Below are 49467 nucleotides of genomic sequence, written 5' to 3'. Positions count from 1 at the left end.
GCACCAACGGTACCGGCGTTGATGCCGCTGCCGCCATTGCCGCCATTGCCGATCACGGTGGTGGCGGCGTTGCCACCATTGCCGCCGCTGGCAGGCGTAATCAAGTTGAGAGGGGAATTGCCGGAATTGCCGCCGTTGCCGCCGGCGCCGACAAGACCCATGGCATTGCCACCGTTCCCGCCGACGCCGAGCACCACCAACGCGTATGAAGCCTTGGTAGCGAATACGGCTGTGAATCTCGCCAGCACGAGCGCTGCCTCTGCCGGCAGCCCGGCGCCTTTCCTGAACCAGATCGCCGATAACCTGGAGGGCTACATCCAGCTGACTGGCCAATCGCTCAGTGCCGCCGTCACCGACTTCACTGGCAATTTGTCTAACTTGCCCCAACACCTGATGGCGGCTTTCTCCGACCTTATGGCGGGCAACGTCAGCGGTGCCGTGCAGCAGGTGGCGACCGGCGTGTTCGGCCTCTTTGTCGATACCTCCAGCCTGTTCACCGTGACCGGCAACTTCCCGCAACTCACCGCGGTCGTCAACGGTGCCCTTGGAGACCTGCTGCCGATCCTGACCATCCCCGGAGACTCGGCGCAGAACTTCGCCAACGTGGTCAAGCTGCTTACCGACCCGACCATATCGGTGGATGTCACGAATTTCTTGGCTCCCACCCAGACGCTCGGGTTCCCGGTGGCATTGGGTCTGGAGCTGGTCGGTCCGGCGTTCTCCACAGCCGCCGCGGCCGGAAAAAGTGCCACGGCATTTTCCCAAGCCGTGCAGGCCGGCAACATACCGCTGGCTTTGACCGCATTGGTAGACGCACCCGCCGTCATCGCAGATGGCTTCCTCAATGGCCAATACGTGCTGCCCACGCCGCTGACGTTGACGGTTCCGTTTGTGGTCCCCCTGATCGGCGTCGTGCCAGAAACGATCACGCTGCAGAACAACGTCCCCTTCAACGGGATCCTGCACCCCCTCGAGCGCATCACGGCTATTGCGCCAAACCCGCTCAGCGGCGGCATGCTCAACGTCACAACCAACGGCACGCAGATCGGCGGCATCGTTCCCGCTTTGCTGAACTATTGGCCCCAACAGCTCGCGAACGCCATCGGGGCGTAGTTGCTGAGCTGTGCGTCGCGCGAAGAGCTATAGCGACTATTTCGCCAGCTAGTCCCGCAAGCCCGCGCTGAAGCGTCACACGCTGGTGCCGGCCGGGCAGCCGTTTCAGCATCATCTGCTCGCTGCCGCGCGTGGTGGCGGTGGTGATGGCGCTGTCGGGTCCGGGCTGCCGGTCGCGGGATCCCGCTCGATCGGGTCGCGGATGGTTCGGCCCACGTCGAGACGTCCGGCGTTGTCCTGGTGAGCGGACCGCCGTGGGTGTCAACCTCGCGGTGGCCGGCGTTTTCGCCGACGAGGTTGTCCGTATTCGGTTCATGTCGGTGGGTGCGTCCGCTCACCAAGTATGAATTCATAATCACCAAATCTCTCGGCGGGGATATATGTGTGGCTTCCCACGGGTTTGTGCGACTTTCGACCACGGACGCGCCGGCCTGCGCCATATCGTGCCACGGCGTAGGTGATTTGCCTTGACCAATTCGCATGCTAATGACGGCGGTTAGGCTGATTTGGCAAACCACACTAACCGCTTGGCATGTCTCCGGCGACGTAATTGCCTGGTGCTTGCGGTGGCATAACACCGGGTAAGGCCAGTGGCCTTCCAATCTGAACATTCGGCGCCGGTCCTCACTGCAGCTAACGAGATGGTGTCATCACCGCCTCAAGTGCTCACTCGCTGGAAGCGGTTCCCGCCGAGCGCCTTTCGTCGGTCGGGATTGCGACGATGATGAGCGATCCGACAACGACTGGCTTTTGAATGCATGGCGAGCGCTGTCGTAGCGCTCAAATGCGTTGTTATACAACAGGACAATAACTTGAGTCGGTTTAGCTGGGTAAGGCTGCTGGTAGGTGTGCATCGAGGGCGCGGGCGATTGCTGTCGTCGCGTGGCGGCAAGTCTCCTGACAAGCCAATCGAAATTTGCTATGGCGCAACAAGTTCGCTGTTTGCAATAGCGTCGCGTACTACAGTCCCGCACCGGACCCAGCCGGATCGCTGCCCTGAGTGGAGTTGAACTCCTTCGGTCAAGTGTTACCTCGCTGCTAATCACGTAGATACGTTCGACCCAATCAACTGAAAACGATCGTTTTCCGTTGTTGGTGTGCCCCAGCGGATTACGTTTCTTTTTGCCGATGAGGTCGGGTCTCATCGGGTCAAACCGTTCATGTTGTGGGGGCGATGAGCATGTCATTTGTGAACGCTGTGCCTGCGGTTGTCCAGGCGGCAGCCCAGGATCTCGCAGGTATTCGCCTGGCGCTGGAAGAGGCCACCGCAGCAGCGGCGGCTCCCACGACTGCGTTGGCGGTGGCGGGCGAAGATGAGGTATCAGCTGCAATCGCAGCACTATTCGGCACTTTCGGTCAGGAGTACCAAGCCATCAGTGCCCAGGCGTCGGCGTTTCATGCAGACTTCGTCAAGCTGTTGAACGGCGCTGCGTCTTCATACGTCGAAGCCGAGGTAGCGAATGCTGTTTCAGTCCTCACCGGCCAAAATGCCGCTGCTGCAGTGGGCGGCGGGCTCAACGGAGGTCTGACCGCCGCTTTCAATGGTGAACTGGCTCTCCAGGCTGCCAACTCGTTCGCGACCGCGTTTGGTGCCGGAGCTTCCGGTCTCGCCCTGCAGACCGGAGGAGCCATCGTGTCCGGTGTCGGCACGGGGTTGGTTCAGACGGGCGAAGTCATCGTGGCGGCCGGCCACTCCCTGCAGAATTTCGGCGTTCTCATGTCGGGCGTCGGCGCTGGGCTGAGCGCCCAGGCACGTGCCGCCCTGACACAGGCATTGGCGTTGGGCGGTTCGTTGAGTGCTCAACTCGGCGCGTCGCTGTCAGGCAGCCTCGACCTTGGCCTACCGGAGCTGATCGCGGCATTCAACGGTGGCTTGACCGGACTGATCCACACGGGTCAAACCCTGACTGGGAACGTGCTCATAGGCTTCAGCAGCGGGCTTAGTGAGCTCATCCAAACGGGCGGAACACTATTGGCAAACTTCGGTGGCAGCTTGCCTGAGATTGCCGCCCACCTCAATGCTGCCTTCTCGGCGACTTTAGGTGGGGCGTTGCCGACGTTGGTGGCGGCGGTCAACGGTGGTGTGACGGGGTTGCTTCAGACGGGTCAGTCGCTGGCGACCAGCTTGGCGGGCGGCTTCGGTGGTGGCCTCAGTGGGCTGATTCAAACGGGTGAGAGTCTTGTTGCCAGCTTGGCCGGTGGGTTGAGGCTGCCGGCGTTGGCCGCGCAGTTGTCGGCGATGTTGCAGGCCAGCCTGGGTGGGTCGTTGCCGCAGCTGGTGGCCGCGGTCAGTGGTGGGTTGCATGGGCTGGTCGAGGTGGGGCAAAACTTCACGGCCGCGTTGAGCGCGGTGATCAATGCCCCGGCGGTGGTGGCCGCGCTCAACGGCGGGCTGCACGGCCTCGTTGAGCTGGGCCAGACGTTCGTGGCGACCCTGACCGGTGGGTTGAGTGCTCCCGCGCTAGCCGCACAACTGTCGGCGATGTTGCAGGCCAGCCTGGGCGGATCATTCCCTCAGCTGGTGGCCGCGCTCAATGGTGGCCTCAACGGGCTGATCCAGACCGGCCAGTCGTTGGCGACCAGCTTGGTCGGCAATTTCGGTGGGGGGTTAAATGCCCTGATTCAGACCGGACAGACGTTCGTGGCCAGCTTGGCGGGCAGCTTCAATGCTCCGGCGTTGGCCACACAGCTCACTGCGATGTTGCAGGCCAGCCTGGGCGGATCGTTCCCGCAAGTAGTGGCCGCGCTCAACGGTGGGCTCAACGAAGTGATTCAAACCGGTCAGAATCTGGTCGGCAGCCTGGGAGCAGCGTTCGGTGGAAGCTTGCCGGAGCTGGCGGCGAGGCTATCCGCGGCCTTGTCGGCGGGCCTGAGCGGCAGCCTGTCGGCGGAACTCAGTGCGGCCCTGGCGACGAGCGTCAGCGGCGCCTTGTCCGCATTGGGGTCGGGGCTGGTACAGACCGGTGGAATGCTGGCGGGCGGTCTGGGTGCTGGGCTCTCGGGTCTCATCGGCACGGGCCAAGTGCTCGCCGGCAGCTTCGGTGCAACCGCTTCCGGACTATTGCGGACGGGCGAAGCCCTCGCGGCCATTTGGGAGAATGCCGCGGCTCAGATCGGCGGTGCGCTCGGCGGCGCCGTCGAGGCAAGCCTCGGCGTCGGGTTTCCGGGGCTGTCCCAGGTCGGTCTGACGCTTGCCACAGGTATCGCCAACGCCACCGTCGGACTCGCCCAGACCGGATGGGTCATCCTGACGGCGTTGGACAATGCATCTCTTGGACTCGCTGCCAATATCGGCGCTGCCCTGGCCAACCTCCAACTCGCCATCCAAGCGGCGTTGAACGCGAGCCTCGGTGTTCAGGTCGGTGCCTAGTAGCCCGACGGCGTCGTGGTGCGCCCCCAACCGTGGCGGCACCAGCGCCCGGCCGACACACCCCGGAATGGATTTGCAAAGATCTGCATAACCATGCAGAATCGGCCGAATGGCCGATGTGACGAGGGTGGCGGTTGCCGGTGCCAGCGGCTACGCGGGCGGTGAGATCCTACGCCTATTGCTCGGGCATCCAGCCCACATCGCGGGCCGGTTGACGATCGGCGCGTTGACCGCGGCGGGCAGCGCGGGTAGCGCGCTGGGTGAACACCACCCGCACCTGGTGCCGTTGGCCGAGCGAATTCTCGAACCCACGGAGCGCAACGTGCTCGACAACCACGACGTGGTGTTCCTCGCTCTGCCACACGGATATTCGGCGGCGCTGGCCGCGCAGCTCGAGCCGGAGACCCTAATCGTCGACTGCGGGGCGGACTTCCGGCTTACGGACGCGGCGGCCTGGGAGCGGTTCTACGGATCCCCGCACGCCGGCAGCTGGCCCTACGGTCTACCGGAGTTGCCGGGTGCGCGGGAGCAGCTCAGCGGTGCGCGCCGCATCGCGGTGCCCGGGTGTTATCCGACCGCCGCGTTGCTGGCCCTGCTGCCTGCCATGGCCGACGATCTCATCGAGCCGGCGGTGACCGTCGTTGCCGTCAGTGGAACATCAGGGGCGGGCCGCGCGGCCAAGACGGACCTACTCGGATCGGAAGTCATCGGGTCGGCTCGGGCCTACAACATTGCCGGTGCCCATCGGCACACCCCGGAAATCGCGCAGGGGCTGCGCGCGGTCACCGGCCGCGACGTCACGGTGTCGTTCACCCCCGTTCTGATTCCCACCTCGCGCGGCATTTTGGCCACCTGTACCGCGCGCACCCGCTCGCCGATTGCCCAATTGCGGGCGGCGTACGAAAAGGCCTACGACGCTGAGCCATTCATCCATCTGCTGCCTGAGGGCCAGTTGCCCCGCACGGGCGCGGTGATCGGCAGCAACGCCGCGCATATTGCCGTCGCCGTGGACGAGGACGCCCAGACGCTGGTGGCCCTGGCCGCGATCGACAACCTGGTCAAAGGGACAGCCGGCGCCGCGATCCAATCGATGAACCTGGCGCTGGGCTGGCCGGAAACCGACGGCCTGTCAGTCGTGGGAGTGGCACCGTGACCGAAACACCAACCGCCACAAGGTTGCTGCGTGCTCAAGGCGTCACCGCACCGGCCGGCTTCCGGGCTGCCGGCATCGCCGCTGGTATCAAATCATCCGGCGCCCCCGACCTCGCGCTGGTCTTCAACGAAGGCCCCGACTATGCCGCCGCCGGGGTCCTCACCCGAAACAAGGTCAAGGCCGCGCCGGTGTTGTGGACCCAGCAGGTGCTGACCACCGGCCAGTTGCGCGCGGTGATCCTCAACTCCGGCGGCGCCAACGCCTGTACCGGTCCGGGCGGCTTTCAGGACACCCACGCCACCGCCGAAGCGGTCGCCGCCGCGCTGTCGGACTGGGGAACCGAGACTGGGGCCATCGAGGTCGCCGTTTGCTCGACGGGCCTGATCGGCGACCGGCTGCCGATGGACAAGGTGCTCAACGGCGTTCGGGACATTGTGCATGAAATGCACGGCGGGCTGACCGGCGGCGACGACGCCGCACACGCCATCATGACCACCGATACCGTTCCCAAACAGGTTGCGCTGCACCATCAGAAGTGGACGGTCGGCGGGATGGCCAAGGGTGCGGGCATGCTGGCGCCGTCGCTGGCCACCATGCTGTGTGTGCTGACCACCGACGCGGTCGCCGAGCCTGCGGCACTCGATCACGCGCTGCGCCGAGCCACCGCCCGCACCTTTGACCGGCTCGACATCGACGGCAGCTGTTCCACCAACGACACGGTGCTGTTACTGGCTTCGGGGGCAAGCGAATTCGCGCCGTCGCAAGCCGACCTCGACGACGCGGTGCTGCAGGTGTGCGACGACCTGTGCGCTCAACTGCAAGCCGACGCCGAAGGCGTCACCAAACGCGTCACCGTAACGGTACGAGGAGCAACCAGCGACGACGACGCGTTGACCGCCGCTCGGGTAATCGCTCGCGACAGCCTGGTCAAGACGGCGCTGTTCGGATCCGACCCGAACTGGGGCCGGGTGTTGGCCGCCGTCGGGATGGCGCCGATCACCCTTGACCCCAATCGAATCAGCGTGGCGTTCAACGGCGCAGCCGTCTGCGTCGACGGAGTGGGTGTTCCGGGGGCACGCGAGGTCGACCTGTCGGCAAAAGACATCGACATCACCGTGGACTTGAATATCGGCGATAGGCAGGCCACCATCCGGACCACCGATCTGTCGCACGCCTACGTCGAAGAGAACTCGGCCTACAGCTCATGACCCGCGCCGGCGACGATGCAGTGGGGGCACCGCCCGCGTGCGGGGGACGAAGCGATGAGGTGGGGGCCCCACCCGCATGCGGGGGAGAGCGGCGCTCATGAGCATCGAGGCACTGACCACTCAGGTCAAGGCGCAGGTGCTGGCCGAAGCCCTGCCCTGGCTGAAGCAGTTGCACGGCAAGATCATTGTGATCAAGTACGGCGGCAACGCGATGATCGACGACACGCTGCGGCAGGCATTCGCCGCGGACATGGCATTTCTGCGCAATTGCGGGATCCATCCGGTCGTGGTGCACGGCGGGGGACCGCAGATCACCGCGATGCTACGGCGGCTGGGCATCGAAGGTGACTTCAAGGGCGGATTCCGGGTCACCACACCGGAAGTGCTCGACGTGGCGCGCATGGTGCTGTTCGGCCAGGTGGGCCGCGAGCTGGTGAACCTGATCAACGCGCACGGTCCCTATGCCGTCGGGATCACCGGTGAGGATGCCCAACTATTCACCGCGGTGCGGCGCAGCGTCACCGTCGACGGCGTGGCCACCGACATCGGCCTGGTCGGCGACGTCGACAAGGTAAACACCGATGCGGTGGTGGATCTCATTGGCGCACGCCGGATTCCGGTGGTCTCGACGCTGGCGCCGGACGCCGACGGTGTGGTGCACAACATCAATGCCGACACGGCCGCGGCAGCACTCGCAGAAGCCCTGGGAGCCGAAAAGTTGCTGATGCTCACCGATGTCGAGGGCCTGTACACCAGCTGGCCGGACCGTAATTCCTTGGTCAGCGAAATCGACACGGCCACACTGGCGCAACTGCTGCCCACCCTGGAAGCGGGAATGATCCCCAAGGTCGAGGCGTGTCTGCGAGCTGTCGACGGCGGCGTGCCCAGTGCGCACGTCATCGACGGCCGGGTCAAACACTGTGTGTTGGTGGAGCTGTTCACCAACGAGGGCACCGGCACCAAGGTGGTGGGCGGGTGACACAAACCGAAAGCATGCAACAACGGTGGCAGGCCGTGATGCTGAACAACTACGGCACCCCACCGATAGCGCTGGCCAGCGGGGACGGCGCCGTAGTGACCGACGTGGACGGCAAAACCTACGTCGACCTGCTCGGCGGCATCGCGGTCAACGTGCTGGGCCATCGCCACCCGGCGGTCATCGAGGCTGTGACGCACCAGCTTTCAACGCTGGGCCACACCTCCAACCTGTATGCCACCGAACCCGGGGTCGCTCTGGCCGAAGAGTTGGTGGCGCTGCTGGGCGCTGAAACCCGAGCACGAGTGTTCTTCTGCAACTCCGGGACCGAGGCCAACGAGTTGGCATTCAAGCTGTCCCGGCTCACCGGCCGCACGAAACTGGTTGCCGCCCAAGAAGCTTTCCACGGCAGGACGATGGGTTCGTTGGCGCTGACCGGGCAGCCGGCCAAGCAGGCGCCGTTTGAGCCGTTGCCGGGCTACGTCACCCACGTTCGCTACGGCGACGTCGACGCGTTGGCCGCCGCGGTCGACGACGGCACCGCCGCAGTATTTCTCGAGCCGATCATGGGGGAGAGCGGTGTGGTCGTGCCGCCTGAGGGCTACCTGGCGGCCGCCCGCGACATCACTTCGCGACACGGCGCGTTACTGGTGCTCGACGAGGTGCAAACCGGAATGGGCCGCACCGGCGCCTTTTACGCCCACCAGCACGACGGCATCACCCCGGACGTGGTGACCCTGGCCAAGGGGCTCGGGGGCGGGCTGCCGATCGGGGCGTGCCTGGCCGTCGGGCCGGCCGCGGAACTGATGACCCCCGGGCTGCACGGCAGCACCTTCGGCGGTAACCCGGTGTGCACCGCGGCGGCTCTGGCAGTGCTGCGAACGCTGGCGACCGAGGGCCTGGTCCGCCGCGCCGATGTGTTGGGCAAAACGCTGCGCCAGGGCATCGAATCACTGGGACACCCGCTGGTCGACCACGTCCGCGGCCGGGGACTACTGCTGGGCATCGTGTTGACGGCCCAGCAGGCCAAAACCGCGGAGGCGGCCGCCCGCGACGCCGGTTACCTGGTCAACGCCGCCGCGCGCGACGTCATCCGGCTGGCGCCGCCGCTGATCATCACCGAAGCTCAGCTCGACGGCTTCGTGCACGCGCTGCCGGGCATCCTCGACACCGCCGGAGCACAGACATGACCAGACATTTCCTGCGCGACGACGACCTGTCGCCCGCCGAGCAGGCCGAGGTCCTCGAGCTTGCCGCCGCGCTCAAGAAGGACCCGTTCAGCCGCCGCCCGCTAGAGGGGCCGCACGGGGTAGCGGTGATCTTCGACAAGAACTCCACCCGCACCCGGTTTTCCTTCGAAATGGGCATCGCGCAACTTGGCGGCCACGCCGTCGTCGTCGACGCCAAGAGCACCCAGCTGGGCCGCGACGAAACTCTGCAGGACACCGCAAAAGTGTTGTCCCGCTTCGTTAATGCCATCGTCTGGCGGACGTTCGGCCAAGACCGCCTGGACGCCATGGCCGGTGCCGCGACGGTGCCGGGGATCAATGGGCTGTCCGACGAGTTCCACCCCTGCCAGGTGCTCGCGGATCTGCAGACCATCGCCGAGCGCAAAGGGTCACTGCGTGGCCTGCGGCTGTCGTATTTCGGCGACGGCGCCAACAACATGGCTCACTCGTTGCTGCTCGGCGGGGTCACCGCAGGTATTCACGTCACCGTCGCGGCACCCGAAGGCTTCCTGCCGGATCGCAACGTGCTGGCCGCAGCCGAAAAGCGCGCCCAGTCGACCGGCGCCTCGGTGACGGTGACCGCCGACGCCAAGGCCGCAGCCGCCGCCGCCGACGTCCTGGTGACCGATACCTGGACGTCGATGGGACAGGAGAACGACGGGGTGGATCGCGTCAAACCGTTCCGCCCGTTCCAGGTCAACGAGCGACTACTGGGTCTGGCCGACTCGGAAGCCGTTGTGCTGCATTGCCTTCCGGCACATCGCGGCGACGAGATCACCGACGACGTGATAGACGGCCCAGCCAGCGCGGTTTGGGACGAGGCCGAAAACCGGTTGCATGCTCAGAAAGCGCTGCTGGTGTGGCTGTTGGAGCGGTCGCGATGACGCGCGACGGCGGATCCAAGGCCACACCCGAAGTCACTCGCGCCGGTCGGCAGGCCCGCATCGTGGCGATCCTGTCGACGCAACCGGTCAGCAGCCAAAGCGAACTGGCGGGGTTGCTGGCCGGCGACGGCATCGAAGTAACCCAGGCCACGCTGTCGCGTGCCCTCGAAGAGCTTGGCGCGGTCAAGCTGCGCGGCGCCGACGGCGGGGTCGGGGTCTATGTCGTGCCCGAAGACGGCAGCCCGGTGCGCGGGGTCACCGGGGGCACCGGACGGTTGTCCCGACTGCTGGGTGAGTTGCTGGTGTCCACCGACGCCAGCGCCAACCTGGCCGTGCTGCGCACTCCACCGGGCGGCGCACACTACCTGGCCAGCGCCATCGATCGCGCGGCGCTACCCTACGTCGTCGGCACTATCGCCGGCGATGACACCGTGTTCGTGGCCGCCCGCGAGCCGATGACCGGCGCTGAGCTGGCGTCGGCGTTGGAAAAGCTTTGGAAAACCTGAAATAAAGGAGTTGGTTCATGTCAGAACGCGTCATCCTGGCGTATTCGGGCGGCCTGGACACCTCGGTGGCCATCAGCTGGATCGGCAAGGAGACCGGCCGCGAGGTCGTGGCGGTGGCGATTGACCTCGGCCAGGGCGGCGAGGACATGGAGGTGGTGCGGCAGCGCGCACTGGATTGCGGCGCCGTCGAAGCTGTTGTGGTCGATGCCCGCGACGAGTTCGCCCAGGGCTACTGCCTGCCCACCATCCTGAACAACGCCCTGTACATGGACCGCTACCCGCTGGTGTCGGCGATCAGCCGACCGTTGATCGTCAAGCACCTGGTTGCGGCCGCACGCGAGCACGGCGGCGGGATCGTGGCGCACGGCTGCACCGGCAAGGGTAACGACCAGGTTCGGTTTGAAGTCGGATTCGCTTCGCTGGCACCGGATTTGGAGGTGCTAGCGCCGGTCCGTGACTACGCCTGGACCCGGGAGAAGGCGATCGCGTTCGCCGAGGAAAACGCCATCCCGATCAACGTCACCAAACGCTCACCATTTTCCATCGACCAGAACGTCTGGGGCCGTGCGGTGGAGACCGGCTTCCTGGAGCACCTGTGGAACGCCCCCACCAAGGACATCTACGCCTATACCGAAGACCCGACGGTCAACTGGAACACTCCCGACGAGGTGATCGTCGGATTCGAGAGGGGCGTTCCGGTATCGATCGATGGCCGATCGGTGTCGGTGCTGCAGGCCATCGAGGAACTCAACCGCCGCGGCGGTGCGCAAGGTGTCGGCCGGCTCGATGTGGTCGAAGACCGGTTGGTCGGCATCAAGAGCCGCGAGATCTACGAGGCGCCGGGAGCGATGGTGCTCATCACCGCCCACACCGAACTCGAACATGTGACATTGGAGCGCGAGTTGGGCCGGTTCAAGCGTCAGACCGACCAGCGCTGGGCCGAGTTGGTGTACGACGGGCTGTGGTATTCGCCGCTGAAGATCGCGCTGGAAAGCTTCGTCGCCACGACCCAGGAGCACGTGTCCGGCGAGATCCGGATGGTGTTGCACGGCGGCCACATCGCGGTCAACGGGCGGCGCAGCGCCGAATCCCTCTACGACTTCAACCTGGCCACCTACGACGAGGGCGACACCTTCGACCAGTCGGCCGCCCGCGGATTCGTCTACGTGCACGGGCTGTCGTCAAAACTGTCCGCCCGCCGGGACCTGCAGTGACGGGTTCCCGCCGAGCAGACACAGAATCGCACCGATACGCCCGCCCGCGTGCGATTCTGTGTCTGCTCGCGGAGAAAAAGTGAGCACCAACGAGGGGTCGCTGTGGGGCGGGCGGTTCGCCGGCGGCCCCTCCGACGCACTGGCCGCGCTGAGCAAGTCCACTCAGTTCGACTGGGTACTGGCCCCCTACGACATCAAAGCCTCCCAGGCCCACACCAAGGTGCTCTTCGGAGCGGGCCTGCTCACCGAAGAGCAGCGTGACGACTTGCTGGCCGGCCTCGACCGCCTCGCAGCCGACGTCGCCGACGGCAGCGTTGGCCCACTGCTCACCGACGAGGACGTGCATGCCGCGCTGGAACGCGGACTGATCGAACGAGTGGGTCGCGAGCTGGGCGGCCGGCTGCGGGCCGGCCGCTCCCGCAACGACCAAATCGCCACGCTGTTCCGGATGTGGCTGCGCGACGCGGTGCGCCGGGTCGGCGCCGGTGTGCTCGACGTCGTGCAAGCCCTGGCCGTTCAGGCCGCCGCGCATCCGAGTGCGATCATGCCCGGCAAGACACACCTGCAGTCGGCCCAGCCGATCCTGCTGGCCCACCACCTGCTGGCACACGCTCATCCGTTGCTGCGGGACGTGGAAAGAATCGTCGACTTCGACAAGCGCGCGGCCGTGTCCCCGTACGGCTCGGGCGCATTGGCCGGCTCGTCGCTCGGCCTGGACCCGGACGCGATCGCCGCGGAGCTGGGCTTTACGGCTGCCGCCGACAATTCGGTCGACGCGACCGCCGCCCGTGATTTCGCCGCCGAGGCGGCGTTCGTGCTGGCCATGATCGCGGTCGACCTGTCGCGGCTGGCCGAGGACATCATCATCTGGAGCACGACGGAGTTCGGTTATGTGACGTTGCACGACTCCTGGTCCACCGGTAGCTCGATCATGCCGCAGAAGAAGAACCCGGACATTGCCGAACTGGCCCGCGGCAAGTCCGGGCGGTTGATCGGCAACCTCACCGGTCTGCTGGCGACGCTGAAGGCCCAGCCATTGGCCTACAACCGCGACCTGCAGGAAGACAAGGAGCCGGTGTTCGACTCGGTCGCTCAGCTGGAGCTGCTGCTGCCGGCGATGGCCGGCCTGGTGGGCACCCTGACCTTTCACGTCGAGCGGATGGCGGCACTGGCGCCCGCCGGCTACACCCTGGCCACCGATATTGCTGAATGGCTTGTGCGCCAAGGAATTCCGTTTCGCACCGCGCACGAGACCGCCGGCGCGGCGGTGCGCGCCGCAGAAGCGCGTGGCGTCGGGCTGCCGGAGCTCACCGACGACGAGCTGGCCGCCATCAGCCCCGATCTGACGCCGCGGGTTCGTGACGTCTTGACCGTGGAGGGTTCGGTGGCCTCGCGCGACGCGCGGGGCGGTACCGCCCCGCGCCGGGTTGCCGATCAGCTCAACGCCGTGAACAACGCCGTCGACCGGCTGCGCCAGAAATTGACGCCCTTGGCGAAATCGCGCGCCGGTCCGTTCCCGGCAGACTAGACTTTGACTCCTAGGTAGCCAATCGAACGTTTCGGCGTTGATGTTCGTGTTAAAGGGGTGGGACCAGTGAGCGTCATCGCCGGTGTGTTCGGTGCTCTGCCGCCATATCGCTATAGCCAGCAGGAACTCACCGAAACATTCGTCAACATCCCGGATTTCCGGGGCTACGAAGACGTCGTCCGGCAGTTGCATGCCAATTCGAAGGTCGACAGCCGTCACCTGGTCCTGCCGTTGGAGATGTACCCGAAGCTGAACGACTTCGGCGAGGCCAACGAAATTTTCATCGACAAAGCCGTAGACCTTGGCGTCGAAGCCCTGATGGGGGCGCTCGATGTGGCCGGGCTGCAGCCCGAGGACCTCGATCTCATCATCACCACCACGGTCACCGGTGTGGCGGTGCCGTCGCTGGACGCGCGCATCGCCGGCCGGGTCGGGTTGCGCCCGGATGTGCGGCGGTTGCCGCTGTTCGGCCTGGGCTGCGTGGCCGGAGCGGCGGGTGTCGCGCGGCTGCACGACTACCTGCGCGGAGCGCCGGACGGCATCGCGGCCCTGGTTTCGGTCGAGTTGTGCTCGCTCACCTATCCCGGATACAAACCCTCGCTGGCCGGTCTGGTGGGCAGTGCATTGTTTGCTGACGGCGCCGCCGCAGTGGTGGCGGTGGGGGACCGTCGCGCCGACCACGTCGGTGCCGACGGACCGGACATCCTCGACTCGCGCAGCCATCTCTACCCCGACTCACTGCGCACCATGGGATACGACGTCGGCTCCGCCGGATTCGAGCTCGTCCTGTCCAAGGATCTGGCGGCCGTTGTCGAGGAGTACATGGCCGAGGACGTCAGCACTTTCCTGGCCGCGCACGACTTGAGCACTACCGACATCGGCGCCTGGGTGACCCACCCCGGTGGCCCCAAGATCATCAATGCGATCACCGAGAGTCTCAACCTGCCCCCGGAGGCGTTGGAGCTGACCTGGCGCTCGTTGGGCGAGATCGGCAACCTCTCCTCGGCGTCGGTGCTGCACGTGCTGCGCGACACCATCGCCAAACCGCCGCCCAGTGGAAGTCCGGGTCTGATGATGGCGATGGGCCCCGGATTCTGCTCCGAACTAGTACTGCTGCGCTGGCACTAGTCGACGTGGACTGTCTGCTCGGTCTGGGGGTTACGGAGGCGGCGTGCCGGTCGCGCCGATTCCTGGAGTAGTACGAAAGACCGCGTGGTATGGACAGCACCCGAGAACAGCTCATCACGGCCCTGCGCAAAACACTCAAGGAAAACGAGCGGCTGAAGCGGGACAACCGCGACTTTCTGGCCCAGACGACGGAGCCGGTGGCCGTGGTGGGGATCGGCTGCCGGTATCCGGGCGGTATCGACAGCCCCGAAAGCCTGTGGGAGATGGTGGCCGCCGGCCGGGACGTGGTGTCGGACTTTCCGGGTGATCGTGGCTGGGACCTGACGAATCTGTTTGACCCCGACCCCGACGCGGTGGGCACCTCGTACACCCGCAGCGGCGGATTCCTCAGCGACGTCGCCGGTTTCGACGCCGAGTTCTTCGGGATAGCGCCCAGCGAGGCGTTGGCGATGGATCCGCAGCAGCGGTTGCTGCTGGAGGTGTCCTGGGAAGCCTTGGAACGCACCGGGATTGACCCGACCACGCTGCGCGGCTCGGCGACCGGCGTGTTCGTCGGCGTGTTCCACGGCTCCTACGGCGGGCAGGGCCGGGTGCCCGGCGACCTCGAGAGGTACGGCCTGCGCGGTTCGACGTTGAGTGTGGCGTCGGGTCGGGTGGCGTATGTGCTGGGGTTGGAGGGCCCGGCGGTGTCGGTGGATACGGCGTGTTCGTCGTCGTTGGTGGCGTTGCATCTGGCGGTGCAGTCGTTGCGCTCGCGCGAGTGTGATCTGGCGTTGGTGGGTGGGGTGACGGTGATGGCCACCCCGGCGATGTTCGTGGAGTTCAGTCGGCAACGGGCGCTGGCGCCCGACGGTCGGTGCAAGGCGTATGCGGGGGCTGCCGACGGCACCGGCTTTTCCGAGGGCGCCGGGGTGTTGGTGGTGGAGCGGCTCGCCGATGCGCGGCGGTGGGGGCATCCGGTGTTGGCGTTGGTGCGGGGTTCGGCGGTCAATCAGGATGGCGCCTCCAACGGGCTGGCGACACCGAATGGGCCGGCGCAGCAGCGGGTGATTCGGGCGGCGTTGGCCAGCGCGCGTCTTGGGGTGGCCGAGGTGGATGTGGTGGAGGGGCATGGGACCGGGACCATGCTGGGGGATCCGATTGAGGCGCAGGCGATTGTGGCCACTTACGGGCAGGGGCGCAGCGAGCCGCTGTGGTTGGGGTCGATCAAATCCAACATGGGCCACACGTCGGCGGCGGCGGGGGTGGCCGGGGTGATGAAGATGGTGTTGGCGATGCAGCATGGGGTGTTGCCCAAGACGTTGCATGTGGATGTGCCGACGCCGCATGTGGATTGGTCGGCGGGGGCGGTGTCGTTGTTGACCGAGTCGCGGCCCTGGCCGGCTGAGCCGGCTGAGCCGGCGGCGGGTCGGGGGCAGGGCCGGCCGCGTCGGGCCGCGGTGTCGTCGTTTGGGATCAGTGGCACTAATGCGCATGTGATTCTCGAGCAGGCGCCCTCGTTGGATGGTGCCGCGGCCAGTGAGCTGGCCGAGCCGGTTGCCGGGGTGGTGCCGTGGGTGGTGTCGGCGCGTTCGGGGCCGGCGTTGGCCAATCAGGCGCGGCGGTTGTTGGCGTGGGTGGAGCAGCGTCGGGATTTGGCACCGGCGGATGTGGGGTGGTCGTTGGTGTCCACCCGGTCGGTGTTCGAGCATCGGGCGGTGGTGGTGGGCGCCGAGCGGGCGCAGTTGCTGTCGGGTTTGGCCGGTCTGGCCGCCGGTGAGCCCGGTGCTGCGGTGGTGGCCGGCCGCGCCCGGCCGACCGGCCAAACCGTGTTCGTCTTCCCCGGCCAGGGGTCGCAGTGGGTCGGCATGGGGGCCCAGTTACTCGACGCCGCACCGGTTTTCGCCGAGCACCTGCGTCGCTGCGACAAAGCCCTTGGTGAGTACCTACCCTGGTCGTTGCTCGACGTGGTGCGCGGCGCCCCGGGAGCGCCCGGGCTGGACCGGGTGGATGTCGTCCAGCCGGCGCTGTGGGCGATCATGGTGTCGCTGGCCGAATTGTGGCGATCGGTCGGGGTGGTGCCCGACGCGGTGATCGGGCATTCGCAGGGCGAGATCGCGGCGGCCTGTGTGGCCGGAGCACTGTCGGTGAACGACGCGGCTCGGGTGGTGGCGCTGCGCAGCCGGCTGTTGGTGCGGTTGGCTGGTGCCGGCGGTATGGCGTCGATCTCCTGTCCACTGAGCCGCGCCCGGGAGCTGCTGTCTCACTGCGGCAGCCGTCTGAATATCGCTGCGGTCAACGGTGTTTCGACGATCGTGGTCTCCGGAGAAGTGCCCGCCGTCGAGGAACTGATCCGGCGTTGCGACGCGGCCGACATCCGGGCCCGCCGGGTCGACGTCGACTACGCGTCGCACTCCGCCCACGTCGACGAGATCCGGACCGAACTCACCGCCGCCCTGGCCGGCATCGAGCCCCGATCGGCGTCCATCGCCTTCCTCTCCACCGTGACAGGTCAATTCACGGATACCGCCGGCCTCAACGCCGACTATTGGTATCAAAACATCCGCCAGACGGTGCAATTCGACCGGGCCATCCGCACCGCCTTCGACGCCGGATACCAGGTCTTCATCGAGTCGAGCCCGCACCCCGTCCTGACCGCCGCCATTGAAGAGACGTTGACCGACCACGACTCCGCCGGCGCCGACCAACCGATCGTCATCCCGTCACTGGGCCGCGATGACGGCGGACTGGACAGATTCTGGCTGTCGGCAGCACAGGCCCACGTGGCGGGCGTCGGGCTGGATTGGGCCGCGGCGTTCGCCGGTCTGCACGCTCGCCGGGTGGAGCTGCCGACGTACGGCTTCGTCCATCGCCGATTCTGGCTACCCCAAACCGATGCCGGGCGATTGGATGCGGGGCGTCTGGGGTTGACCGGCGCCGCGCACGGCTTGCTGGGTGCGGTAGTCGAGCGGCCCGACTCCGGCGGAGTCGTGCTGACAGGCCAGCTATCGGTGGCCAGCCAGCCATGGTTGGCCGACCACGCGGTGGCGGGGGTGGCGTTGTTCCCGGGTGCGGGATTCGCGGAGCTGGCTATCCGGGCCGGCGACGAGGTCGGCTGCGCCACCGTGGCGGAGCTGACGGTGATCGCCCCGCTGCTGTTGCCGACGGCCGGCGCGGCGCAGGTGCAGCTCGTGGTCAGTGACGAAGATGCGTCGGGCCGCCGCAGCGCATCGATGTATTCGCGTGCTGCCCAACCGGATTCGGCCTGGACGTTACACGCTGAGGCGGTGTTGGCGCCCGGGGTCCTCGCTCCGGGAACAGACCTATCGGTATGGCCACCGGCGGGCGCAGCCCGGTTGGATGTGGCCGACGCCTACGAGCGGCTGGCCGTACGGGGCTACACGTATGGTCCGGCGTTTCGCGGTCTACGGGCGATGTGGCAGCTGGGGGAGGCGATCTTCGCCGAGGTGTCGCTGCCCGAGCACGCCGGCCTGGACGTCGGCGGATTCGGCATCCATCCGGTAGTGCTTGATGCGGCACTGCATGCGGTGGGCGTCGCCGGCGCGCAGGACAAAACGGTGCTGCCGTTCTCGTGGCAGGGCGTGTCGCTGCATGCCGCGGGGGCATCCCAGGTGCGGGTCCGCCTGGCTCCTGCGGGTGCCGACGCGGTGTCGCTGGAATTGGCTGATACGGCGGGCTTGCCCGTCTTGACCGTACGGACCGTGGCGTTTCGTCCGTTGCCCGACCGGGCGCTGTCCGCGGTCGCGCGTGGTGACGGCGGCTTGTTCCAGGTCGGTTGGTCGCCGATAACGCTGGCGCACAACCGTATTGCCGAGGCACCCACGACGGTGTGGGAGTTGGCTGCCCAGGTGCCACGGCAGGCGGACGTGGTGGAATCGGTGCGCGCGGCCAGCCATGCGGTGCTGGCGGTGTTGCAGTCGTGGTTGTCCGGCGACGAGGACGGCGTTCTGGTGGTGCTGACCCATGGCGCGGTGGGTCTGGCGGACGAGGACGTCACGGACTTGGCCGGTGCGGCGGTGTGGGGGCTGGTGCGTTCGGCGCAGGCGGAGCATCCCGGCCGGGTGGTGCTGCTGGATTCGGACGGGTCGGTGGATGTCAGCGCGGTAACCCGTTCTGGTGAGCCGCAACTGGTGGCGCGCGGCGGTGTGGCCTATCAGGCTCGGCTGCGGCCGGCCGACCCGACGCTTCGGCCGCCCGCGGTCCCGTCGGGGTGGCGCTTGGTCCCCGGAGGCGCGGGCACACTCGACGACGTGCAGGTGGGCCCGTGTGAGCGAAGCGAGCTCACCGCCGGGCAGGTACGAGTAGCGGTGGGCGCGGTCGGGGTGAACTTCCGCGACGTGCTGGTGGCGCTGGGCATGTATCCGGGCGGGGGCGAGCTCGGCATCGAGGGCGCCGGGGTGGTCGTCGAGATAGGGCCGGGTGTTTCCGGGGTGGCCGTCGGCGACGCGGTGATGGGGCTGCTCGGCGTGGCGGGACCCGAGGCGGTGGTGGATCAGCGGCTGGTGACCACGGTTCCGGCGGGCTGGCCGCTGGATACGGCTGCCGGTGTCCCGGTGGTGTTCCTGACGGCGTTCTACGGTCTGTCGGACTTGGCGGGGGTGCGGGCCGGGCAGAAGGTGTTGGTGCACGCGGCTGCCGGCGGGGTGGGTATGGCCGCGGTGCAGCTGGCCCGGCGCTGGGGCCTGGAGGTTTTCGCCACCGCCGGTCGCGGCAAGTGGGATACCTTGCGGGAGCTTGGTTTTGACGACGACCATATCGGCGACTCCCGCACCCTGGAATTCGAGGAGAAGTTCCGCCACACCACCGGCGGCGCCGGAGTCGACGTGGTGCTCAACTCGCTGGCCGGCGAGTTTGTCGACGCGTCGCTGCGGCTGCTGAGCCCGGGCGGACGCTTCATCGAAATGGGCAAGACCGATATTCGCGACCCGGAGACGATCGCCGGGCGGTATCGGGGCGCCGGTTACCGTGCGTTCGATCTGATCGAAGCCGGGCCGGACCGGATCGCGCAGATGTTGGCCGAACTGATGGAGATGTTCGCCGCCGGAGAGTTGAAGCCGTTGCCGACCAAGGCCTTCGACATGATGCTGGCCCGGCGGGCGTATCGCTTCGTCAGCCAGGCCCGCCATATCGGCAAGGTGGTGTTGACGGTTTCCGACAGCGCCGCCGGGCTTGCCGGGGGCACGGTCGTGATCACCGGCGGGACCGGGATGGCTGGTGCGGCGCTGGCTCGCCACGTCGTGTCGCGCCACCGGGTGGCCCACGTGATGCTCGTCAGTCGATCCGGGACCCGGGCGCAAGGGATTTCGGAGCTGGCCGCCGAGGTGCGGGATGCCGGTGCCCAGGTTTGGGTAGCGGCGTGTGACGTGGCTGACCGTGACGCGGTTGCGGCGCTGCTCGCGCAGGTGCCGCCGCGGTATCCGCTTCGGGGGGTGTTTCATGCCGCCGGGGTCCTCGACGACGGGCTGATCGCCTCGCTGACGCCCGACCGGATGGATGCCGTGCTGCGCGCCAAGGTCGACGGGGCGTGGAATTTGCACGAGTTGACCCGAGATCTGGATGTCTCGGCGTTCGTGCTCTTTTCGTCGATGGCCGGCGTGATGGGTACCCCGGGCCAAGGCAATTACGCGGCGGCCAACAGCTTCCTCGACGGGCTGGCGGCGTATCGGCGCGCGCATGGGTTGCCGGGATTGTCGGTGGCCTGGGGGTTGTGGGAACAGGCCAGTGCGATGACCCGGCATCTGGGGGACCGCGACAAGGCCCGGATGAGTCGGGCGGGGCTGGCAACCCTGTCAACCGCGCAGGCGCTGGAGTTGCTCGATGCCGCAATGGTCGCGGACCGCGCCGTCGTGGTGGCCACCCGGCTCGACACCCGGGTGCTCGGCGCCGACGGCACCGCGCCATCACCGTTGCTCAGCGAGTTAGCCGCCCGCCCGACCCGACGCGTCGTCGACGACACCGACACCGCCGTCTCGGCAACGGGATTGGTATCCAGGCTGCGTTCACTCGGTCCCGAGCAGCGACACCGCGAACTCGTCGACGTGGTCTGTAGCAACGCCGCCACCGTGCTGGGACGTTCCAGCACCGCTGACATCAACGCCCGCCTCGCGTTCCAGGATCTGGGCTTCGACTCGCTGACGGCCGTCGAACTGCGCAACCGGCTGAAAACGGCGACCGGCCTGGCACTTTCGCCCACGCTGATCTTCGATTACCCCACCCCCGCCGCCCTCGCCGAACATCTCGACAGCCGTCTGGCCGCCGCCACCCCGGACCAACCCGATCTCCTGGCCCGCTGCAACGACATGGCCGGCGAGCTCGACAGGCTGATCGACCGCGGCGACTGGGCACCGCAGGACAAGGCACGGCTGGCCGACCGGCTGCACGCAATCCTGGCCCATCTCACCGCCGACGACGACATCGCCACCGCCAGCGAAAGCCAGCTCTTCGCCATGCTCGATGAAGAACTCGGCTCCTGAGCCAGCCACCAAGGAGCGACTTTGACGGGCACTGCAAAGCATGTTGATTACCTCAAACGGTTGACCGCAGATCTGCGGCGCGCCCGGCGCCGGCTTGCCGAATTGGAGGACCGGCTGTCGGAGCCGGTGGCGATCGTGGGGATGGGCTGCCGCTATCCGGGTGGCGCCGACTCGCCGGAGTCGTTGTGGCAGATGCTGATCGACGGACGCGACGTCATCTCGGAATTCCCTTCCGATCGCGGCTGGGACATCGAGGGGATGTTCGATCCGGATCCGGATGCGCCCGGGAAGACCTACACGCGGCGGGGTGGATTCCTCGCCGACGCGGGCGACTTCGACGCCGGGTTCTTCGGTATCGGGCCGAACGAGGCGTTGGCGATGGATCCGCAGCAGCGGTTGATGCTGGAGGTGTCGTGGGAAGCATTGGAACGCACCGGGATTGACCCGACCACGCTGCGCGGCTCGGCGACCGGCGTGTTCGTCGGCGTCATTCATGCCGGTTACGGCGGCGAGGTCAAGGGTGAGCTGGAGGGGTACGGCCTGACGGGTTCGACGTTGAGTGTGGCGTCGGGTCGGGTGGCGTATGTGCTGGGGTTGGAGGGCCCGGCGGTGTCGGTGGATACGGCGTGTTCGTCGTCGTTGGTGGCGTTGCATCTGGCGGTGCAGTCGTTGCGCTCGCGCGAGTGTGATCTGGCGTTGGTGGGTGGGGTGACGGTGATGGCCACCCCGGCGGCGTTCGTGGAGTTCAGTCGGCAACGGGCGCTGGCGCCCGACGGTCGGTGCAAGGCGTATGCGGGGGCCGCGGACGGCACCGCATGGTCGGAGGGTGCCGGGGTGTTGGTGGTGGAGCGGCTCGCCGATGCGCGGCGGTGGGGGCATCCGGTGTTGGCGTTGGTGCGGGGTTCGGCGGTCAATCAGGATGGCGCCTCCAACGGGCTGACGGCACCGAATGGGCCGGCGCAGCAGCGGGTGATTCGGGCGGCGTTGGCCAGCGCGCGTCTTGGGGTGGCCGAGGTGGATGTGGTGGAGGGGCATGGGACCGGGACCATGCTGGGGGATCCGATTGAGGCGCAGGCGATTGTGGCCACTTACGGGCAGGGGCGCAGCGAGCCGCTGTGGTTGGGGTCGATCAAATCCAACATGGGCCACACGTCGGCGGCGGCGGGGGTGGCCGGGGTGATGAAGATGGTGTTGGCGATGCAGCATGGGGTGTTGACCAAGACGTTGCATGTGGATGTGCCGACGCCGCATGTGGATTGGTCGGCGGGGGCGGTGTCGTTGTTGACCGAGTCGCGGCCCTGGCCGGCTGAGCCGGCTGAGCCGGCGGCGGGTCGGGGGCAGGGCCGGCCGCGTCGGGCCGCGGTGTCGTCGTTTGGGATCAGTGGCACTAATGCGCATGTGATTCTCGAGCAGGCGCCCTCGTTGGATGGTGCCGCGGCCAGTGAGCTGGCCGAGCCGGTTGCCGGGGTGGTGCCGTGGGTGGTGTCGGCGCGTTCGGGGCCGGCGTTGGCCAATCAGGCGCGGCGGTTGTTGGCGTGGGTGGAGCAGCGTCGGGATTTGGCACCGGCGGATGTGGGGTGGTCGTTGGTGTCCACCCGGTCGGTGTTCGAGCATCGGGCGGTGGTGGTGGGCGCCGAGCGGGCGCAGTTGCTGTCGGGTTTGGCCGGTCTGGCCGCCGGTGAGCCCGGTGCTGCGGTGGTGGCCGGCCGCGCCCGGCCGACCGGCCAAACCGTGTTCGTCTTCCCCGGGCAAGGGGCGCAATACCTGGGCATGGGCCGAGGACTGTATGAGCGGTTCCCGTTATACGCCACAGCATTTGACGCCGTCGCCGACGAGCTCGATCGGCACCTGAGATTGCCGTTGCGGCAGGTGCTGTGGGGCACCGATGCGGCGCTGCTGGAAAGCACCGAATTCGCCCAGCCGGCGTTGTTCGCCGTGGAGGTGGCATTGGCGGCGCTGTTAGCGGACATGGGCGTGGTGCCGGACGTGGTGCTGGGTCATTCGGTGGGCGAGATCACGGCGGCCCATCTGGCCGGGGTGTTGTCGCTGACCGATGCCGTGCGCGTGGTGGTAGCGCGCGGTCGGTTGATGGCCGGGTTGCCGGCCGGTGGGGCGATGGTGGCGGTGGCGGCTTCCGAAGACGAGGTGGCACCGCTGCTGGCACCCGGCGTCGAGATCGCGGCGGTCAATGCGGCTGATTCGGTGGTGGTTTCGGGTCCCGCGGCCGCCGTGGACGTCGTCGTCGATCGGTTGGTGCCGCTGGGGCGCCGAGTGCACCGGTTGGCGGTATCGCACGCGTTTCATTCGGTATTGATGGAGCCGATGCTGCCGGACTTCGGCACGGTCCTGGCCGATCTGACAGCGGATCCGCCGCAGATCGGGTTGATGTCCAACGTCACCGGGCAATTGGCCGGCTCGGGGTACGGCTCGGCGTCGTATTGGGTAGAGCATGTGCGCAAGCCGGTGCGGTTCGCCGACAGTGTGGCCGTGATCGAGTCCTTGGGCGCGGTGACATTCGTGGAGGTGGGCCCGCGGGCCGGGCTGACGGCGTCGCCGCCGCTGTTGGTCAAGGACCGGCCCGAGGCCCGATCCCTGCTCACCGGGCTTGGCGAATTGTTCGCCCAGGGCATGTCCATGGACTGGCGCACGGTATTCACCGGCCTGGGCGCCCAGCGAGTCGAGTTGCCCACCTATGCCTTCATGCGGCGCGGGTATTGGTTGAAGGACCTGGGAGTCGACCAGACCACACTGAGCGGTGTCGGCTTGCGGGGACTCGGCCATCCGTTGCTGGGGGCGGTGGTGGAACGCCCCGACGCCGGTGGCGTGGTGTTGACCGGAGTGCTGTCGCCCGAACTGCAGGGATGGTTGGGCGATCACGTCGTGGGCGGCGTAACCCTGTTCCCGGGAGCCGGATTCGTGGAGTTGGCGCTGCGCGCCGGTGACGAGGTCGGCTGTCCGGTGGTGCAGGAGCTGACCTTACTGTCACCGCTGGCATTGCCGGTGGGCGAAGCGACGCGGATACAGGTCGTGGTCGGTGACGCCGACGGGGCGGGGAGCCGGACGCTCTCGGTGTATTCGACACGGGCAGGCGGCGATTCGTGGGTGCTACATGCCGACGGGGTACTACGGGCCGGCGGTCCCGGTCACGGAGTGGACTTGTCGGTGTGGCCGCCGGTGGGTGCGTCCGTCGTGGATATGACCGGTGTCTACGAGCGGTTGGCGCAACGTGGCTACGGTTACGGGCCGGCATTTCGCGGCTTGCGGGCAGTGTGGCGGCGCGGGCGCGAAATCTATGCGGAGGTGGCGGCTTCCGAGGACGTCAAGGTGGCGGGGTTTGGCATCCACCCGGCGGTGCTGGATGCCGCGCTGCATGCGTGGGGATTCGCCGCGGCTGCCGACCAGTTGACGCTGCCGTTCTCCTGGCAGGGGGTGTCGTTGCAGGCAGCCGGTGCGTCCCGGGTCCGGGTGCGGATCACACCGGCAGACGCCGGTTCGGTGTCGGTGGCGCTGGCCGATTCGGCGGGCCTGCCGGTGTTGTCGGTGCGCGAGTTGGCGATTCGTCCGGTATCGGGTGACGCGTTGTCAGCGGCGGCATTGGCTGCCGGTGGGGTGGCCGGTGACCGGTTGCTCGAACTGGCATGGTCGCCGATGACGTTGGCGCCCGGCGGCGCCGACTCCGGGGTGGTCGTGTGGGCGTCCGACGCGAGTGCCGGTGGTGTCGCCGAACGCGTGATTGCGGCGCTGCAGACGCTGCAGCGCTGGTTGGCCGATGATCGTCGCGAAGTCCTGGTGGTGTTGACCTGCGGCGCGGTGGGGTTGGGCGGTGAAGGCGTCCGCGACCTGGCGGGTGCGGCGGTGTGGGGGCTGGTGCGGTCTGCCCAGGCGGAGTACCCGGGCCGGGTGGTCCTGCTGGATTCGGACGGATCCGTGGCCGCCGACGCGGTCGTCGGTGCCGGTGAGCCGCAGTTGGTGGTGCGCTCCGGCGTGGTGTACGGCGCCCGGCTGGCGGTGGTGAATTCGGGCTTGACGTTGCCGGATCGGTTGTGGCGGTTGGGTGTTGGCGGCGGCGGAACATTCGAGGAGGTGGCGGCGCGGCCGTGTCCGCGGGTAGACCTGGCGGCCCGCCAGGTGCGGGTTGCCGTGGGCGCGGTCGGGGTGAACTTCCGGGATGTGTTGGTGGCCTTGGGGATGTACCCGGGCGGTGGCGAGCTGGGCGCCGAGGGCGCCGGGGTGGTGGTCGAGGTCGGCCCGGGGGTCACGGGGCTGTCCGTCGGTGACCCGGTGATGGGCTTGCTGGGGGTGGTGAGCCCCGAAGCGGTGGTGGACGAGCGGTTGGTCACGGCGGTTCCGGCGGGTTGGTCGCTGGTTGCGGCCGCGGGCATGCCGGTGGCGTTCCTGACCGCGTGGTACGGGTTGTCGGTGTTGGGTGGTGTGCGAGCCGGCCAGAAGGTCCTGGTGCATGCCGCCACTGGCGGCGTCGGCATGGCGGCGGTGGCATTGGCGCGGTATTGGGGTGCGGAAGTCTTCGCCACCGCAAGTGTCGGCAAATGGGATACCTTGCGGGCCATGGGCTTTGACGACGAGCATATCGCCGATTCGCGGACGCTCGACTTCGAGGAGAAGTTCCGCAAGGCCACCGGCGGCGGCGGGGTCGACGTGGTGCTCAACTCGCTGGCGGGGGAGTTCGTCGACGCGTCGTTACGGCTGTTGGTGCCGGGTGGGTGTTTCATCGAGATGGGCAAGACCGACCTGCGTGACCCGCGGGCCGTGACCGAACAGCATCGAGGAGTGGGCTATCGGGCATTCGACTTGATGGAGGCCGGCCCTGATCTCATTGCGCAGATGCTTTCCGAGGTCCTCGAGTTACTGTCCACCCGAACCTTGGAACCGTTGCCGGTCAGGGCTTTTGACGTGCGCTGCGCTCGGCAGGCGTACCGGTATGTCAGCCAGGCCCGCCACGTCGGCAAGGTGGTGCTGACCATCCCCCAAGGGCGGGCGGCGCGGTCGGTTCTCCATGGGGGCAGCGTGGTGATCACCGGCGGCACCGGAATGGCCGGGGCGGCGGTGGCGCGGCATCTGGTGGAGCGTTACGGGGTCGGGTATGTGGTGTTGGTCAGCCGCACCGGTGAGCACGCCCCGGGCGTTGCGGAGTTGGTGGCCCAATTGCGGCAGGGTGGAGCTCAGGTTTCGGTGGCCGCCTGCGATGTCGCCGATCGAGATGCGCTCGAAGCAGTGCTGACCGGGTTACCGGACACGTTTCCGCTCAAGGGAGTGTTCCATGCCGCCGGGGTGCTCGACGACGCGGTGATCGCGTCGCTGACGCCGAGCCGGGTCGAGGCGGTGCTGAAGGCCAAGGTTGACGGGGCCTGGAACCTGCACCAGCTGACTCAGGATGTGGATCTGGCGGCGTTCGTGATGTTTTCGTCGATGGCCGGGATCGCGGGAGCCCCGGGGCAGGGCAGCTACGCGGCAGCCAACGCGTTCCTGGACGGGTTGGCCGCCCATCGGCGCGAGCACGGGTTGGCCGGGCTGTCGGTTGCCTGGGGATTGTGGGAACAGCCCAGCACCATGACACGGCACTTGGGGGAACGAGATTTCGCCCGGATGAGGCAGGCCGGACTGGATCGGCTGACCACCGAGCACGCGCTGCAACTGCTGGACACCGCGCTGCTCAGCGACCGGCCGGTCGTCGTCGCCGCCCAGCTCAACACCGCGGTGATGACCGCCAATGCCGAGGTGCTGCCGCTCTGGCGGGAATTGGTCAGCCGCCCGTCGCGGCGCGTCATCGACAGCACCGGCACCGCCGCGTCGATGCCAGACCTGATTTCGCGTCTGCAATCGCTGAGCCCCGAGCAACGCCACCGCGAACTCGTCGACGTGATCATCACCAACGCCGCGACCGTTCTCGGACATTCCAGCGCCGTCGACATCGATGCCCATAAGCCCTTCCAGGATCTCGGGTTCGACTCGCTGACCGCCGTGGAACTGCGCAACCGCATCAAGGCCGCAACCGGGATGACCCTGTCGCCCACGCTGATCTTCGATTACCCGACCCCGGCCGCGCTGGCCGAACACCTTGCCCAGCAACTCGATTCCACCGTCCCCGTGTTCGCCGACGAGCAACCTGACCGGTTGGCGCGCTTCGACGCCGTTGCGCGCGAACTCGATTCCCTGGTCAACCGGCCCGACTGGACCTCAGAAGAGCGGGACCAGGTGTCCGACCGGCTGCGCGCCATGCTGGCCGGCCTCGCCACGCCCAGCGCCGCGATCGTCAGCCACGACGCCGACATCAGCACCGCCAGCGAAAGCGAACTGTTCGCCATTCTCGACGAGGAACTGGGCCCGTGAACCCGGGCGACATCGCAATTATCGGACTGGCCTGCCGGTTTCCCGCTGCTGCCGGCCCCGGCGAATTCTGGCGAGTGCTCTCCGAAGGCCGCGAAGCCGCCGGACCCATGGTCGGTAGCGCCGATTTCGACGCGGAGTTCTTCGATATCTCGCCCCGCGAGGCCGCCGCGATGGACCCGCGGCAACGACTGGCGCTGGAATTGACCTGGGAGCTTTTCGAAGACGCCTTCATCGTTCCCGAAACGGTTCGGGCACGGCAGGTCTCGGTGTACCTCGGAGCAATGAACGACGACTATTCGTTCTTGACGCTGCGCGACGGCTCCGAAAACGTCGATCACTACTCCTTTGCCGGCGTGAGTAGGGCGATGATCGCCAACCGGATCTCATATGCCTTGGCCCTGCACGGTCCGAGCATTACTGTCGATTCCGGTCAATCGTCGTCGCTGGTGGCGGTTCAGCTCGCCTGTGAGAGCCTGCGTGCCGGGACCTCCGAGCAGGCGATCGCCGGCGGCGTACATCTCAACGTGGCAAGCGAAACCGCCCTGCTGGAGCACGAGTTTGGTGCCGTGTCGACCTCCGGACACACCTACGCGTTCGACGCCCGCGCCGACGGCTACGTTCGCGGGGAGGGCGGTGGCCTGGTTCTGCTGAAGCCGCTGCGCGCGGCCCTGGCTGACGGAAACCGAATTCGAGCAGTCATTGTGGGTAGCGCCGTGGGCAACGCCGGGCACAGCTCCGCCGGCCTGACCGCGCCCTCGACGTCGGCGCAAGCCGACGTGATCCGGTGCGCGCTGGCCCAGGCCGGCGTGGACTGCACCGGGGTGGACTACGTCGAGGCGCACGGTACCGGCACCAGAATCGGTGACCCGGCCGAGGCCGCGGCGCTGGGTCAGATATTCGCGCAGCGCCGGCATGATCCGGTCAGGGTTGGCTCGGTGAAGACGAACATCGGCCACGCCGGCGCCGCCGCGGGAATCGCCGGCCTGATCAAGACGGTGTTGGCCATCGAAAACGCGTCGATTCCGCCGAGCCTCAACTATGTCAGCGCCAGCTCCGCTATCGATGTGGAAAGCCTTGGGCTGCAAGTCAACATCACGCCGACGGGGTGGCCGGACCGGGGGCGGCCACGGCGGGCCGGGGTGTCGTCGTTCGGAATGGGCGGCACCAACGCTCACCTGTTGCTCCAGCAGGCCCCGGCCGCCGACAGCGCGGCAATGCCACGTGTCAACCAGACCGCCGGCATACCGTGGGTGCTGTCGGCCCGGACGGCGCCGGCGCTCGCCAACCAGGTGCAGCGACTGCTGGCCCGGATGGACGAGCGCCCCGATCTGGGCGCGGCGGATGTGGGCTGGTCGCTGGTGTCCACCCGGTCGGTGTTCGAGCACCGGGCCGTAATGGTGGGCACCGGTCGGGCGCAGCTGCTGAGCGGGCTTGCCGGACTTGCCGCCGGCGAGCCGGGCACCGGCGTCGCGGTCGGCCGGGCCCAGCCGGTCGGCAAGACCGCATTCGTGTTCCCCGGCCAAGGGGTGCAATACCTGGGCATGGGCCGCGGACTGTGCGAGCGGTTCCCGGTTTTCCGCAAGGCTTTCGATGCGGCCGCCGAGGCGTTGGATGAATACCTGAGGCTGCCGCTGCGACGGGTGCTGTGGGGTACGGATGCGGCGGCGTTGCAAAATACCGAGTTTGCCCAACCGGCGTTGTTCGCCGTGGAGGTGGCGTTGACGGCGCTGCTGGCTGAGATGGGTGCGGTACCCGACATCGTGCTGGGTCACTCGGTGGGCGAGATCGCGGCTGCGCAGGTGGCCGGGGTGTTGTCGCTATCCGACGCCGCGCGGGTGGTTGCGGTCCGCGCCGGGCTGATGGCGGGATTGCCGGCGGGCGGCGCGATGGTGGCGGTGGCTGCTTGCGAAGACGAGGTGGCGCCGCTGCTGGCGTCCGGAGTTGAGATCGCGGCGGTCAATGCGCCTGATTCGGTGGTGATTTCCGGCCCCGAGCCTGCGGTGAACGCGGTCGCGGACCGGCTGGCGGGTACGGGACGGCGGATGCACCGGTTGCCGGTGTCGCACGCGTTTCATTCGGCATTGATGGAGCCGATGCTTGCGGAGTTCGCCGCGGCCTTGGCGGGGCTACCGGTGAGTCGGCCGCGGATCGCGTTGGTGTCCAATGTCACCGGCCAATTGGCTGGTGCCGACTATGGCTCGGCGGCGTATTGGGTTGAGCATGTGCGTAAACCGGTGCGGTTGGCCGAAGGTATCTCGTTGGCCGAGTCATCAGGCGCCACAACGTTTCTCGAGATCGGCCCCAGCGCCGGCTTGACAACCTCGCCGGCGTTGTTGGCCAAGGACCATCCTGAAGCCGAATCCCTGCTCACCGCAATGGGTCAGCTGTTCACCGAAGGCGTGAGCATAGACTGGCCCAAGGCATTTGCCGGCCTGGGTGCCCAGCCGGTCGAGCTTCCCACCTACGGCTTTGCGCGGCAGCGTTTTTGGCTTGGCGAGGGCGCCCGTCACGGCATCGAACACGCCGACGGGTCCATGCTCTGGCACCGCTGGAACGAGCTCGATCCGGCGGAACAGCACCGTCAGCTAGTCGATTTGGTGTGCCGAAACGCGGCCGCGGTGTTGGGTGACTCGAGCAGCCGCGACATCGACGCGGGCCGTCCTTTTGAAGATCTCGGGTTCGAGTCGGTGACGGGGATCGAGCTGCGTAACCGCCTGGCCGCAGCCACCGATTTGACGTTGTCGCGCACGCTGATATTCGACTATCCCACTCCCACAGCGGTCGCCCGTCACCTGGGTCAACGACTGTCGTCGAGCGATCTGGACGAATCCGGCGATGAGCAGGTTTGGCCGCTGTTGAGAAGCATTCCAGTGCGCGAGCTTCGGCGAACCGGATTACTGGGCAAACTCCTGGTGTTGGCCGGCCGGGCCGAAGACGCGGCGCCTGAATCGACCGTCACCGAGGACGTCATCGACTCGCTGAGCCCCGATGCCCTGGTCGCGATGGCGCTCGAGCCGTCCGACGACAACAGCCTGCAATGACGAAATCCTGCCGGGCACGCCGAATTACCGCAACACCGACCATGTCCACATACGACATGTGTTGAATACGCAGGACTTTGCGAGACCGCGCCAAGCCGCCTAAAATTTGAGTTCCCTTCGGGTGGGCTGGCCGGCAGGTGAGCAAGCAAGGGCAGGGGGCCATGAGCGTTGTTGCTGGCGTGTGCGGTGCATTGCCGCCGCATCGCTATAGCCAGAGTCAGATCACCGACTCGTTCGTCGAATTTCCCGGTCTGAAGGAACACGAAGATGTCGTCCGGCGCTTGCACGCCGCCGCCCGCGTCGACAGTCGCCAATTCGTCCTTCCGCTGGACCAATATCCGGGGCTGACCGACTTCGGCGAGGCGAACGAGATCTTTATCGACAAGGCCGTCGATCTGGCCGTCGAAGCGCTCATGGGTGCGCTCCACGAGGCGGGGCTGGAACCGCAGGACATCGACATGATCCTCACCACGACGGTGACCGGTATCTCGGTGCCGGCACTGGATGCCCGGGTCGCCGGCCGCCTGGGCCTGCGCCCCGACGTGCGCAGGGTGCCGCTGTTCGGTCTGGGGTGTGTGGCCGGCGCGGCTGGAGTGGCCCGGCTACACGACTACCTGCGCGGTGCACCCGACGACGTCGCCGTGCTGATCGCGGTCGAGCTCTGTTCGCTCACCTACCCCGCGGTCAAGCCGACGGTGTCCGGACTTATCGGGACCGCGCTGTTCGGCGACGGCGCCGCCGCTGTGGTCGCCGTCGGCGACCGCCGCGCCGAGCAGCTGCGCACCAGCGGGCCCACCATCGTCGACTCCCGCAGCCGGCTGTACCCCGAATCGCTGCACATCATGGGCTGGGACGTCGGTTCTGACGGCCTGCAGCTGCGGCTTTCTCCCGACCTCCCCAACCTGATCGAGCACTACCTGCCCGGCGACGTGACTGGATTCCTCGCCACGCATGGACTGGCCAAGGATGACGTCGGCGCATGGGTGAGCCATCCGGGCGGTCCTAAGGTGATCGACGCCATCACCAACAGCCTCGAACTGGCCTCCGACGCGCTCGAGCTGACCTGGCGTTCGCTCGGCGAAATCGGCAACCTCTCATCGGCGTCGGTGCTGCACATCCTGCGCGACACCATCGCCAAACGGCCGCCGAGCGGAAGTCCCGGACTGATGCTGGCCATGGGGCCGGGGTTCTGTGCCGAGCTGGTATTACTGCGCTGGCACTGAGCCGGCGACCTCGACGGTCAGTCCGGGTTTTGGGGACAGCGCGGCGAAGTTGGCCGCGCGGATCCGCTGGGCAGGTAGGCGCAGCGTCGTTCGGGCGACCAGTCGAGCCAGCATCACCGTCATCTCGGTGGTAGCCATGACCGCCCCGATGCATCGGTGCAGCCCGCCGCTGAACGGGATGAACTCGTGTGGCGCGGGCTTGCGGTAGTCCGGTGAGTCGGGGTCCCACCGCTGTGGACGGAATTCCCTTGGCGCCGGCCATATTTCGGGCAACCGATGGGTGACGTACGCACTGAAGATCAGCAGCCGTCCGGACCTGATCCGGTGGCCGTCGAACACCAGGTCGCGCATCACCCTGCGAGCCGAGATCACACCGGGGGAGTACAGCCGAAGTGTTTCCTGCACAAGGCCGTTGAGGTAGGTCAGTGAGCCGATGTCGTCGGCGGCGGGCGGGTTGCCGCCGAGCTCGCGATCAACCTCTCGGGCGACGGTCTCCCAGGCGCCCGGCAACGTGAGCAACGCATGGGCCGCCCAGGCCAGCGCCCCGCTGGTGGTTTCGTAGCCGGCGGTGATGAGCGAGACGATCGCATCGCGAATCTCGTTGTCGCTCAACGTGTCGATCAGCGTGGTCAACATATGGTCGTCGGGCCCGGGCCGGGCGCGCGCGTCGGCGATCACCGCGTCGACCAGGTCGTCGATACGGCGGCGGGCCGCCATCGCGCGTCGCCAGGCCGCGGAGTTCAACCGTCGCTGCAGCCGCATCAGCTGCGGCGGCCGGTGGGTCAGGTCCAGCAGCGGCTGCAATTGCGCACCGAGGAAGTCCGAATGGGCGGCCAGCCGCGGGCCGAAGAGACTCTCGGCGGTGCTGCGCCGTACTGCCGAACGGAACTCCTGGTAGAGGTCGAGCCGCTGTCCCGGACGCCAGGTGTCGATGACGGCGTCGATGGTGCACACCATGGTCTGCACGTAGTCCTGAACCTGCCGGTGGCGCAGCCCCGGCGCCACCACGCTGCGGCGGCGCCGGTGGTCTTCGCCGTCGCTGACGATCAGCGCGGTCGGCCCGTCGACGGGAACCAGGCTCTCGAACGTCTCACGCCAGCTAAACGCGTCGGCGTTGGCGAACACGAACTTGTTGGCCTCGGCGCCCAACAGATACACGAAGCCATGCCGCCCGACGCCGGCGTCGACCACCGCACCGCGGTGCCGATAGAGCGCCAGCAGCGCTTCCCCGGGCAGGTACGGCACCGTCCGGTAGGCGTTCATTCCAGCATCTCCGAAGTCTGCAGCCAGAGCTCCTCCGTCGCGCCAACCTCGTCTTCGAGGGCGTGCAGTTCCCGGGTCAACCGGGCCAGGCCGACGTGGTCGGCCTGGTCATGCTCGGCGAGTTCGGTGTGCTTGGCGGCAATCCGGTCGGCCAGCCGGGCAAGCCGACGCTCGGCGGCGGCCAGCTCCTTCTCCGCGGCACGGCGCTGTGCGCCCGAGATCTCCTGGGGCTCAGCCGGTTTGGCGGGCGGTGCTGGTGACGGTTTGGTGGCCAGCCGCAGATATTCCTCGATGCCGCCGGGCAGATGCCGCAGTCGTCCGTCCAGAATCGCGTACTGCTGATCGGTGACCCGTTCCAGCAGATAGCGATCGTGGGAGACGACGATCAAGGTGCCCGCCCACGAGTCCAGCAGGTCCTCGGTGGCCGTCAGCATGTCGGTATCCACGTCGTTGGTGGGCTCGTCGAGCAGCAGCACATTGGGTTCGGATAACAGCGTCAGCATGAGCTGCAGCCGGCGCCGCTGACCGCCGGAAAGCTCGCCGACCCGCGCCGACAGCTGGCCCCGACCGAAGCCGAGACGTTCCAGCAGCTGGGCCGGGGTCACCTCGCGCCCGTCGACCTCGTAGCCGCCGCGCAGCCTGGTCAGCACATCGGCGATCCGGTCCTGCGTGAACGGGTTCAGCGCATCACCTTGCTGGTCGAGCACCGCCAGCCGGACGGTCTTGCCGCGCTTGACCCGACCGAAGTCGGGCTCGATGGTGCCGGCGATCAGCCCCAGCAGGGTGGATTTCCCGGCGCCATTGGCTCCGACGATTCCGGTGCGTTCGCCCGGGCCGATCCGCCATTCGATGTCGCGAAGCACCGGGCGTCCGTCAAAGCAGACCGACACGTCGAGCAGGTCGATGACGTCCTTGCCCAGCCGGGCGGTGGCCAGCTTGGCCAGCTCGACGGTGTTGCGCAACGGCGGCACGTCGGCGATCAGCTGATTGGCGGCCTCGATGCGGAACTTGGGTTTGGAGGTTCGCGCCGGGGGACCCCGGCGCAGCCAGGCCAGCTCCTTGCGCATCAGGTTCTGTCGCTTGGCCTCGGCTGCAGCGGCGAGCCGATCACGTTCGACGCGTTGCAGCACGTAGGCCGCGTATCCGCCTTCGAAGGGCTCGACGACGCCGTCGTGGACTTCCCAGGTGGTGGTGGCGATCTCGTCGAGAAACCACCGGTCGTGGGTGACCAGCAGCAGCCCGCCGCTGTTGCGGGCCCAGCGTTGCTGGAGGTGGCCGGCCAGCCAGGTGATGCCTTCGATGTCGAGATGGTTGGTGGGCTCGTCGAGAGCGATCACGTCCCAGTCGCCGACCAGCAACCGAGCCAACTGGACGCGGCGCCGCTGGCCGCCGCTGAGGGCGGAAACCTTTGCACGCCAGGCGATGTCGGATACCAGTCCGGCCACCACGTCGCGCACGCGCGGGTCGCCGGCCCAATGGTGTTCGGGTTGGTCGCCGACCAGCGTCCAGCCGACGGTGTGAGCGGGGTCCAGGGTGTCGGCCTGGCTCAGCGCCCCGACGCGCAAACCGCTGCGCTGGGTGACCCGTCCGGAGTCCGGCGGTATCTGGCCGGTGAGCAGGCCCAGCAGGCTGGATTTGCCGTCCCCGTTTCGCCCGACGATGCCGATGCGTGCGCCGTCGTTGACGCCGAGCGTGACCGATTCGAATACCACCTGGGCCGGGTACGCAAGGTGCACGGCCTCGGCTCCGAGCAGGTGTGCCACCGGGCCGAGGCTACCGGCACCCACACCCTTTGGCGTCAACGGCGCCGGCGGTGCCGCCCGGCGCCGCGGTCCTCGACCGGTGGCACCGGCGCGGGAGGGCGCTGTCGTTGGCCCGCGGCAAAGGTGAGATTCGGGCGGCGGCGGACCCAATACTTTCGGCCGTTCAGGACCATTCCGGGACAACATCTACCCAACGTCAATCCCTAGACTCGACCGCGCATCACCACCAGAGGCACACCGGTATGGACGCGCTCAGCATCGAAACGCAACCCGGCGACGACAAGCTGACGCTCGCTCAATGGATGACGGTGCTTGCCATGGGACTGGGATTCGCCGTCACCGGTGCCGACCAACCATCCTGCCCGCGGGCCTGGGCTTCATCGAGCCACCGCAGGCCAGCGTCATGATGAGCTTTGCCCCACCGGGTTTGGAGGGCTCGGTGGCCGCGGCCAAACCCGGCGTCGGCCAGTCCGCTTACTCACTCGGGCCCACCATGGTCACCCTGCTGGCCATGACTTTCTACACGGCGCGAGCTCAGGAGCGGTTCGCAGGCAGCGGCGTCTCTCCCACTCAGGCCGCCAAAGCGTTGGAGGCGACGCGTTCCTACGGCGGGGGCAAGCTGGGCGGCGTCGGCGTCCTTGATCCGGAGTCAGCCCGTCGTGTCATGGCGACCACTCAGGAAGTCGTCGTTTCCGCGTTGCGTACCACCAGCCTGTTGATGGCGCTGGTGCCGCTAGCCGCCGCTGTGGCCGTCTGGCTGCTGCTGCTGCCACGCCAGCTACCTCTTGAGCAGCGGATTGGGTGACAGCCATCGCGATGGCATGGCTCCGCCAGCCGTGGGACGCGGCTTGGAGACGTCGTCGTCCAGCCCCAAAAAATACTGCTGATAACAATTATTGCCGACGTGCACTATAGTCTGCCTCGCTTACCAAACTGGCGAGTCGCACGCTGATGTAAAGGAGTTTCGGTGAGTCACGCAGTCACGTCTGTCCTTGCACCGGCGGCTGTGTTGGCATCGTTGTCCGGCCATCCCGGGGGATCCGCACGTCAGTCAGCGACCGGAAAGCGGGCCGTGGCCAACCGCCGTCAGCCCATCGCGAGGCGTGTCCGAGGGGTACCAGGTGACAACCTTCGTTAACGATCCCGCTCCGAAATTCGAACGCACGCGCAATGGATACGATCCGGCTGCCGTCAACCAGTACCTCGCGGAACTGATGGTTCAGCGGCAGGCGCAACACTACGAGACCGAGAGACTCAGGGTGGAGATTGCCGCCCTGCGGGACGAAAACGCGGTCCTGCGCGACACCTCGCCGTCGGCGCCGGCGGTCACCGACCGGTTGGCGAAAATGCTTCGGTTCGCTGTCGACGAGGTATTTCAGATGCAGTCCGAGGCGCGTGCCGAGGCGTCGGCGTTGATCACCGCGGCCAAGAATGACGCCGAAGCGGCTCGCGCGACTAAGAGAGACATGCTGGCCCAGATGGAGGCGCGGCAACGTGCACTCGATCTCGAGCATGCCGAGATGCTCCGTCGTGGGCGAGAAGAAGCCGAAGAGCTTAGGGCACAAGCTGTTCGAGAGATCGACCAGATGCGCATTGCCGATGCCCGGCGCCGCGAGAAGGCGGAACAGCAACTCGATGCTGAACTGATCAGGCTCCGCTCCGACGCCCAATTCCAGATCGATGATCAGCTGCGAACCACGCAGCAGGAGTGCGACAAACGGCTCAGCGAAGCCAAGGCCGAGGCCGAACGGCGCGTCCGCCTCGCCGACGAGCAGGTCGAGCAGCGCATGGCCGAGGCGCGGCGGATGTTGGACGACGTCAATCAACGAAGGCTCGGTGTGCTTGAGCAGCTGGCGCGAATACACGCCAAACTCGAGGACGTCCCCGCGATCCTGGAGTCGGCCCGATGCGCCGAAACCAACATGCTTCAGTCGATGAGAGGCGTGTTCTCGGAGCTGCGCGCCATCTGATGCACGCGACGGGCTAAAAGCCCGGGCGCCAAAAGGGTTCAGTTCAGTGCCGGACCGCATGCATGGTTGTTGCGGTCGTGTCCGGCGCGCGACCGATCGGTTGAACCCGGCAGTTCCTCGAGTCCGACCGCCGAAGCCACACCGGCGACGCGTGGGTGGCCGTCGCGCGCGATTGGTCACAGACTGGTCACGAGCAAATCTCAATTGGCTCTTGCGCTTACGGCTGTCGGGCCCTACTGTGGCTTGCGTAATACAACTGTATGGCAATGCTTTTGTGTCGCATGCAAAGGTTGACAGGAAGTAAACCCCGGCCAGCGGGCTGGGAAACAGTTTGTCAGCTGACTTGCGCACCGAAAGCGGTGTTGTTTGGTGCGATACGTTGCGGCAGTTCGTCATTGTTGGTTCCTTGCCCTAGGAGCGGTCCATGGCAGCTAGACGAAAACACTGATCAGCTTCATCTTTTCACTTGGCGTGCCCGCGCTATGAATGGCGCCTAGCACGTATCTGGCGGAGTGATTTCCAAGCGGCGCGGCGAGCGCGCGTGCCGTATTCAAATCCCGGCAATCAGCCGGTGATCATGCATAACCGGGTAGCGCCTTTCGCGCGCCCGTAGCCAACCGCTAAACGAATTAGCCTGCGAGAGGACGAATCACAATGGACAGAGCATGGATCATCGATTCGGCGATCGGCACCATCGATGGCTTCGAAGCGTTGCTTGGAATCGGATTGCCTGTTTCCGGAGACGCTTTCAACACCAGTTCGTCATGGTTCACCCGAACTGCCCAGGATCAGGCCTCCGCCGCCCCAGGCGACCGCTGGATGGGTACCGCGGCGGACGCATACTCCGCAAAGAATGAGCTGCAGAAGCTGCGCGAAGAAATCTTGGCGGACCTTGACTACATGACCGGGACGCTGGTAACGGATCAAGCGGATGCGGTACGGAAAACCCGCGATGTCCTGGCATTCGCAAAGCGAGTTCTCGAGATCGCGCGTCCGGTCGCCGTCGTGATTTCCTATATACCCCTCGTCGGGCAATGGCTTTCGGACGGGTTTCAACTTCCGATCACCTCGCTGATGATGAGTATGGTCACCGGTGCGCTCGCATACCTGGCGTACAAGACGGCCGAAGACACCGCCAAATTGATTGCCGCGCTGTGGAAATTGGTCGAGCTGCTGGAAGCCCTGATCGAGGAGGAAGTGATTGCCGTCGTGTCGGACATCGAGTTCGATATACGACAATTCATCTCGAAATTGGAGTCCGCTCTCTACGCGGCATGGTCAGAGATCGCCAGCATATTTTCCGACATGGGCTTGGGAACCATGTTGTCCAGCTTGTCGTCGTTGTCGGGCGTCGCCGGGATGTCGGGAAGGTCGGCGTCAGCCGGCGCGGCCGCCATGCCCGACTTGACCCACTTGGCTGATCTTGCTCAGTTGTCCGATCCAGTACGCGCTCTCGGCGGTGCCGGCTTGCCGGCGATGGGTCGACTCGGCGGAGCGATGACTCAGATGCGTTCGCTCCCAATGGAAGTAGGCCCTATCGGCAGTATTGGTCAGGCCGGCAACCCGGCGCTGGCCACCGGCGCGCAATCCTCGTCGGGTACGCCGGGGTTGCCAGGATCTGTACCGCATGCCCCTTCGCGCCGACCGCAGAGCGACGGCGGAAGTGGCGGGGCTTCGGGCGGAGCGGATGCCGAGCGGGCTCCCGTCGACGGCCCGCCAACGAGTGCTGAGAAGACCGGGAAACTGCCGATATTCGTCAATGCCGGGGTGTCAAAAGCCTAGCGAGCCAACCTGTTAGCCAGATTTTTCACCAGAGGGGAGTAGTCATGGGACATTTTCTGTACGTCGTGCCGGAGTTCCTGGGCGTGCTGGAGCGGATTCAAGGCAACGTGTCGGCCGATGTGAAATCCGCGGTCGACATGGTCAGCGGAATCAGTCAGTCGGTCTCTACCACTCACGGTTCGTTCTGCTCGCTGTTCAATCAGACCCTGGCAGGGTTCGAGACCATCCGCAGTGCCACCGGCGCGTGCGTTCAACAGGTCGACGGACAGCTAGCAGACAGTCTTCGTAAAGCCGCCGGTGCTTATCTCGACGCCGACGAGGGGGCGGCCAGCGTGCTGGGCAAGTTCTTTCGCTGATCGCCGCCCGGGATAGGGGTGGCCTGCGGCCCGGGCAACGTCATCCGGGCCGCAGCACCCCGGCGGCGCCGGCGGCGTCGTCTGCGACGGCGTGACCTGCGCCCCGCTCCGATGTGGAATGATGTCCACGCTGGTCAAGGCCAACTCAGCAGCATTCAGGAGCACTCAGGCACCCAGGAGCAGTGGTGGATCTCAATTTGTCGATGGTCACACGCCCGGTCGAGCGTCTGGTGGCCACGGCCCAGAATGGGCTTGAAGTCCTGCGGCTGGGCGGTCTCGAAACCGGTAGCGTGCCGTCTCCGTCCCAGATCGTCGAGAGCGTACCGATGTACAAGCTGCGACGCTACTTCCCGCCGGACACCCGGCCCGGACACGCGCCCGTGGGTCCGCCGGTGTTGATGGTGCACCCGATGATGATGTCGGCCGACATGTGGGACGTCACTCGTGAGGACGGCGCGGTGGGCATCCTGCACGCCCGCGGGCTGGATCCATGGGTCATCGACTTCGGCTCGCCCGACAAGGTCGAGGGCGGTATGCGCCGCAATCTGGCCGACCACATCGTCGCGCTCAGTCAGGCCATCGACACGGTGCATGACACCACCGGCCAGGACGTGCACATCGTCGGCTATTCGCAGGGCGGCATGTTCTGCTATCAGGCCGCGGCATACCGGCGTTCCAAGAACGTCGCCAGCGTCGTCGCGTTCGGCTCGCCGGTGGATACCCTGGCAGCCTTGCCGATGGGTATTCCGGCGAACTTCGGTGCGGCCGCCGCCAGCTTTATGGCAGATCACGTGTTCAATCGGCTGGCCATCCCCAGCTGGATGGCACGCACCGGTTTCCAGATGATGGATCCGCTCAAGACGGCCAAGGCCCGCATCGACTTCCTGCGGCAGCTCCACGACCGCGAGGCCCTGCTGCCGCGGGAGCAACAGCGCCGATTCCTCGAATCCGAAGGCTGGATCGCCTGGTCCGGTCCGGCGATCTCAGAACTGCTCAAGCAGTTCATCGCCCACAACCGAATGATGACCGGCGGCTTCGCCATCAGCGGCCAAATGGTGACACTCACCGACATCACCTGTCCGATACTGGCTTTCGTCGGCGAGGTCGACGACATCGGCCAGCCGGCTTCGGTGCGCGGCATCCGGCGCGCCGCGCCCAACACCGACGTCTACGAATGCCTCATCCGCACCGGCCATTTCGGTCTCGTCGTCGGATCCAGGGCGGCGCACCAGAGCTGGCCCACCGTCGCCGAATGGGTGCGCTGGATTTCCAGCGACGGTGACAAGCCGGCCAACATCAGCTTGATGGTCGAGCAGCCGGCCGAACACACCGACAGCGGAGTCGCATTCAGCTCCCGGGTCGCGCACGGTATCGGAGAGATGTCCGAGGCGGCCCTGGCGATGGCTCGCGGTGCGGCCGAGGCGGTGGTCGCCGCCAACAAGTCCATGCGCACCCTGGCTGTCGAAACCGTCCGCACGCTGCCGCGACTGGCCCGGCTGGGGCAGCTCAACGATCACACCCGGATTTCGCTGGGCCGGATCATCGACGAACAGGCCCACGACGCGCCGCAGGGCGAATTCCTGCTGTTCGACGATCGGGTGCACACCTATGAGGCCGTGAATCGGCGCATCAACAACGTGGTCCGTGGCCTGATCGACGTCGGGGTGCGCCAGGGTGACCGGGTGGGCGTGCTGATGGAGACGCGGCCCAGCGCCCTGGTCGCGATCGCGGCGCTGTCCCGGTTGGGGGCGATCGTGGTGCTGATGCGCCAAGACGTCGACCTGGCCGCACAGGTCCGGCTCGGGGGAGCGACCGAGATCATCACCGATCCCACCAACCTCGCCGCGGCACGCCAATTGCCCGGACAGGTGCTGGTGCTGGGCGGCGGCGAGTCACGAGATCTGCATCTGCCCGAAGACGCCGATGTGATCGACATGGAGAAGATCGACCCCGATGCCGTCCAGTTGCCCGCCTGGTATCGGCAAAACCCGGGCTTGGCAAGGGATTTGGCGTTCATTGCATTCAGCGCGGTCGGCGGCGAGCTGGTCGCCAAGCAGATCACCAACTACCGCTGGGCGGTGTCGGCCTTCGGCACCGCATCGACGGCCGCCCTAGACCGCCGGGACACCGTCTACTGCCTGACGCCGCTGCACCACGAATCCGCGCTGCTGGTGAGCTTGGGCGGTGCGGTCGTCGGCGGCGCGCGCATCGCACTGTCGCGCGGACTGTGTGCCGACCGGTTCGTCGCCGAGGTACGCCGCTACGGCGTCACCGTCGTGTCCTACACCTGGGCGATGCTGCGTGACGTGGTCGACGATCCGGCTTTTGCCCTGTACGGCAACCACCCCGTGCGGCTGTTCATCGGCTCGGGGATGCCGACCGGATTGTGGGGGCGAGTCGTCGACACGTTCGCGCCGGCACATGTCGTCGAGTTCTTCGCCACCACCGACGGACAGGCGGTGCTGGCCAACGTGTCCGGCGCCAAGATCGGCAGCAAGGGCCGCCCGTTGCCGGGCGCCGGACGCGTCGAACTCGGCGCCTACGACGCCGAACAGGACCTGATCCTGGAAGACGACCGCGGGTTCGTCCAGGTCGCCGCGGCCAACCAGGTCGGAGTGCTGCTGGCGCACGCCAGCGGACCCATCGACCCGAGCGCGTCGATCAAGCGGGGCGTTTTCGCCCCCGCCGACACCTGGATCTCCACCGAATACCTGTTCTTCCGCGACCCGGACGGGGACTACTGGCTGGCGGGCCGGCGCGGTTCGGTGGTGCGCACCGCGCGGGGAATGGTGTATGCCGAGCCGGTCACCGATGCGCTGGGCTGCATCAACGGCGTCGATCTCGCGGTCACCTACGACGTCTCGGCCAACGGTCGTCAGCTCGCGGTCGCCGCGGTGACATTGCGACCGGGAGCGACCATCACCGCGGCCGACCTGACCGATGCCGTCGCCGGTATGCCGGTCGGCCTGGGACCCGACATCGTCCACGTGGTGCCGAAGCTGTCGCTCAGCGCCACCTATCGGCCCACCGTCAGCGCGCTGCGGGCCGCCGGAATTCCCAAACCGGGACGTCAGGCATGGTATTTCGATCCTGCCGCCAGCGAGTTTCGCCGGCTGACCCCGGCGGCGCGCACCGAGTTGGGCGGCCAGCAATCCGCCGATGATTGACGACAAGCTGCTCGACATCCTGGTATGCCCGGCCGACCAGGGTCCGCTGCTGCTCGCCTCCAGCCCGGACGGCCCGTTGCTCTACAACCCGCGGCTGCGGCGCGCCTATCGCATCGAGGATGGCATCCCCGTCCTGCTGGTCGAGCAGGCCCGCGACGTCGGCGACGACGAGCACGCCCGCTTCACGGCGCCAGGCCCTCCGGCAGATCCCCGGTGAGGTAGCGCTGCAGGTTCGGTGCGATCGTCCGCACGATCTGTTCGGCCGGCAGCGACGCGAAAGGCTCCACCTTGATGATGTAGCGCGCCATGGCCACACCGATCAACTGGGAGGCGACGAATTGAGCGCGGATCCGTCCCGTCCCGGGGGGACTGTCGACGCGTGAACCCAGCTCCGCGGTCACCATGTCCTCGAAGAAGGAGCGCACAAAGGTGACCCCGTCGCCCGACAGCAGCGAGCGCACCGCCGCGATCAACCGTGGGCCTAGTTCGGAATCCCACAGCGCAAGCAGTGCGGTCGGCAGTTTCACGCCGAGCTCCTCGACCGGGGTTTGCCGCATCGGGGCGATGATGTCCAGTGGATCCACCGGGACGTGAATGGCGGCGGCGAAGAGCTGTTGTTTGGTGCCGAAGTAGTGATGCACCAGGGCGGCATCCACTCCGGCGGCCGCGGCCACGGCACGGATCGAGGTTCGGTCAATACCATTGTGCGCAAACAGTTCCCGCGCACACGCGAGGATGCGCTCGCGGGTGTCGGAGTTGCCGGCCGGCCGGCCGGGGCGTCGACGCATCGTCACTATGGCGTCCGGCGTCGCAGTGTCGCCGCGGCCAGAGCCATGGACGCGACCGCGAAAGCCAGCACGACGACGATGTCGCGCACCGTGGTGTACGTCAACTCGGAATGTGCCCCCACCTGTTGCAGGGCCTCCAGGGCGTAGCTGGCCGGCATGGCATTGCTGAGCCACTGCAGCCAGGTCGGCATCAGCGCCCGCGGGACGATGATGCCCGCCAGCAGCAGTTGCGGCACCATCACCAGCGGGATGAACTGCACGGCCTGAAATTCGGTGCGGGCGAAGGCACTACAGAGCAGCCCCAGCCCGACACCCAAGATGGCGTTGACGATCGCGATCACGAAAACCCACGCGGGACTGCCCGCGGTGTCGAAGCCGAGGAACCAGAACGCCACCATGCAGGCCAGCGTGGCCTGGGCGGCCGCGGCGATCGAAAACGCCGTCCCGTAGCCGGCGAGCAGATCAATTCTGCGCAGCGGTGTGGTCAAGATGCGCTCCAGCGTTCCCGAAGCCCGTTCGCGTTGCATGGTGATCGCGGTGATGACGAACATCACGAAAAGCGGGAAAAGGCCCAACAAGACCATGCACGCCGTGTCGAATCCGGAAGGAGCGCCGGGGCGGGTCGGAACCTTGTCGAACATGAAATACATCAGCGTGAGGACCAGAACCGGCACCAGCAGGATCATCGCGATGCTGCGGTGGTCGGCAGTCAGCTGGCGCAGAATCCTCGCGGTAGTGGCCGTATAGTTCTGCAGGCTCAGCCGGCTACGGGCGCGGTGGTGGTGCGTCGGATGATGGACAGAAACGCGTCCTCCAGTGATGTGCATCCCGTTTCCTTCCGTAGTTCGTCCGGCGTGGTGTGGGCCAGCAGCCGTCCCTCGCGCATCAGCAGCAGATCGCCGCAGCGGTCGGCCTCGTCCATCACGTGGCTGGACACCACCAGCGTGGTGCCACGCCGCGCCAGTGCGGTGAACTGATCCCACAGTTCGACCCGCAGCACCGGGTCCAGGCCGATCGTCGGCTCGTCGAGCACCAGCAGATCCGGCCGGCCGACCAGGGCACAGGCCAGCGAAACGCGGGCCCGCTGGCCGCCGGAGAGGTTGGCGCAGCGCGCCGTCCGGTGGCTGTTCAGGTCCACCGCGTCGATCACCTCGTCGGCGGCTTGACCGTCGATTCCGCAGAGTTCGGCGAAGTAGCGCACGTTGTCGATCACCCGCAGGTCGTTGTAGATGGTCGGGTCCTGAGGCATGTATCCGACGCGGTGGCGTAAGGGGAGCGATCCGGCCGGCAGCCCCAGAACCCGCACCGATCCGGAGGTGATGATCTGGGAGCCGACGATGCAGCGCATCAACGTGGTCTTGCCCGAGCCGGACGGGCCCAGCAGCCCGGTGATGGTTCCGCACCCGACTCCTAGTGAAACATCTTGAACCGCTGTGTGTTTGCCACGGATGACGGTCAAGCTTTCGATGACGACCGCGGGTTCGGCGCCGCCTCGAGGTAATTCATCACTCGATGAACTCATCATACGATGAATATCGACCTGTCGCCGGTGCTTGTCAAGAGGCACGGCACAATCTCTCCGGTGAGCGCTGAGCAACTCCTGGTGGACCCGGTCGCTGCCGCGCATCGATTACTGGGCGCCACTCTCGCGGGACGAGGGGTGCGCGGCATCGTCGTCGAGGTCGAGGCCTACGGCGGGGTGCCCCACGGCCCGTGGCCGGACGCCGCGGCGCATTCCTACCGCGGGCTCAGTGGCCGAAACGCGGTGATGTTCGGGCCGCCCGGCCACCTCTACACCTACCGCAGCCACGGAATCCATGTCTGCGCCAACGTCTCGTGCGGCCCCGACGGCACGGCTGCCGCCGTCTTGCTGCGAGCTTGCGTCGTCGAGGACGGCATCGATGTCGCCCGGTCCCGTCGCGGCGAACTGGTTCGTACCGCCGCGCTGGCGCGTGGCCCGGGAAATCTCTGCTCAGCATTGGGAATCACCATGGCGGACAATGGGATTGACCTGTTCGACCCGGACAGTCCGGTGACGTTGAGCCTCAACGAAACGCACCGTGGGCTGTCCGGTCCCCGGGTCGGCGTCAGCCAGGCCGCCGACCGGCCATGGCGATTGTGGCTTGCGGGGCGACCGGAGGTGTCGGCCTATCGGCGCAGCCCCCGAGCGCCGGTCCCGGGCGCCAGCGACTAGACGCTAAGGTTCCCCTGAAGTCGCGCCAGTGGGGCGCCGAGGCAAAAATGCGCCCCGCTGGCGAACGACAGATGCGCCTTGTCGGCTCGGGTCGGGTCAAAGGTGTCCGGATCCGGGAACCTGGCTTCATCGCGGTTGCCCGATCCCAGCACGAAGGCGACCAACGATCCCGGCAAGATCTGCTGGTCATAGAGCGTGACCTCGTCGGTGGTCTTGCGGGCGATTATCTGGATCGGTGCCTCGTAGCGAAGCGTCTCTTCCATGAACGCCCTGATCTTTTCGGGGTCACTTTCGATGTCAGCGCGCATCTCGGGGAACCGTGTCAGCTGTACGATCATGTGCTCCAACAGATTTGTGGTTGTCTCATTGCCGGCCACCAACAGGTGCATGAGGTTTGCGCATAGTTCGACGTCCGTCATACCGCCATCCTCCTGGCGGATTGCCACCAGTAACGACACAAAGTCGTCTCCCGGCTGACGTCGTCGCGTGTCAATGAGCTCGAAGAGATAGTCGACCAATGGCACGGTGCTGGTCAGGATCTCGGTTCGCTCCGGGTCGGACAGCAGCGGCTCGAACACGACCGCAAACCGATCGGCGAGTGCGCGGATCCATTGCCGGTCTTGTTGTGGTAGCCCAAGATAGTCTGCGATCACAATGCTCGGCAGCGGTTGAGCGAAGTCGTGTGCGTCGTCGAACCTTCCGCGTTCGCGGCATTCCTCCAATAATGTGCGACAAATTCGCTCTATTTCCGGCTGGCGCGCTTTCACCTGCGGTGGGGTAAATGTCCGGTTGCTTTGCTTGCGCATACGCGCGTGTGGCCGGCCGTCCTTGTACATCATCATGTGGGAAAAGGCATTGACGACGTAGGCTTGCCGGCGATCCGATCGATCATGGCGGCTGACCGGTTCGTCCCAGAACTGGTCATGGCTGATCAAATCGGACCTCTTCAAGCACTCCACGATGTCGTGGTACCGGGTCACCACCCGACTTCTGGTCTCCTCGTTGTAAAAAATCGGCGTATGCTCCCTCAATTGGGCGTACACCGGATAAGGGTCGACCTGGAAATTTTGATCGACGGCATCGAACTCGGTCGCTGCGGTCCTTTCCGAAGAGCGAATTTCGGTGCTGTCGGCTCTATTGTCTACGCATTGCCGTAACGGGCGCGCCGCCACCGCATAGCCGGCATTCACTTCGCGTTCGGGCATCAGGGTTTCGCCATCGTAACCGAATGCCGAGTGGTCGTCGTCGGAGTTGAGCATTCCCGTCTCCGTTTTGCCTCGCCGCAGCCTGGTACGCCGCTACCCATTCTGTGGCGCAACCTCAACGCCGAGGATCCACATCTTCGCCGAAATATCAGGGCCCGTCAGGCCGGAGCCCGGCTGGGTCGGCAGCGCCTTACCCTGGAAGACTCTTGCACCATGATCCTCGACGAGCTGAGGTGGCGGGGGCTGATCGCGCAGTCCACCGACCTCGACGCGCTGGCCGCCGAGTTGCAACGTGGCCCGACGACGCTGTACGCCGGCTTCGACCCCACCGCCGCGAGCCTGCATGCCGGACATCTGGTGCCGCTGCTGACGTTGCGCCGCTTCCAGCGCGCCGGGCATCGGCCCATCGTGCTGGCGGGCGGGGCCACCGGCATGATCGGCGACCCGCGCGACGTCGGCGAGCGCACCCTCAACGACGCCGACACCGTCGCCGAATGGACCGACCGGATCCGCGGGCAGCTGGAACGTTTCGTCGATTTCTCGGATTCTGGGGGTTCGCCGACGGGCGCCATCGTCGAGAACAACATCGACTGGACTGCCGCGATGTCGACCATCGAATTCCTGCGTGATGTCGGCAAGCACTTCTCGGTTAACGTGATGCTGGACCGCGACACGATCCGGCGCCGTCTGGAAGGTGAGGGCATCTCCTACACCGAGTTCAGTTACATGCTGCTGCAGGCCAACGACTACGTCGAATTGCACCGGCGCCACGGCTGTGCTCTGCAGATCGGCGGTTCCGATCAGTGGGGCAACATCATTGCCGGGGTCCGGCTGGTGCGCCAAAAGCTCGGTGCCGCAGTGCATGCGCTCACCGTTCCGTTGGTGACCGCCGCCGACGGCACCAAGTTCGGCAAATCCACCGGCGGCGGCAGCTTGTGGCTGGACCCGCAGCTGACCAGCCCCTACGCCTGGTACCAGTACTTCGTCAACACCGCCGACGCTGACGTGATCCGCTACCTGCGGTGGTTCACCTTCCTGTCGGCCGACGAACTGGCCGAACTGGAGCAGGCGACCGTTGAGCGCCCGCAACAACGTGCGGCCCAACGACGGCTGGCCACCGAACTCACCTCCTTGGTGCACGGCGAAGCAGCGACCGCGGCCGTCGAGCACGCCAGCCGGGCGCTTTTCGGGCAGGGCGAACTGGGCCGGCTCGACGAGCCGACGCTGGCCGCCGCACTGCGCGAAACCACGGTCGCCGAACTCAAACCGGGTACTCCCGACGGGATCGTGGACCTGTTGGTGGCCACCGGCCTTGCCGACAGCAGGAAGGCGGCGCGGCGCACCGTCAACGAGGGCGGGGTCTCGGTCAACAACATTCGCGTCGAAACCGACGAATGGACGCCGCAGGGCACGGATTTCCTGCACGGCCGCTGGCTGGTCCTGCGCCGTGGCAAGCGCAATGTCGCAGGTGTCGAACGGGTCGGGTCTTAGATTCGCTGGCAGCCGAGCTGCGGGTGAGCGCCGAAGTGCAGCAGGGTCAGCGCGGCTAGGGCCTTGATCCACAAGGCAGTGCGCTGGTTGCTCACCCGCGCTCTTGTCCTGATGTTGATAAACTTTGTTTAATGCTAGATAAACACTTGGATTTGAATCTTTGTAATTTCTTCATGGATAATTGTTTCGATATAAGTTCAGTGCGCAATTGAAATGAGCAACTTTGCCGTAATCATCGATGGCGCGAGGAAAGGCCATTAGCAGTGCAATGGTCGTCGCTCGGATCAGGCCCGATCGACGACTCGTCTTTTCGACTTGCATATGTTCTTGATGACTGCTTTGTGATTATACGCCTGGCGCTTGAGTGGTGCTTTGAGGAGCGAAATATTGGAATTCTTGAGCATGTCGCCGGAAGTTAATTCGGCGCTGATTTACTCTGGTGCGGGCTTGGGGGGTTGGCCGGGGTGGGATTGGCGTGGCAGCGATTGGCCCGGAATTTGCAGGAGACTTTGCTGTCGTTTGAGTCCGCCATTGGCCACCCCACCCAGCGTGATCGCCCACGGTAGGAGCGGTTGACACCGCGTCAATCCCATAACGCTTGTCAAGCAACGATATTGGTAGATCATAGGAGGACCCGCTGTGTCATATGTGACTCTCATGCCGAACGCGTTGGAATGCGCGGCAACCGATTTAGCGGCTATCGGATCGGTGTTTAACGAAGCAACTGCTGCTGCGGCAATCTCCACCACTGGGCTACTGGCCGCTGGCAGCGATCAAGTCTCGATGGCAATGACGGCCCTGCTGAGCGCTCACGGCCAAACCTGGCAGGCATTAAGCCGTGACTACCAGTGGCTGCATCAGCAGTTTGTTGACCTGCTCAACGGCACCACCGAGAAATACTGGGCCACCGAGATCGACAACGCCGCCCGCAACGCGATCAACACAGCCAACGCCGACAGCGAATGGCTGGTCGGGCGCCAGATGATCGGCAACGGCGCCAACGGGCTCAACGGCACGGGACAAAACGGCGGCGCCGGCGGATGGCTGTGGGGCAACGGCGGCAACGGTGGATCAGGCGCAGCAGGCCAAAACGGCGGCAACGGCGGGGCAGCCGGACTGTTCGGCCACGGCGGTAACGGCGGAGCCGGCGGAACCGGCGCAAACGGCGGCACCGGCGGCCAGGGAGGACTCCTGATCGGTAACGGCGGCACCGGCGGCAACGGCGGCACCGCCCCCACAACCGGCGCAAACGGCGGCACCGCCGGAAACGGCGGCAACGCCGGACTGTTCGGCACCGGCGGCGCCGGCGGCACCGGCGGGGCCGCGGCTGGCGGAGGTAATGGCGGCCACGGCGGGCTGCTCATTGGTAATGGTGGCGCCGGCGGCACCGGCGGAACCGCGACCATCGCCCAGGGCAATGGCGGCTACGGGGGTAATGGTGGAGCTGCCGGACTGATCGGCAACGGAGGCGTAGGCGGCAACGGCGGAGCTGGCCCAGACGGCGGCGGCGCCGGAGGTAACGGCGGAGCTGCCGGACTTATCGGTGACGGCGGCGACGGTGGACGAGGCGGAAACTCCGTAACCGGTTTCAGCGGCAGTGGCGGTTCCGGTGGTAACAGTCGAGGGTTGTTTGGCAACGGCGGCCATGGCGGAGCAGGTGGCGATGGAGGTAATGACGGAGCGGGCGGCCATGGCGGCAACGGCGGCGAGGGCGGGCTTTTCGGAAACGGCGGCGACGGCGGAGCCGGCGGAACCGGGTGTGGCGAAGACGGCGGATGCGGTTCCGGTGGTAACGGCGGCTCGGCCGGACTTTTTGGAAACGGCGGTAACGGCGGAGCCGGCGGAATCGAAAATGGAACCGGTTTCGGTGGTCACGGCGGTAACGGCGGTAAGGGTGGAGTGTTGTATGGCAACGGCGGTAACGGCGGGGAAGGCGGAACGGTGACGGGCAGTGGCGGTAGCGGAGGCGACAGTGGGAGTGGCGGTAACGGTGGGCAAGCTGGAACGTTCGGCAACGGCGGTAATGGCGGCGATGGCGGGGCTGGTGGCACTTCTAGAGTTGGCGGGAGCGGCGGTAACGGCGGCGCCGCAGGG

At 66.6% G+C, this 49467-nt stretch carries 29 protein-coding genes and 4 pseudogenes; 26 read left to right on the top strand and 7 right to left on the bottom strand.

Going from position 1 to position 49467, the window contains the following annotated elements:
• Window positions 1-197, bottom strand: a pseudogene (locus tag BST40_RS31115) (hypothetical protein); the annotation flags it as partial.
• 34 nt (window positions 198-231) lie between these two features.
• Here BST40_RS31115 and BST40_RS12510 point away from each other — a divergent pair.
• The 16 genes and pseudogenes from BST40_RS12510 to BST40_RS12440 all read left to right on the top strand — a co-directional run bounded on the left by BST40_RS12510 (window position 232) and on the right by BST40_RS12440 (window position 31394).
• On the top strand, window positions 232-1113 hold the full coding sequence (locus tag BST40_RS12510) for a hypothetical protein (protein ID WP_122511165.1): 882 nt from the start codon (window positions 232-234) through the stop codon (window positions 1111-1113).
• Between the two features lie 1189 nt (window positions 1114-2302).
• Window positions 2303-4483 (top strand): PE domain-containing protein, encoded by a 2181-nt coding sequence (locus BST40_RS32545; RefSeq protein ID WP_158084012.1) that lies wholly within the window; start codon window positions 2303-2305, stop codon window positions 4481-4483.
• Window positions 4484-4576: 93 nt separating this feature from the next.
• A pseudogene (gene argC / locus BST40_RS12500) lies at window positions 4577-5636 on the top strand (N-acetyl-gamma-glutamyl-phosphate reductase).
• On the top strand, window positions 5633-6844 hold the full coding sequence (gene argJ, locus BST40_RS12495) for a bifunctional glutamate N-acetyltransferase/amino-acid acetyltransferase ArgJ (RefSeq protein WP_075547257.1): 1212 nt from the start codon (window positions 5633-5635) through the stop codon (window positions 6842-6844). The pseudogene argC and the gene argJ overlap by 4 nt, the downstream one beginning before the upstream one ends.
• Window positions 6841-6915: pseudogene (locus BST40_RS33235) on the top strand (hypothetical protein); the annotation flags it as partial. The gene argJ and the pseudogene BST40_RS33235, both read left to right, overlap by 4 nt.
• A gap of 26 nt (window positions 6916-6941) precedes the next feature.
• A complete protein-coding gene (gene argB / locus BST40_RS12490) occupies window positions 6942-7823 on the top strand; it encodes an acetylglutamate kinase (RefSeq protein WP_075547258.1) in 882 nt (293 codons plus the stop codon).
• On the top strand, window positions 7820-9010 hold the full coding sequence (locus BST40_RS12485; RefSeq protein WP_075547259.1) for an acetylornithine transaminase: 1191 nt from the start codon (window positions 7820-7822) through the stop codon (window positions 9008-9010). The genes argB and BST40_RS12485 overlap by 4 nt, the downstream gene beginning before the upstream one ends.
• Window positions 9007-9933, top strand: a complete 927-nt coding sequence (argF, locus tag BST40_RS12480) for an ornithine carbamoyltransferase (RefSeq protein ID WP_083154410.1) — start codon at window positions 9007-9009, stop codon at window positions 9931-9933. Before BST40_RS12485 ends, argF begins: the two co-directional genes overlap by 4 nt.
• The gene (locus BST40_RS12475) at window positions 9930-10439 is read left to right on the top strand and encodes an arginine repressor (RefSeq protein ID WP_083154409.1); all 510 of its coding nucleotides are present in this window, start codon (window positions 9930-9932) and stop codon (window positions 10437-10439) included. The genes argF and BST40_RS12475 overlap by 4 nt, the downstream gene beginning before the upstream one ends.
• A 17-nt stretch (window positions 10440-10456) precedes the next feature.
• Window positions 10457-11653, top strand: a complete 1197-nt coding sequence (locus BST40_RS12470; RefSeq protein ID WP_075547262.1) for an argininosuccinate synthase — start codon at window positions 10457-10459, stop codon at window positions 11651-11653.
• 79 nt (window positions 11654-11732) lie between these two features.
• Window positions 11733-13181: an argininosuccinate lyase gene (gene argH, locus BST40_RS12465; RefSeq protein WP_083154407.1), complete on the top strand. Its 1449-nt coding sequence runs from the start codon at window positions 11733-11735 to the stop codon at window positions 13179-13181.
• Window positions 13182-13247: 66 nt separating this feature from the next.
• Complete coding sequence (locus BST40_RS12460; protein ID WP_075547264.1) at window positions 13248-14309, top strand: type III polyketide synthase; 1062 nt, start codon at window positions 13248-13250, stop codon at window positions 14307-14309.
• Window positions 14310-14398: 89 nt separating this feature from the next.
• Entirely contained in the window at window positions 14399-20782 is a 6384-nt protein-coding gene (locus BST40_RS12455) for a type I polyketide synthase (protein ID WP_083154405.1), read from the top strand.
• Between the two features lie 21 nt (window positions 20783-20803).
• On the top strand, window positions 20804-27130 hold the full coding sequence (locus BST40_RS12450) for a type I polyketide synthase (RefSeq protein ID WP_083154403.1): 6327 nt from the start codon (window positions 20804-20806) through the stop codon (window positions 27128-27130).
• A complete protein-coding gene (locus BST40_RS12445) occupies window positions 27127-30171 on the top strand; it encodes a type I polyketide synthase (protein WP_083154401.1) in 3045 nt (1014 codons plus the stop codon). Before BST40_RS12450 ends, BST40_RS12445 begins: the two co-directional genes overlap by 4 nt.
• Window positions 30172-30332: 161 nt before the next feature.
• On the top strand, window positions 30333-31394 hold the full coding sequence (locus tag BST40_RS12440; RefSeq protein WP_075547267.1) for a type III polyketide synthase: 1062 nt from the start codon (window positions 30333-30335) through the stop codon (window positions 31392-31394).
• On the opposite strand, the gene BST40_RS12435 is transcribed toward BST40_RS12440, so the two are convergent.
• Both BST40_RS12435 and BST40_RS12430 read right to left on the bottom strand, forming a co-directional pair.
• Window positions 31377-32639 carry a cytochrome P450 gene (locus BST40_RS12435; RefSeq protein WP_089025116.1) on the bottom strand — a complete coding sequence of 421 codons (1263 nt, stop codon included), beginning with the start codon at window positions 32637-32639 and terminating at the stop codon, window positions 31377-31379. The two genes, BST40_RS12440 and BST40_RS12435, sit on opposite strands and share 18 nt — an antisense overlap.
• Before the next feature lie 14 nt (window positions 32640-32653).
• A complete protein-coding gene (locus BST40_RS12430) occupies window positions 32654-34420 on the bottom strand; it encodes an ABC-F family ATP-binding cassette domain-containing protein (protein WP_075547284.1) in 1767 nt (588 codons plus the stop codon).
• A gap of 298 nt (window positions 34421-34718) precedes the next feature.
• Between BST40_RS12430 and BST40_RS12425 the strand changes: the two genes are divergently transcribed.
• The 6 genes from BST40_RS12425 (at window position 34719) to BST40_RS12400 (ending at window position 41912) form a co-directional block, all read left to right on the top strand.
• The gene (locus BST40_RS12425; protein WP_131808295.1) at window positions 34719-35225 is read left to right on the top strand and encodes a hypothetical protein; all 507 of its coding nucleotides are present in this window, start codon (window positions 34719-34721) and stop codon (window positions 35223-35225) included.
• Between the two features lie 316 nt (window positions 35226-35541).
• Entirely contained in the window at window positions 35542-36390 is an 849-nt protein-coding gene (locus tag BST40_RS12420) for a hypothetical protein (protein WP_183154997.1), read from the top strand.
• A 654-nt stretch (window positions 36391-37044) separates the two neighbouring features.
• Window positions 37045-38172 (top strand): EspA/EspE family type VII secretion system effector, encoded by a 1128-nt coding sequence (locus tag BST40_RS12415; protein ID WP_075547271.1) that lies wholly within the window; start codon window positions 37045-37047, stop codon window positions 38170-38172.
• Window positions 38173-38216: 44 nt separating this feature from the next.
• Window positions 38217-38528, top strand: a complete 312-nt coding sequence (locus tag BST40_RS12410; RefSeq protein WP_075547272.1) for an ESX-1 secretion-associated protein — start codon at window positions 38217-38219, stop codon at window positions 38526-38528.
• A gap of 182 nt (window positions 38529-38710) precedes the next feature.
• Window positions 38711-41695, top strand: a complete 2985-nt coding sequence (locus tag BST40_RS12405; RefSeq protein WP_089025113.1) for an acyl-CoA synthetase — start codon at window positions 38711-38713, stop codon at window positions 41693-41695.
• Entirely contained in the window at window positions 41688-41912 is a 225-nt protein-coding gene (locus BST40_RS12400) for a Trm112 family protein (RefSeq protein ID WP_075547273.1), read from the top strand. Before BST40_RS12405 ends, BST40_RS12400 begins: the two co-directional genes overlap by 8 nt.
• Here BST40_RS12400 and BST40_RS12395 read toward each other — a convergent pair.
• From BST40_RS12395 to BST40_RS12385, 3 genes are read right to left on the bottom strand one after another with little or no spacing between them, the layout of a single operon-like run.
• Window positions 41878-42483, bottom strand: coding sequence for a TetR/AcrR family transcriptional regulator (locus BST40_RS12395; protein WP_075547286.1), 606 nt, complete (start codon window positions 42481-42483; stop codon window positions 41878-41880). The genes BST40_RS12400 and BST40_RS12395 overlap by 35 nt on opposite strands.
• A gap of 5 nt (window positions 42484-42488) precedes the next feature.
• Window positions 42489-43238, bottom strand: a complete 750-nt coding sequence (locus tag BST40_RS12390; RefSeq protein WP_240316764.1) for an ABC transporter permease — start codon at window positions 43236-43238, stop codon at window positions 42489-42491.
• 2 nt (window positions 43239-43240) lie between these two features.
• Window positions 43241-44008 carry an ABC transporter ATP-binding protein gene (locus tag BST40_RS12385; protein ID WP_075547275.1) on the bottom strand — a complete coding sequence of 256 codons (768 nt, stop codon included), beginning with the start codon at window positions 44006-44008 and terminating at the stop codon, window positions 43241-43243.
• A gap of 57 nt (window positions 44009-44065) precedes the next feature.
• Between BST40_RS12385 and BST40_RS12380 the strand changes: the two genes are divergently transcribed.
• A complete protein-coding gene (locus BST40_RS12380; RefSeq protein WP_089025115.1) occupies window positions 44066-44677 on the top strand; it encodes a DNA-3-methyladenine glycosylase in 612 nt (203 codons plus the stop codon).
• Here BST40_RS12380 and BST40_RS12375 read toward each other — a convergent pair.
• The gene (locus tag BST40_RS12375; protein ID WP_075547277.1) at window positions 44674-45936 is read right to left on the bottom strand and encodes a cytochrome P450; all 1263 of its coding nucleotides are present in this window, start codon (window positions 45934-45936) and stop codon (window positions 44674-44676) included. The genes BST40_RS12380 and BST40_RS12375 overlap by 4 nt on opposite strands.
• Before the next feature lie 159 nt (window positions 45937-46095).
• Between BST40_RS12375 and tyrS the strand changes: the two genes are divergently transcribed.
• From tyrS to BST40_RS32540, 3 genes and pseudogenes are all read left to right on the top strand, one after another.
• Window positions 46096-47373, top strand: a complete 1278-nt coding sequence (tyrS, locus tag BST40_RS12370) for a tyrosine--tRNA ligase (protein WP_075547278.1) — start codon at window positions 46096-46098, stop codon at window positions 47371-47373.
• Between the two features lie 657 nt (window positions 47374-48030).
• Window positions 48031-48234 (top strand): annotated as a pseudogene (locus BST40_RS33630) (PE family protein); the annotation flags it as partial.
• Window positions 48235-48354: 120 nt separating this feature from the next.
• On the top strand, window positions 48355-49467 hold a 1113-nt coding region (locus BST40_RS32540; protein WP_482805260.1), incomplete at its 3' end, for a PGRS repeat-containing protein.

This window comes from Mycobacterium persicum (genome assembly GCF_002086675.1).
In the GTDB taxonomy this organism is placed as follows: Bacteria; Actinomycetota; Actinomycetes; order Mycobacteriales; family Mycobacteriaceae; genus Mycobacterium; species Mycobacterium persicum.
The sequence above is the reverse complement of the archived record's forward strand: the minus strand, read 5'-3'. Positions and strand labels throughout refer to the sequence as shown.

Bases quoted from the DNA above. Each gene is read 5' to 3' on its own strand.
- BST40_RS12400 (WP_075547273.1), top strand. From the start codon at position 41,688: ATGATTGACGACAAGCTGCTCGACATCCTGGTATGCCCGGCCGACCAG.
- BST40_RS12395 (WP_075547286.1), bottom strand. From the start codon at position 42,483: ATGCGTCGACGCCCCGGCCGGCCGGCCGGCAACTCCGACACCCGCGAG.
- BST40_RS12425 (WP_131808295.1), top strand. From the start codon at position 34,719: ATGGATGACGGTGCTTGCCATGGGACTGGGATTCGCCGTCACCGGTGC.
- BST40_RS12415 (WP_075547271.1), top strand. From the start codon at position 37,045: ATGGACAGAGCATGGATCATCGATTCGGCGATCGGCACCATCGATGGC.
- BST40_RS12470 (WP_075547262.1), top strand. From the start codon at position 10,457: ATGTCAGAACGCGTCATCCTGGCGTATTCGGGCGGCCTGGACACCTCG.
- argB (WP_075547258.1), top strand. From the start codon at position 6,942: ATGAGCATCGAGGCACTGACCACTCAGGTCAAGGCGCAGGTGCTGGCC.
- BST40_RS12410 (WP_075547272.1), top strand. From the start codon at position 38,217: ATGGGACATTTTCTGTACGTCGTGCCGGAGTTCCTGGGCGTGCTGGAG.
- BST40_RS12455 (WP_083154405.1), top strand. From the start codon at position 14,399: ATGGACAGCACCCGAGAACAGCTCATCACGGCCCTGCGCAAAACACTC.
- BST40_RS12475 (WP_083154409.1), top strand. From the start codon at position 9,930: ATGACGCGCGACGGCGGATCCAAGGCCACACCCGAAGTCACTCGCGCC.
- BST40_RS12440 (WP_075547267.1), top strand. From the start codon at position 30,333: ATGAGCGTTGTTGCTGGCGTGTGCGGTGCATTGCCGCCGCATCGCTAT.
- BST40_RS12385 (WP_075547275.1), bottom strand. From the start codon at position 44,008: ATGATGAGTTCATCGAGTGATGAATTACCTCGAGGCGGCGCCGAACCC.
- argF (WP_083154410.1), top strand. From the start codon at position 9,007: ATGACCAGACATTTCCTGCGCGACGACGACCTGTCGCCCGCCGAGCAG.
- BST40_RS12375 (WP_075547277.1), bottom strand. From the start codon at position 45,936: ATGCTCAACTCCGACGACGACCACTCGGCATTCGGTTACGATGGCGAA.
- tyrS (WP_075547278.1), top strand. From the start codon at position 46,096: ATGATCCTCGACGAGCTGAGGTGGCGGGGGCTGATCGCGCAGTCCACC.